Source organism: Streptomyces sp. NPDC023838 (assembly GCF_040639555.1).
GTDB lineage: Bacteria > Actinomycetota > Actinomycetes > Streptomycetales > Streptomycetaceae > Streptomyces.
Map to the genome: position 1 here is coordinate 57,672 of NZ_JBFAAD010000002.1, position 57,527 is coordinate 115,198.

Annotated in this window: 49 protein-coding genes and 1 pseudogene (2 of these 50 cut by a window edge); 21 read left to right on the forward strand and 29 right to left on the reverse strand. The window is 71.6% G+C overall.

Translation table 11 applies throughout. The annotated features are described in order from the left end of the window. A protein-coding gene (locus AB0G17_RS02495; protein WP_361374677.1) for an acyl-CoA desaturase crosses the window boundary here: on the forward strand, positions 1–483 show its end. 597 nt of this gene lie to the left of the window's left edge; 483 of the gene's 1,080 nt are visible here — the last part of the coding sequence; its start codon lies off the left edge, out of view; the stop codon is at positions 481–483. A gap of 175 nt (positions 484–658) precedes the next feature. Continuing rightward, positions 659–838: a hypothetical protein gene (locus AB0G17_RS02500; protein ID WP_190087334.1), complete on the forward strand. Its 180-nt coding sequence runs from the start codon at positions 659–661 to the stop codon at positions 836–838. A gap of 64 nt (positions 839–902) precedes the next feature. Here AB0G17_RS02500 and AB0G17_RS02505 read toward each other — a convergent pair whose 3' ends face one another. Beyond that, positions 903–1,445: an SAM-dependent methyltransferase gene (locus AB0G17_RS02505; RefSeq protein ID WP_361374680.1), complete on the reverse strand. Its 543-nt coding sequence runs from the start codon at positions 1,443–1,445 to the stop codon at positions 903–905. A gap of 245 nt (positions 1,446–1,690) precedes the next feature. Between AB0G17_RS02505 and AB0G17_RS02510 the strand changes: the two genes are divergently transcribed. After that, complete coding sequence (locus AB0G17_RS02510) at positions 1,691–5,338, forward strand: hypothetical protein (protein ID WP_361374682.1); 3,648 nt, start codon at positions 1,691–1,693, stop codon at positions 5,336–5,338. Between the two features lie 92 nt (positions 5,339–5,430). Here the strand turns inward: AB0G17_RS02510 and AB0G17_RS02515 are convergent, their stop codons facing one another. The 3 genes from AB0G17_RS02515 to AB0G17_RS02525 all read right to left on the reverse strand — a co-directional run bounded on the left by AB0G17_RS02515 (position 5,431) and on the right by AB0G17_RS02525 (position 7,791). Next, positions 5,431–6,324, reverse strand: a complete 894-nt coding sequence (locus AB0G17_RS02515; RefSeq protein WP_361375313.1) for a hypothetical protein — start codon at positions 6,322–6,324, stop codon at positions 5,431–5,433. A 313-nt stretch (positions 6,325–6,637) separates the two neighbouring features. Further along, positions 6,638–6,898 carry a hypothetical protein gene (locus tag AB0G17_RS02520; protein WP_361374684.1) on the reverse strand — a complete coding sequence of 87 codons (261 nt, stop codon included), beginning with the start codon at positions 6,896–6,898 and terminating at the stop codon, positions 6,638–6,640. Between the two features lie 230 nt (positions 6,899–7,128). Further along, entirely contained in the window at positions 7,129–7,791 is a 663-nt protein-coding gene (locus tag AB0G17_RS02525) for a PadR family transcriptional regulator (protein ID WP_361374686.1), read from the reverse strand. Between the two features lie 132 nt (positions 7,792–7,923). Between AB0G17_RS02525 and AB0G17_RS02530 the strand changes: the two genes are divergently transcribed. Beyond that, entirely contained in the window at positions 7,924–8,787 is an 864-nt protein-coding gene (locus tag AB0G17_RS02530) for an alpha/beta hydrolase (protein WP_361374688.1), read from the forward strand. Between the two features lie 284 nt (positions 8,788–9,071). On the opposite strand, the gene AB0G17_RS02535 is transcribed toward AB0G17_RS02530, so the two are convergent. Then, on the reverse strand, positions 9,072–9,671 hold the full coding sequence (locus tag AB0G17_RS02535) for a class I SAM-dependent methyltransferase (protein WP_361374690.1): 600 nt from the start codon (positions 9,669–9,671) through the stop codon (positions 9,072–9,074). Positions 9,672–9,851: 180 nt separating this feature from the next. On the opposite strand from AB0G17_RS02535, the gene AB0G17_RS02540 reads away from it, so the two are divergent. The 7 genes and pseudogenes from AB0G17_RS02540 (at position 9,852) to AB0G17_RS02570 (ending at position 16,850) form a co-directional block, all read left to right on the forward strand. Then, entirely contained in the window at positions 9,852–10,658 is an 807-nt protein-coding gene (locus AB0G17_RS02540) for an MHYT domain-containing protein (protein WP_361374692.1), read from the forward strand. A gap of 472 nt (positions 10,659–11,130) precedes the next feature. Beyond that, positions 11,131–13,687: pseudogene (locus AB0G17_RS02545) on the forward strand (nitrate- and nitrite sensing domain-containing protein). Beyond that, a complete protein-coding gene (locus tag AB0G17_RS02550; RefSeq protein WP_361374694.1) occupies positions 13,684–14,121 on the forward strand; it encodes a roadblock/LC7 domain-containing protein in 438 nt (145 codons plus the stop codon). Before AB0G17_RS02545 ends, AB0G17_RS02550 begins: the two are co-directional and overlap by 4 nt. A 26-nt stretch (positions 14,122–14,147) precedes the next feature. After that, positions 14,148–14,561 (forward strand): DUF742 domain-containing protein, encoded by a 414-nt coding sequence (locus tag AB0G17_RS02555; protein WP_361374696.1) that lies wholly within the window; start codon positions 14,148–14,150, stop codon positions 14,559–14,561. Next, positions 14,542–15,135: an ATP/GTP-binding protein gene (locus AB0G17_RS02560; RefSeq protein ID WP_361374698.1), complete on the forward strand. Its 594-nt coding sequence runs from the start codon at positions 14,542–14,544 to the stop codon at positions 15,133–15,135. Before AB0G17_RS02555 ends, AB0G17_RS02560 begins: the two co-directional genes overlap by 20 nt. 109 nt (positions 15,136–15,244) lie before the next feature. After that, the gene (locus tag AB0G17_RS02565) at positions 15,245–15,655 is read left to right on the forward strand and encodes a roadblock/LC7 domain-containing protein (protein ID WP_361374700.1); all 411 of its coding nucleotides are present in this window, start codon (positions 15,245–15,247) and stop codon (positions 15,653–15,655) included. 121 nt (positions 15,656–15,776) lie between these two features. Then, on the forward strand, positions 15,777–16,850 hold the full coding sequence (locus AB0G17_RS02570) for a DUF6397 family protein (RefSeq protein WP_361374702.1): 1,074 nt from the start codon (positions 15,777–15,779) through the stop codon (positions 16,848–16,850). A 59-nt stretch (positions 16,851–16,909) separates the two neighbouring features. Here the strand turns inward: AB0G17_RS02570 and AB0G17_RS02575 are convergent, their stop codons facing one another. The 7 genes from AB0G17_RS02575 to AB0G17_RS02605 form a co-directional block, all read right to left on the reverse strand. Beyond that, positions 16,910–18,055, reverse strand: a complete 1,146-nt coding sequence (locus AB0G17_RS02575) for a hypothetical protein (RefSeq protein ID WP_361375315.1) — start codon at positions 18,053–18,055, stop codon at positions 16,910–16,912. A 168-nt stretch (positions 18,056–18,223) separates the two neighbouring features. Beyond that, positions 18,224–20,539 carry a discoidin domain-containing protein gene (locus AB0G17_RS02580; RefSeq protein WP_361374704.1) on the reverse strand — a complete coding sequence of 772 codons (2,316 nt, stop codon included), beginning with the start codon at positions 20,537–20,539 and terminating at the stop codon, positions 18,224–18,226. Between the two features lie 334 nt (positions 20,540–20,873). Further along, entirely contained in the window at positions 20,874–21,362 is a 489-nt protein-coding gene (locus tag AB0G17_RS02585) for a hypothetical protein (RefSeq protein ID WP_361374706.1), read from the reverse strand. Between the two features lie 168 nt (positions 21,363–21,530). Continuing rightward, complete coding sequence (gene sigJ, locus AB0G17_RS02590; protein WP_361375317.1) at positions 21,531–22,343, reverse strand: RNA polymerase sigma factor SigJ; 813 nt, start codon at positions 22,341–22,343, stop codon at positions 21,531–21,533. A 94-nt stretch (positions 22,344–22,437) separates the two neighbouring features. Then, a complete protein-coding gene (locus AB0G17_RS02595; protein ID WP_361374708.1) occupies positions 22,438–23,352 on the reverse strand; it encodes an NAD(P)-dependent oxidoreductase in 915 nt (304 codons plus the stop codon). A 107-nt stretch (positions 23,353–23,459) separates the two neighbouring features. Continuing rightward, positions 23,460–24,278: a serine hydrolase domain-containing protein gene (locus AB0G17_RS02600; RefSeq protein WP_361374710.1), complete on the reverse strand. Its 819-nt coding sequence runs from the start codon at positions 24,276–24,278 to the stop codon at positions 23,460–23,462. Positions 24,279–24,430: 152 nt separating this feature from the next. Further along, positions 24,431–25,534 carry a phosphatidylinositol-specific phospholipase C domain-containing protein gene (locus tag AB0G17_RS02605; RefSeq protein ID WP_361374712.1) on the reverse strand — a complete coding sequence of 368 codons (1,104 nt, stop codon included), beginning with the start codon at positions 25,532–25,534 and terminating at the stop codon, positions 24,431–24,433. Between the two features lie 260 nt (positions 25,535–25,794). On the opposite strand from AB0G17_RS02605, the gene AB0G17_RS02610 reads away from it, so the two are divergent. Beyond that, positions 25,795–26,052, forward strand: a complete 258-nt coding sequence (locus tag AB0G17_RS02610) for a hypothetical protein (RefSeq protein ID WP_361374714.1) — start codon at positions 25,795–25,797, stop codon at positions 26,050–26,052. Here AB0G17_RS02610 and AB0G17_RS02615 read toward each other — a convergent pair. The 3 genes from AB0G17_RS02615 to AB0G17_RS02625 form a co-directional block, all read right to left on the reverse strand. Then, positions 26,042–27,370, reverse strand: a complete 1,329-nt coding sequence (locus AB0G17_RS02615) for a hypothetical protein (protein WP_361374716.1) — start codon at positions 27,368–27,370, stop codon at positions 26,042–26,044. The two genes, AB0G17_RS02610 and AB0G17_RS02615, sit on opposite strands and share 11 nt — an antisense overlap. 18 nt (positions 27,371–27,388) lie before the next feature. Then, positions 27,389–28,171, reverse strand: coding sequence for a GntR family transcriptional regulator (locus tag AB0G17_RS02620; protein ID WP_361374718.1), 783 nt, complete (start codon positions 28,169–28,171; stop codon positions 27,389–27,391). Positions 28,172–28,590: 419 nt separating this feature from the next. Next, positions 28,591–28,818, reverse strand: coding sequence for a hypothetical protein (locus tag AB0G17_RS02625; protein WP_361374720.1), 228 nt, complete (start codon positions 28,816–28,818; stop codon positions 28,591–28,593). 367 nt (positions 28,819–29,185) lie between these two features. Between AB0G17_RS02625 and AB0G17_RS02630 the strand changes: the two genes are divergently transcribed. Beyond that, complete coding sequence (locus AB0G17_RS02630) at positions 29,186–29,662, forward strand: SsgA family sporulation/cell division regulator (RefSeq protein ID WP_361374722.1); 477 nt, start codon at positions 29,186–29,188, stop codon at positions 29,660–29,662. Positions 29,663–29,957: 295 nt separating this feature from the next. Then, the gene (locus tag AB0G17_RS02635; RefSeq protein WP_361374724.1) at positions 29,958–30,899 is read left to right on the forward strand and encodes a carbohydrate-binding protein; all 942 of its coding nucleotides are present in this window, start codon (positions 29,958–29,960) and stop codon (positions 30,897–30,899) included. A gap of 76 nt (positions 30,900–30,975) precedes the next feature. On the opposite strand, the gene AB0G17_RS02640 is transcribed toward AB0G17_RS02635, so the two are convergent. After that, entirely contained in the window at positions 30,976–32,121 is a 1,146-nt protein-coding gene (locus AB0G17_RS02640) for a DUF6528 family protein (protein WP_361374726.1), read from the reverse strand. Positions 32,122–32,327: 206 nt separating this feature from the next. Between AB0G17_RS02640 and AB0G17_RS02645 the strand changes: the two genes are divergently transcribed. Both AB0G17_RS02645 and AB0G17_RS02650 read left to right on the forward strand, forming a co-directional pair. Then, on the forward strand, positions 32,328–33,323 hold the full coding sequence (locus tag AB0G17_RS02645; RefSeq protein WP_361374728.1) for a GNAT family N-acetyltransferase: 996 nt from the start codon (positions 32,328–32,330) through the stop codon (positions 33,321–33,323). A 143-nt stretch (positions 33,324–33,466) separates the two neighbouring features. Continuing rightward, on the forward strand, positions 33,467–34,945 hold the full coding sequence (locus tag AB0G17_RS02650) for an MFS transporter (RefSeq protein WP_361374730.1): 1,479 nt from the start codon (positions 33,467–33,469) through the stop codon (positions 34,943–34,945). 83 nt (positions 34,946–35,028) lie between these two features. On the opposite strand, the gene AB0G17_RS02655 is transcribed toward AB0G17_RS02650, so the two are convergent. The 4 genes from AB0G17_RS02655 to AB0G17_RS02670 all read right to left on the reverse strand — a co-directional run bounded on the left by AB0G17_RS02655 (position 35,029) and on the right by AB0G17_RS02670 (position 42,664). Beyond that, positions 35,029–36,837, reverse strand: a complete 1,809-nt coding sequence (locus AB0G17_RS02655) for a M4 family metallopeptidase (protein ID WP_361374732.1) — start codon at positions 36,835–36,837, stop codon at positions 35,029–35,031. Positions 36,838–37,224: 387 nt separating this feature from the next. Then, complete coding sequence (locus AB0G17_RS02660; protein ID WP_361374734.1) at positions 37,225–38,523, reverse strand: YncE family protein; 1,299 nt, start codon at positions 38,521–38,523, stop codon at positions 37,225–37,227. A 214-nt stretch (positions 38,524–38,737) separates the two neighbouring features. Next, on the reverse strand, positions 38,738–40,204 hold the full coding sequence (locus AB0G17_RS02665; RefSeq protein WP_361374736.1) for a hydrolase: 1,467 nt from the start codon (positions 40,202–40,204) through the stop codon (positions 38,738–38,740). Between the two features lie 234 nt (positions 40,205–40,438). After that, positions 40,439–42,664, reverse strand: coding sequence for a glycosyl hydrolase (locus tag AB0G17_RS02670; RefSeq protein WP_361374738.1), 2,226 nt, complete (start codon positions 42,662–42,664; stop codon positions 40,439–40,441). A gap of 357 nt (positions 42,665–43,021) precedes the next feature. Between AB0G17_RS02670 and AB0G17_RS02675 the strand changes: the two genes are divergently transcribed. Genes AB0G17_RS02675 through rbsD form a run of 5 tightly spaced genes read left to right on the forward strand, consistent with a single transcriptional unit; the run spans position 43,022 to position 48,877 of the window. Beyond that, complete coding sequence (locus AB0G17_RS02675) at positions 43,022–44,038, forward strand: LacI family DNA-binding transcriptional regulator (RefSeq protein WP_361374740.1); 1,017 nt, start codon at positions 43,022–43,024, stop codon at positions 44,036–44,038. Then, positions 44,035–45,588 (forward strand): sugar ABC transporter ATP-binding protein, encoded by a 1,554-nt coding sequence (locus AB0G17_RS02680; RefSeq protein WP_361374742.1) that lies wholly within the window; start codon positions 44,035–44,037, stop codon positions 45,586–45,588. The genes AB0G17_RS02675 and AB0G17_RS02680 overlap by 4 nt, the downstream gene beginning before the upstream one ends. Further along, positions 45,578–47,530 (forward strand): substrate-binding domain-containing protein, encoded by a 1,953-nt coding sequence (locus AB0G17_RS02685; protein ID WP_361374744.1) that lies wholly within the window; start codon positions 45,578–45,580, stop codon positions 47,528–47,530. Before AB0G17_RS02680 ends, AB0G17_RS02685 begins: the two co-directional genes overlap by 11 nt. Positions 47,531–47,585: 55 nt before the next feature. Continuing rightward, positions 47,586–48,491 (forward strand): ribokinase, encoded by a 906-nt coding sequence (locus AB0G17_RS02690; protein WP_361374746.1) that lies wholly within the window; start codon positions 47,586–47,588, stop codon positions 48,489–48,491. Beyond that, positions 48,488–48,877, forward strand: a complete 390-nt coding sequence (gene rbsD, locus AB0G17_RS02695; protein ID WP_361374748.1) for a D-ribose pyranase — start codon at positions 48,488–48,490, stop codon at positions 48,875–48,877. The genes AB0G17_RS02690 and rbsD overlap by 4 nt, the downstream gene beginning before the upstream one ends. Positions 48,878–49,068: 191 nt before the next feature. Here the strand turns inward: rbsD and AB0G17_RS02700 are convergent, their stop codons facing one another. The 9 genes from AB0G17_RS02700 to alaS form a co-directional block, all read right to left on the reverse strand. Next, on the reverse strand, positions 49,069–49,830 hold the full coding sequence (locus AB0G17_RS02700) for an AAA family ATPase (protein WP_361375319.1): 762 nt from the start codon (positions 49,828–49,830) through the stop codon (positions 49,069–49,071). A 461-nt stretch (positions 49,831–50,291) separates the two neighbouring features. Beyond that, positions 50,292–50,732: a type II 3-dehydroquinate dehydratase gene (gene aroQ, locus AB0G17_RS02705; RefSeq protein WP_361374750.1), complete on the reverse strand. Its 441-nt coding sequence runs from the start codon at positions 50,730–50,732 to the stop codon at positions 50,292–50,294. Beyond that, positions 50,729–51,823, reverse strand: coding sequence for a 3-dehydroquinate synthase (gene aroB, locus AB0G17_RS02710; protein ID WP_361374752.1), 1,095 nt, complete (start codon positions 51,821–51,823; stop codon positions 50,729–50,731). The genes aroQ and aroB overlap by 4 nt, the downstream gene beginning before the upstream one ends. Next, entirely contained in the window at positions 51,820–52,338 is a 519-nt protein-coding gene (locus tag AB0G17_RS02715) for a shikimate kinase (protein ID WP_361374754.1), read from the reverse strand. The genes aroB and AB0G17_RS02715 overlap by 4 nt, the downstream gene beginning before the upstream one ends. Further along, entirely contained in the window at positions 52,335–53,519 is a 1,185-nt protein-coding gene (gene aroC / locus AB0G17_RS02720) for a chorismate synthase (protein WP_361374756.1), read from the reverse strand. The genes AB0G17_RS02715 and aroC overlap by 4 nt, the downstream gene beginning before the upstream one ends. Positions 53,520–53,741: 222 nt before the next feature. Further along, the gene (locus AB0G17_RS02725; protein WP_361375321.1) at positions 53,742–54,578 is read right to left on the reverse strand and encodes a shikimate dehydrogenase; all 837 of its coding nucleotides are present in this window, start codon (positions 54,576–54,578) and stop codon (positions 53,742–53,744) included. Positions 54,579–54,583: 5 nt separating this feature from the next. Then, positions 54,584–56,350 carry an endolytic transglycosylase MltG gene (mltG, locus tag AB0G17_RS02730; RefSeq protein WP_361374758.1) on the reverse strand — a complete coding sequence of 589 codons (1,767 nt, stop codon included), beginning with the start codon at positions 56,348–56,350 and terminating at the stop codon, positions 54,584–54,586. Between the two features lie 101 nt (positions 56,351–56,451). Then, positions 56,452–56,916, reverse strand: a complete 465-nt coding sequence (gene ruvX / locus AB0G17_RS02735; RefSeq protein ID WP_361374760.1) for a Holliday junction resolvase RuvX — start codon at positions 56,914–56,916, stop codon at positions 56,452–56,454. Continuing rightward, a protein-coding gene (alaS, locus tag AB0G17_RS02740) for an alanine--tRNA ligase (protein ID WP_361374762.1) crosses the window boundary here: on the reverse strand, positions 56,916–57,527 show its final stretch. Its footprint extends 2,058 nt past the window's final position; only the last 612 of its 2,670 coding nucleotides appear in the window; its start codon lies beyond the right edge, outside the window; its stop codon occupies positions 56,916–56,918. The genes ruvX and alaS overlap by 1 nt, the downstream gene beginning before the upstream one ends.

The following is a 57,527-nucleotide window of genomic DNA, read 5'->3' on the forward strand; positions in this document are numbered from 1 at the left end:
CGCGAACGCCTCGTCGAGGGCACGCTCCTCCTGGTGCACCTCGCCACCTACGCGGGTCTCCTGCTGACCGTGCTCTCGCCCGGCAAGGCGCTGGTCTTCGCGCTGCTGCACCACGCCCTCTTCGGGCTCCACCTGGGCATGACCTTCGCACCCAACCACAAGGGCATGGAGATGCCCGACGCGGAAGACGACGGCTGGGGCCATCTGCGCCGCCAGGTCCTCACCTCGCGCAACGTACGCGGCGGACCGCTCACCGACTGGTTCCTCGGCGGGCTGAACTACCAGATCGAGCACCACCTCTTCCCGAACCTGCCCCGCCCGCACCTGCGCCTCGTCCAGCCGCTGGTCCGCGCCCACTGTCGCGCCGTCGGCATCCCGTACGCCGAGACCTCACTGATCGACTCCTACCGGCAGGCCCTGCGGCACATGCACGCCGTCGGAGCGCCGCTGAGGCGGCCGCTGAGGCGGGGCGCGGGCGGATAGCTGCCGCGTTGGATCCGGGCGGCTGCCGCATAGTGGAATCTGACGCGAAGCTGACGGAAGCTGATGGCAGACGTGCCGCGCGGAAACGGACGCCGGGCCGGGAACCAGAGGGCGCGGCCAGGCGTTCCCTGGACAGAGAGCGGCGGCAGCAGCGGCCGCGAAGGAGGCGACGGACATGTCGAAGCGCGCGATGATCGCTGCCGGTGGAGTGGTGGTGGGGCTCATCCTGATCCCGCTGATCGGATTCCTGCCGGCGCTGCTGGTGCTCATAGGGGTGCCCGTCGTGGCCTACCTGATGCTGGACCCGAGCCAGCGCCGCAGGCTGCGGCACATCAGCCGCAAGGAACTGCGCTGACCGTCGGGCTGGGGCTGGGGCTGGGGTCGGGGCTGGGTGTGGACCTCTGGAACCGGTGAGTTCCTTATCCCTCGACGCCGCTCCCGGACTCCGGCTCGCCCGCGTAGTAGTCCCGCATCAGCTCCGTGGACCACTCCGGCTGGACCGTCTCGCCGCGTGGACCGAACTCCGCCATGTACGGCTTGATGTCCAGCACCGGAGTGCCGTCCACCGCGTCCAGGCCCATGACGTGAATGTCCAGCCCGTCCACCTTCAGCACACGGCAGCGCGAGACGCCGAGCCGGTTCGGGCGGTTCTTGCCGCGCTGGGCGAAGATCCCGACCAGCGGCCAGTCGGGGTTGCCGCGCGGACGGCGCGCGCCGGACTCGATCTTCTCGGGCTTCACCCGGTCGAAGTGGTACACGACCTCCAGATGGGAGAAGTCCGTCAGGCCGAACAGCGCCTCGGGGCCGAACTGTTCGGCATCGAGCCGGATCACCGCCGACTCACCACCCCAGTGGTCGTCGGCCACCTCGGCCCGCCCGCCGACCACACGCCCCACCGCCCGGCACACCACCTCCGCGGCTCCGTCGTCCGTGCCGCGCTCGTTGACCCCAGCGTCCGCCATGTGCGTTCCTCCCGTACCCGATCCCTGCCTGATCCGTACCTGATCCGTACCTGATCGGTGTTCTGATCCTTGTCTGATCCGTGTTTGATCCGTCCTCGACCCCCGGTTCCCGATTCGGCGCCGCACCTGGAACAGCCGGGGCTTCCGGGCGGCTCAAAAATCGCATTGCCCGTTGATCGAAAGGCTGTCAGGATCGTACGCATGATGACTCGAAAGGAGGCCTCACGATCCTACGGTGATCGCTGATGGCCCATTCCGTTCCACCTCAGCCGCTGACCCCCGAGTGGATCAGCACCCACTTCGACTCCCTGCCGTTCTCGGCCCGAATGCCCGCCCTCGCGCGTTACGCGCGAACACTGGCCCCGGACGCGTACGCCACCCTGCACCGCGCGCTCGACGCCGGTGACCAGGACGAACGGCACACCGGACTCTTCCTCGCCGTCGCGCGCCGCGACCTCGACACCGTGGCCGCCGCCCTTGGCGACCCCGTGCTGCGCCGCCGGGCGCTCGCCGCGGCCATCCGGCTGCCGGTGCCGGAAGAGCCGCTCGCCGCCCTCGCGCTGTGCGAAATCCGCGCGGTGCGCCACTCCGTGTACCGCGTACTGCGGCTCAGCCGCCGCCACGCCCTCGCCGACCGGCTCCTCCCCGAGGTGGACGAACGCCACGGCGCCCAGGAGGTGGCCGAGCTGCTCGTCGCCTGCTCGCCCGGGACGGTCGGCCGCTGGCTGCCTCGCACTGACGTCCCGCCGGGGGTGCTGGCCACCCTCGCCCGTACCGCGCCTGCCGCCGTCGCCGCCTTGCTGATCAAGGAATACGGCGAACGGGCCGAAGGGCCGTACGCCTACCGCTATGCGCAGGGCAGGACGTTCGTCGCCACCGTCGTCGCCGAACGCGACCCGGAGGCAGGTCTGTCGTTGCTGCGCGAGGCGCCCCGGCTCATCGGGGAACGCGCGGCCGTCGCTCTCCTGCGACGCCCCGCCGAACTCCTCGACGTCCTACGGGGCCTCCGCGTCCCACTCCGGCCTGTCCCGCTGGGCGGGGAGGCGGAGCCCTTCGAACTGGCCATACCACCAGGCCCCTTGGGCCGGTCGACCGTCGCAGCGCTCCGCGCCCTCCCCGAGCCCGACCTCACCGAACTGGCCACCCGCTGCCGTGCCACGGGCGGCCACCTGCGGGCACCGGGACGACAGGAGGTGGCCGCCGACCCCCTGCTCGCACTGCTGCCCCCGGCCGTACGGCGGCGGCTCGTCGCCGAACGGGCAGGCGGCGACAGCGGACACCGGGTCCCACTCACCGCCCTCGCCGCCCTGGAACCGGCCGACCGCGCCGAGTTCAGTGACGCACGCCTGGAGCGCTGGAAGCGACGCCCGGTCCATCTCCTCGCGGTGGCCGTCGGCCTGCCTCTCGCGGACGCCGAACCGATCCTGCGCGAACAGGCCTCCCACCACCGGATACACCAGCGCGTGTTCGCCTGGCCCGCGCTGCTGGCCTGCGCCGAACTCAAGGGCGACCCGGACGAGTTCGCCCGTATCGCCCTCAGCTGCGAACGGGCCTGGCACGACCAGGAAGAGGTACGGCGCTACACGCTGCAACAACTCGCGGGCACTGCACCGCGGCTGCTCGCCGCTGTGCCCGAAGAGGTCCTCCGGGACGCCACGCTGACCGCCGTCCAGTCCCGCGACTCCAAGGCGGAGACGCTCGCCGCCGCCGCGTCGCTGCTGCGTCGCGCGGCGGAGAGCGCCGCCGCACGCGGCGACGGGAGGCGCGCGGCGACCGCGGCCCAGCTTCTCTGCCAGGTCGTCACCGATCCGCGTCACCGTGGCTCGGGCTCGGGCTCGGGCTCGGGCTCGGGCTCGGGCTCGGTCCCGGTCTCGGGCTCGTACCGTCCGCTGCGGGTTGATCTGCCGATGGCACGGCATATCTGGGCGACGGCGTCGCCGTTTGGCCTGGCTGGTACCTCCGGTACCTCTGGCCGGTCTGGTATGTCTGACCCGTCTGGACCGGCCGTCGCCGAAGACCCCGCTCTGCGGATCGCCCTGGCCGAGCTGCTCGCGTCGCACCTCACCGAACTGCCGGACGCCGACGCCCTGATGCGCCGTACCGCGCTCACGGACGACGACCCCCGGACCGCCGCCCGCGCGGCCGCCGTGTGGGTGACCCCGGCCGGTGTCCGGGAAGACCGCTGTGCCCAACTGATCGCGGCAGATCCGTCATTCGTCGCCGTACCCGAAGTGCTGACGACGATCACCGAGCGGCGCACTGATCTGCTCCGCCCGGTCCTCGCAGCCGCGGGGGCGGCCGATGGGCGGGGGCTGCGGGGGAGGGTCCGGCCGCGAGGCGGCGCATGGGCGCCCCGGCCGAGAGCCGGAGTAACCGGTCGCTGGCGGCCGACGGAACGCCAAGCCTGGTACGAAGTACTGGCGACGGCCGCCACCGACGAGCGCGCGCCCATGCGGGTACGCGCCGACGCGGCGACTCACCTCCGCTCACCGGCCCACCTCCACCTCCTCGCCGAGCGCGCGCCCCAGCCGGTCGCGGCCGCCGCGCTCGCCGCGCTCGGTGAGACCGGCCCGGTCACGCCGGAGCTCCTGACCACGCTGCTGCGGCACGCCGGAACAGGCGGCGTGCGCGGCCGCGCGGCAGTCGCCTCCCTGCGGCGCCTCCTGGCCGAGACACCCGACGGTGAAGCGGTCGCTCTGCTCACTCCCCTTCTCAACTCCCCGTCGTCCCCGGTTGGTTCCCGTAAGGAGGCGGCCCGTACGCTCGGGGTTCTGGGTGGGGAGGGCGCAGGCGCGGCGCTGCTCGCGGCGTGGGACCAACCACACCAGCACCGGGACGTACGGGCCGCGATCGCCCCCTTCCTGCTGCGACTCGCGGACCGGGACGACATCGCCCGCCGGCTGCTGGAGGGCGCGCGCGAACCGGCCATCCGGGACGCGGTCATCACGCGGTCCGTGACGTCCGCCCTGTACATCGCGTTCCTCGCGCGCGTGGTCCGCGAAGGCGACGACGACAGCGCCGCCGCGGCCTGCGTCACTCTGGCCGGGCGGATCGTGGGCGGGAGCCCCGCCATGCGGGACGCGGCCCGCGCCCTGGGCGAGGCGGCAGTGGCGGCGGGACGGCCGTGGGAGGTCTGGCATGCGGCGATTTCGGCAGTTGCGGGAATGACCTCAACGGTGGGAATGACCTCAACAATCGAGGGTGTCACGGTCGCTGGGGAGCCGGAGGATTCCGCCGTCGCTGAGGTGGCTGAGGTGGCTGAGGTGGCTGAGGCCGCTGAGGCCGCTGAGGTGGCTGCCGTCTCTGAGGTCGCGATGGCGCGCCCGTCGAGTGATGTTCTGGGGGACGTGCTCAGCATCCTCGTAGACAGGGCGACGGCGAGCTCAAGCGCAGTGCACGTGAGGCGAGACGCCCTGCGACGGCTCGAAGGATGCGCGAACGCGGTCAGTTCGCGTTACGGCTCGTACGTGGAAGTGGGCCGCGCCGACGCCATGGCGACGGCCCTGGAGGCCGCCGGGCTCCTACGTCAAGCCGCGCGCCTCGCGCTCGACGCGGCCTGGGCCGCGCTCCGACGTGACGACCCCGCGCCGGACAGGTGGGCGAAGGCGCTCCGGCTGATCGAAGAGAACCCCGCCCGGCTGCCCGACCTGAGCGGGTTCAGCCTCGGAGCCGCACCCGTACGCCATGCCGAGACCACGCTCCGTACTGCCCGTACGCTGCGCGAACGCGGCACGCCGCCGGCCGGACTCCTGGCGGTGGCCCTCGTACAGGCGTCAGGAGGGCGTACGGGTTGGGACGCGGCATGGCGTACCGAATTGTCCGCACTCCGCCACCATGCCGACCCGGATACGGCGATGGCGGCGCTGTTGACCGAGCCTGTCGGGGGCGTGTGAGGGCAGCGGGGTCGGGCTGAACCGGGGCATCAGGGTGCGCGCCGGGCGCGGGCGGCGCCGCGAGCGCGGCTCAGGGCGGCGCTCAGGCCGGCTCAGGACGGTCGTACGGCCATCGCGTCCAAGGCCTCCAGGAGCCCCGGCAACTTGAGCCCGCGCCCCACCGGCACCACCTCGCCCGGCTCGTCGTCCAGCAGTACGAACGCGATGTCGTCGGTCCTGGCGACGATCGACCACCCAGGACCGTCGGCCCGCAACATACGCGCCCCGCCCGGCGCGAAACTCGACCGCACACGCCCGAGCGGGGGAGGGGAGTCGAGGTACTGCCGTACCTCGTCGAGAACTCGCTCCACGCGCGCGTCGAGAGTCGTGGGGGCGGGGGCGGGGGCGGGGGCGGGGGCCGGGGCCGGGCCAGGGTCGGCGTCGGCGGAGGAGTCAGCCACGGCTGCCTCCTCCGGGGTCTCCACAGCCCCCGGCCCGGCAGTGCCCTGCGGCCCGCCGTCCTCGGTCTCGGTCTCGTCCTCGTCGTCGGCTATCTGTCCGCGCCACGCCGCCCACTGCAGAGCGACTTCATCGGCGCCGAGGCGTCGTTGCGGGGAGCCCCACACGCTCGTGTCGGGCGGCGAGAGCGGCGGCCGCATCGTGCCGTCTTCGTCCGGCTCCGACTCGGGGTCGTGCGGCGGGGCCACTCCTGGCGCGGCGACGGCGAGTTCCAGCGGCCAGCCGGGCAGCGCGGCCACCACCGTACGCTCGTCCGGCGACAAGTCGTACTCCATCCCGCAGTCCCACGACGCGATCGCCACCGCGACCAGCGAGACGTCGTCGACGATCACGGTCCATCGGGCGCCGTTCCCGTCCTGGCCGAGGACCAGGCCGTAGCCACCCGGGTACGGTTCGAGGCCGAGGGCCGCGCACGCCTCCGGGAAGTCGTCACCGAGCACGCTGGGGAACTGCGCGGGCGTGAGCAACACCGCCGTGAGCACATACAGCGCGTCGTCGTCGACCGCGTGGTCATCGACCGCGTCGGCCGCGGCTGTGGCGGTCGCTGCCTCGTCCGTCCCGGTCACGGAACCCTCCCCTTCGGATCGCTCGTCGGCGCACCATAACCACTGGGTAACCCGATCGTCGAGGGTTTGCGGCGGCGGAGGGCCGGCTTGGCAGCGACGGGACCGGCAAGTCGAGAGCCCGGGCTCGCGGGCGAACGGCAAGATCAGGCGAGATAGGAGGGGATGGGACGAGATCACGTGGAATCAGCCCAGATCGCGCGTCCTGCCCTTCCCCCCCCGGCCGGTCCGTACGCGGTCAGGCGACCGGCAGCCCCATCAGCGAACGCGCGACCGCCTGCGGCGACTCGTCGCGCTCCCGCGCCAGCGCGATGAGCGCCCGACACGCCAGCTCCCGTACCCCGAAGGACATCGCCTCCGGCGACACCCATCCGACCGCCTCGTCGAGTGCCTCCTGGTCGTCCTCCGCGCAGGCCGCGACATAGGTGGCGGCGGACTCGAAGATGTTGTGCTGCCGCGCGGGTTCACGCCGTTCCGGCTTCCGGAATCTGCCGAACATGCGAAACATTCGGACCGCCTTCCCTGCGGGTGCGTTCACCAGGTGCGAATCAAAATGCCTTTCTCAAGCTAGAGTTGACAACCTGGTGACAGATAGGGGTCGGAACGGGCCGATTGACGTGAACCGCCGATCTGACCGCCCGAGGCGAACCGCCGGTGAGTGCCGTGAACGGCTCACGAACGAGCCGAACCGTGCGACCCCCTCGCGCCGGTCACACGGGGTTTGACTCGCTAGACCTTGCGGCGCTGGTTGGCCGTGCCGGGCATGTCAGATGTGCCGGGCGTGTCAGGTGTGCCGGCCGTGTCAGGTGTGCCGGCCGTTCGAGATGTGCCAGACGTGTCAGGTGTGTCGGTGGCCTCGCCCGGCGCGGGTGAACCAAGCGACCGGAGCGTGGCACGCAGCCACTTCAACTCCGCCGCACTGGTGGCCCGGGCCACGGTGAGAATCCCCTGGCGGAACGGGTCATCCAACTCCTCTGCGCTGAGCGGCCGTTCGCCTTCGTAGAAGAAGCTCGCGGGTTCCTCCAGGAAGCGCAGCCGTCGCCGCAGCACCTCCGCCTGTCGGGCGGGCTCGGGCAGATGCCGCAGAAACGCGAGCAGCGTGAACCAACGGTTCTCGTCCGTGATCTCGACCTGCTCGGGTTCGGCGAGCCGCCGCACCAGCTCCGCCCTGCCCTCGGTGGTGAGTGTGAGCATGTGGCGAGGCGCCGCCACCGCTCCGGGCTGCGTCTCCCGAGCCAGCAGCCCCGCCTTCTCCAGCCGCTTGATCGCCGGGTAGAGCGTGCTCTCGGCAACAGGACGTACGTGTCCGGTCAGCGCGGTGATCCGTTTGCGCAGCTCATAGCCGTGCAGCGGCGCTTCGTACAGGAATCCCAGGATGGCGAGCTCAAGCATGCTCGCATTCTGCCTCATGACCGCAGTACATCGGTGTCGTAGTACCTCGACAACGATGTATAGTCGCCACACCGAAGTAGGTGCATGGCAGCGCCAAGCGCCTGGCAGGCACAAGCGGAACGGGGACGGAACGTGCGACACACGGCATTCGACAAGCAGGGCAGCCAGATCCGCTGGACCGAGTCGGAGGGCCTGCCCGAGGCATCCCGATTGAACGCCGACCGACTGGAGGCGGGGCTGGGGCGCGACGAACGCGTCGGGGAAGCGGACCTGCCGCCACTCGTGTACGTCCACGGGCTCGGCTCGGCATCAACCGTCTACCACGCCCACGTCGCCGCCCACCCCCGCCTCGCCGTGCGCAGGCAACTGTTCGTAGACCTGCCCGGCCACGGCATCAGCGACCGCCCGGCCGACTTCGGCTACAGCCTTGAAGAGCACGCGGACGCCCTCGCCGCCGCCCTCGACGCGGCGGGCGCCACCGGCGCCGACATAGCCGGGCACAGCATGGGCGGCGCCGTCGCCATCGTGCTCGCCGCCCGTCGTCCCGACCTCGTGTCGCGACTCGTCCTCACCGAGGCCAACCTCGACCCCCACCCCACCCCGGCGGCCGGGAGCAGCGGCATCGCCACCTACACCGAGGACGACTTCGTCCACGGTGGCGGCTTCGCGGCCGTCCTCGACCGCATCGGCCCGGTGTGGGCGGCGACGATGAGGCTCGCCGACCCACTCGCACTGCACCGCACCGCCCTCGGCCTGGTACGCGGCACCCAGCCCACCATGCGCCACCTCCTCATGGGCTTGCCGATCGACCGCACCTACCTGGTAGGCGACGTCGACAACGACCTCTCCGGCCGCGAGGAACTGACCGCCTCGGGCGTCCACATCGAGGTCGTCCCGAACGCCGGCCACAACATCATGTTCGACAACCCCCAGGCCTTCATCAACGCGGTTGCAGGCAACAGCAGTAGCTCTACAACGAGCCACCGTCAGCCCTGACCATCGTCGCTCTGACCACCGTCAGCCCGGGCCACCGCCAGCGCTGGCCACCGCCAGTCCTTGGCCAACGTCAGCCCTGGCCAACGTCAGCCCTGACCGGAGGTGCCGGGGCGGAGACGCTAGCGGGGGCGGGTGGGCCGGGACCGGCTGGTGGACGGCCTGGAGCCAAGTAGGGAGGTGAAGGGGGTAGGGCTAGAGCCGGCGGGGCTGGGCGAGACGCGGCGACGAGGCGATCGAACCGCAGACGCACACCTGGGGCTTGGGGCCCCGCCCCCCTCCCCCCATCACCCCTCCCGCACCGCAACCGCAAGAAAGCGCGCATCCTCGTCCGCGTACGACACCATCCGCCAGCCCGCCCCCGCGAGCAGTGGTCGCAGCTGCGGTTCCGCTCGGAGGTCGTCCGGTGTGATCTGCCGCCCCTGCCGCGCGGCGAGGGCCGCGCGTCCGATGGGGTGGAAGAGCGCCAGCTTCCCTCCCGGTCGCACCACCCGCGCCAACTCCCGCAGATTCACCTTCGGTTCCGGCAGGTGTGAGATCAGGCCCGCCCCGAACACCGCGTCGAACGCGCCAGTCCTCAGCGGCAGCCTGGCAACGTCACCCAGTGCCAGCCAACCGACCCGGTCCCGCCCGGCCCGTACCGCTGCTTCCAGCATCTCCGGCGTCAGATCGACGCCGAGCACCGCGCCACCGGGCCCCACGGCCTCTCGGAGTAGCGGGAGCGCGCGGCCCGTGCCGCACCCGGCGTCGAGTACGGCCGCTCCCGGTTGCAGCCCCAGCTCGGCGACCGCCGCCGCGTACGCCGGCCCGTCGTCCGGAAAGCGGCTCTCCCAATCCGCTGCCCGAGCGCCGAAGAATTCCTGAACGTGCATGTGATCATCGGCCATCTGACCATGATCCCTCACAGGCTCGAACAGTCCGCCTCTGACTCGTCTGGCTGAAACAAGTCGTCGGTGCGCACGTTCGAACGCGGCACGATCGTTCAGGGGTCTAGTTGTGTCAATTTTCAACAGCTTTCGGACTGCGCCCCTGGCCTGCGCCCCCGCCCGGACTACCGTCCCGGGGCCATGGGACACCTGGACCACGCCGCCTTCGGCTGGCTGACACCCGTGCTGTCGTACGCGATGGCCTGCATCGGCGCCGCCCTCGGCTTGTGCTGCACCGTGAGGGCGCTCTCGGCGAGCGGCCGCTCCCGCCGCAACTGGCTTGTCACGGCAGCGTCCGCGATCGGCACGGGCATCTGGACGATGCACTTCGTAGCCATGCTCGGCTTCGCCGTCACCGGCACGGACATTCACTACAACGTGCCACTCACCCTCCTCAGTCTGCTCGTCGCGATGCTCGTCGTGGGTGCAGGAGTCTTCGCTGTCGGCTACGGCAAGGATCGCCCCCGGGCCCTACTGCTGGGCGGCCTCACCACCGGCCTTGGCGTCGCCAGCATGCACTTCCTCGGCATGGCGGCCCTGCGACTGCACGGCCAGATCCACTACGACCCCGCGCTCGTAGGTCTCTCGGTGCTGATCGCGGTCGTCGCGGCCACCGCTGCCCTCTGGGCCGGGCTCAACATCAAGTCGCCCGCCGCTGTCGCCGTCGCAGCCCTGGTCATGGGTGCGGCCGTGAGCAGCATGCACTACACGGGCATGATCGCCGTGAGTGTGCACGTCACCCCGTCCGGCGCGGATCTGCCCGGAGCGACGGCCATGCAGTTCATCTTCCCCCTCGCTGTCGGTCTCGGCTCCTACCTCTTCATCACCTCCGCCTTCGTCGCCCTCTCACCCACCGCCGGCGAGCGCAGCGCCTACCGCTCCGCAGAACTCACCAACGTCGACGCGCCCGCGTCCCTGGATTCCCCGCGTGACGCGATCGCCCCCTGATCGCGTTCGCGCCTCTGGCCCCGTCCAGCCCTCGCCCATCCACTTTCCACAACGACCGCCCATGGTCCGAAGTTCCGGTCGCAGAACAGCCGTTCCCGGATTTTTTGCAGAACCGTTCCCGTAAGCGAGGCGATCCGTGCGCACACCCAGCAAGGCCCCGGGCGCCGACCCCCGGCCGCTTCCTCCGTCCTCCACACCCGCCCGCGGCCGACGCGCGCACGCCGGCCCGCCCGCTGCCGAGGATCACTCCGCGGGGGAAGCCCGGAGCGATGGGGCGGAGGCGTATGAGCGAGCGGTCCGTGCTCGCATGCAATCAAGGGAGTCAAGGGAGTCAAGGGAGTCAAGGGAGGCAGGGGAGCCAAGGGAGGCGAGAGAGGCAAGGAAGGCAGGAGAGTCAGGGGAGCGTGGCGGGTCAGGGACGCGCGGGTGGTTTCGCCCGACGACCGTTCGAGCCAAGATCGTGTCCCTGCTGATGGTTCCGGTCGTCTCGCTGATCGCCCTCTGGGGATTCGCCACCGTCACGACCGCGCAGGACGTCTCGGAACTGCGCCAGCTGCGCCGTGTCGACGAGCAGGTGCGTACGCCGCTGGCCGCAGCGATTACCGAGCTCCAGGTCGAACGACGCTTCGCAGTAAGGTATTTGGCCAGCCCGGCTGACGACCGGGCCGCCGCCTTCACACAGCAGGCCAAGCGCACCGAGGGCGCGATCGCTCAGCTCCGCCTCGGGGACAAGAACACAGTCGCCGACGACGGCGACCTCCCGGGCGGCACGGCCGACCGGCTGCGGCAGTTCGTGTCCCGCGCACAACAGCTGCCTGCGCTGCGGGCGGATGTCCTCGGTCGCAAGTCGGGCTGGGACGGCGCCTACCGGCAGTACACCGACACCATCGCTCTCGCCTTCGACGCGACCGGCGCGCTCACCGCTATCAAAGACGGCGCCCTCGGCTCCGACGTGCGTGTGATCCACGAGTTCAGCCGGGCGGCGGAGATGCTCGCACGTGAGGATGCCCTGCTCAGCTCGGCCCAGCTCGCGCGCACGTTCACCTTTGCCCATCACACCGCGTTCGCCGGTGCTGTCGACTCGCGCCGTACCCTCACCGACGCCGCCACGGCTGACTTGAGCAGTGCGGAACGCGCCGCCTGGCGCACTCTGAGCGAAGAGCCCGCGTACACCGCCCTGCGTGCCGCCGAGGACAAGGTGCTGATCGCGACGCCCGGACGCGATGCGGCCCAGACCGTACCGGAGACCTCGTGGGACGACGCGCTCGCCACCGTTCAGAAGGGCATGCGTGACATCGAGTCCGGCGCCACGCGTGACCTCGTCGGCCGCGCCGATCCGTTTGCCCGCGGCCTGCTCACCCCAGCCGGGGCGGCCGTCCTGCTCGGGCTGGTGGCTGTGGCTGCCTCCCTGGTCATCTCCGTCCGGATCGGCCGCGGTCTCGTCGTCGAGCTGGTCAGCCTCCGCAACACGGCCCTGGAGATAGCCCGGCGCAAACTCCCTGCCGCCATGGGGCGATTGAGGGCGGGCGAGGGCCTCGACGTCGAGGCCGAAGCGCCCCGGGGTCCGGCCTCCGAGGACGAGATCGGGCAGGTCGGGGAGGCCCTCGGTACCGTCCACCGGGCCGCTATGGCGGCCGCCGTGGAACGCGCCGAACTCGCCAGCGGCATCTCGGGGGTCTTCGTCAACCTCGCCCGTCGCAGCCAAGTCCTCGTGCACCGGCAGCTCAACCTGCTCGACAGCATGGAGCGCCGTGCCGAAGACCCGGGGGAGCTGGGCGACCTGTTCCGCCTCGATCACCTCACCACCCGGATGCGCCGCCACGCGGAGAGCCTGATCATCCTTTCCGGAGCCGCCCCCGGGCGCGCCTGGAGCGTGCCCGTTCCGCTCACCAGCGTCGTACGGGCGGCGGTGGCCGAAGTCGAGGACTACGCGCGCGTAGAGGTGCGCCACCTGGATGAGGCGGCGGTCACTGGAGGCGCCGTCGCCGACCTCACCCATCTACTGGCCGAACTCGTCGAGAACGCAGCCCAGTTCTCGCCGCCCCACACCAAGGTGCACGTCAGCGGTGAGCCGGTCGGCAACGGCTACGCCCTGGAGATCGAGGACCGGGGCCTGGGCATGGGTAAAGAGAGCCTCGAAGAGGCAAACCACCGGATCGAGCACTCCGAAGCCGTCCACCTCTTCGACACCGACCGCCTCGGCCTCTTCGTGGTCAGCCGGCTCGCCGCGCGGCACGGCGTCAAGGTCCAGCTGCGCACCTCGCCGTACGGCGGCACCACTGCCGTCGTCCTTCTGCCCACGGCGCTGCTGGACAGCGCGACCACCGCCGTGGCGCGACAGGCAACGCGGCCGGGGGCAGACACCGGGCGGATACCGCTTGCCAGGTCCGGCGCCGAGCACGACGACCGAGTGCCCACCGCCGCGCAGAGGGAACGAGGCAGACCACTCGCCCCGGCGCCGGGCCCGCGGCCCGACCGGGCAGACGCCGCTCGACCCGAGTACCCCAGGACGACCCCCTCCACCGCGCCGACCGCGGTACGCCCCGCCCTCGTCACCCAGCCCGGCACTCCATCCACGCGCGCGATGACCGCGCCCGCGTCGGTGCCCACGACACCGCCCGATGTCCCCGCGCCACCGCCCAGCATCGCCACGCTGCGTCAGCGGGCGCGGACTGTTGCTCCCGGCAGTGCCCACGGCGACGGACTCCCGCGCCGCGTACGGCAGGCGAGCCTCGCCCCCCAACTGCGCGAAGCTCCCTCCGAGGAACCTCCGGCAGGACGAAGCCGCGGACACGCGGACCCCGGAGCTGGTCCGTGACCGCATGACCGCGTACATGGGCGGCTGGGCTCGCGGCGACGCCTCCCGTCGCGACGCTTCCCACGGGGCTGTCTCCCGTGCCGAGAGGGCCGCTGGTGCCACCTCTCGCCCCCCTGTGGCCGGTGCTGACAGCGATCGCACCGCCACCGGAACCTCCGCCGCCGAAGAAGCCTTCGGCGACGACCACACGAGCGAAGGAGATCACGCATGATCGACCACCAGAGGCTCGACTCCCCGCTCCGAGCCGGGGAAGTCGACTGGCTGCTCGACGACCTGGTCCTGCGGGTCGGAGAGGTGCGGCACGCGGTCGTCCTGTCCAACGACGGGCTGGCCGTCGGCGCGTCCAACGGCCTCAGCCGCGAGGACGCCGAGCATCTCGCGGCCGTCGCCTCGGGGTTCCACAGTCTCGCCAAAGGAGCGGGCCGCCACTTCCACACCGGAGGTGTGCGACAGACGATGGTCGAGATGGACGACGGTTTCCTCTTCGTCGCCGCGGCGGGCGACGGCTCCTGCCTCGCCGTGCTGAGCGCCCTCACCTCGGACATCGGGCTCATCGCCTACGAGATGGCCCGCCTCGTCAGGCGCGTGGGCGAGCATCTGCACACCCCGCCCCGGCACACCATGCGGCCCACGGCCGCCGGTTGACCGGACGACGAGGGACGTCACACCCCATGACCGAGCACGAGGAGGCCGCTCCGGGCCCGGCGGGAAGCCGCTGGTACGACGCCGACGCGGGCCCGCTCGTCCGCCCCTACGCCATGACGGGCGGCCGCACCGAGCCGGCCGCCGGTGGTATCCGGCTCGACTTCATCGCCCTGGTCTCGATGGCCGCCGACGCGCCGGACCCGGCCGAGGAGTCGCTGCTGGGTCCCGAACACCGGTCGCTGCTGGCCTTGTGCCGAACGGAGACACAGTCGGTCGCCGAGTTGGCCGCCGACGCCGATCTGCCCGTCGGGGTCGTCCGCGTCCTCATTGGGGACCTCCTCGAAGCCGGCCGCATCAGCGTGCACCGGCCCGTACCGCCCGCGCAGTTGCCCGACGAGAAGATCCTGAGAGAAGTGATCGATGGCCTCCGAGCACTCTGACCCCACGTCCGCCCTCGCGCTGAAAATACTGGTCGCGGGCGGATTCGGCGTCGGCAAGACCACCCTGGTCGGCGCCGTGAGCGAGATCCGGCCCCTGCGCACCGAAGAAATACTGAGCGAGGCGGGCGAGTGCGTCGACGACACCGATGGCGTCGACCACAAGACGACCACCACGGTGGCCATGGACTTCGGCCGCATCACCATCCGGTCAGGTCTGTCGCTCTATCTGTTCGGCACCCCCGGGCAGGACCGCTTCTGGTTCCTGTGGGACGAGCTGTCGCAGGGCGCGCTTGGCGCGCTCGTCCTGGCCGACACCCGGCGTCTGGAGGACTGCTTCCCCGCCGTCGACTACTTCGAGCACCGCCGCATTCCGTTCGTCGTCGCCGTCAACTGCTTCGCGGGCTCGCGCGCCTACGGCGCCCACGAGGTCTCCCAGGCCCTCGACCTCGACCAGGGCACCCCCGTCGTGCTGTGCGACGCCCGCGACCGCGACTCCGGAAAGGAGGTCCTGATCCGCCTCGTCGAGTACGCCGGGCGCGTGCACACCGCCCGGCTGCTCGACTCGGTCGGGTGAGCGATGCCGTTACCGCCGGGAACCCCTGCTTGCCCCCACGCGAACCATGGGTAAGGCTTGCCGCAGACCTGGGGGAAAACGGGGAACACATGAGCGGGGTGAGGCTGTAATGGCACTGAACAAGGAACTCGACTGGCTGCTCGACGACCTGACCAAGCGGGTCGAACACGTGCGGCACGCCATCGTCCTGTCCAACGACGGTCTGGTCACTGGCGCCAGCGCTGATCTGCCCCGCGAGGACGCCGAACACCTCGCCGCGGTGTCCTCGGGGCTGCACAGCCTGGCCAAGGGCTCCGGCCGCCACTTCCGGGCCGGCCGGGTGCGGCAGACGATGGTCGAGTTCGACGAAGCAGTTCTCTTCGTCACGGCGGCGGGCGACGGGAGTTGCCTGTGCGTGCTGGGCACGGCCGACGCCGACATCGGCCAGATCGCGTACGAGATGACGCTGCTGGTCAATCGTGTCGGTGAGCACCTCGGCGTCGCGGCCCGTCGCCCCGGGCCCCCGGTTCCGGGCCTCTGAGCAGCGGTTCTTCGGCAAGGGCGGCCCGGCTCACGAAAGTTATCCACAGGTCCAGCGGGATGTCCGCACGGAGGGTTACGGTCGTCACCGAGAGTATTCGCAACTCACGGGGGAGGACCTCATGACCACCACGACCACGGCCGAAGTGGGCGGAAAGACAGTCGCCTTGGGCCGGGCTGCCCAACAACTGGAGCTGAAGCGCGGTGAATTCGATCTGGCTGTGCAGCTCGGCCTTGTCCGCACCGTGCGGGAAGACCTGAACGCGCGCCCACGGGTGGCACAGGAAGAGATCGAGCGCATCCGCTCGGCCGAGGGCTTCCCGGAAGTCCTGCGCGAACGAGTCCGTGTGGTGGGCACGGCGGAGGCATCGCAGCTGCTCGCCGTTCCCGCCCACCGATTCACGCGGCTCGCCCGCGGCGGCCACTTCACGCCGGTCAAGTGCTACCTCAACCGCTACAGGGCCGTTGTCTGGCTCTACCTCGCCGAGGAGCTGACCGATCTGGCTCTCCGGCATCCGCAGCTGCTCAACGACCGGCAGCTGCCGAAGGAGACGCTGGCCCGGCTGGGCGCGGGCGAGGACCGGCGCCCGCGCAACTGGCGCGGCCGCCGCGCAGCCATGCTGCTGCAGCAGACCGAGGATCCGTGGGAGCGAGCCGCAGGCATCGCCTCCGCACTCGACGCCGCACATCTGGCAGAGGTGGTGACGGACCCGTACGAGCGGGCGTATCTGACCCGGCTCCGACCCGAAACCGTCCGGGTCGGCCCGGATTCGCCCGCCGCCCGGGAGATCATCGAGCGGCTGCAACTGGCCCAGGACCCGGACGAGGTCCTGTGGTACCGCATGGATCTCGCACAGCACCTGAGCCTCGCCCGCTCGACCCGCCCGGCGCCACGGCCGATGTGGGAGCGACCCGTGATCGATGCGGCCGCCACCACGCGCCCGGCCCATGTGCCTGCGCCGGCCGCTTCTTCCGGGACGCTGGAACTCAAGCGGAGCGAACTCCTGCAGAGGGAACCCAAGGAGAGTGGACGTGAGCCGGCCGGGGTTGGGTCGGTCGGAGCTCGGTCGGCCTGGGGCGAGCCAGCCGGGGGCCGGCCGGTGGAGGCGAGGGCCGGTCACGGAAGGCTGAGGCGAGGCCTGGCACGCCTTCGGCGACCCCGGACGGCCGCCCGCTCGACGACCACCGCGCCCTGAACTCGGCGGCAGCGATGACAGAGACAGGACTCCTCAGCAGGATCAGGGCCGCGGTCGGATCAGCCCTGCACCGACTGCTGCGCGGCGGCCGGAGGCCGAGGCCGCCCTCGCCGCCCGCGTCCGCGCCTGCGTGTGCGGTCCCGCTGCGGCCACACCAGTACGTACGTCGTGGAGATCACCACGAACGCGAGACGTATCAAGCCCCGTGCCGAATCGTCCGGGACGACGAAGACGCTGCCGTACAGGGCGATCAGCGCGAGCCAGCTCCACCACGGCACCAGCCGGCGCTGACCGATCACGTCCCAAAGGAGTGTGCCCAACAGGACGGACGCCGTGTAGTACGTGTAGACGCTCGGGTCGAGGACGATGCGGGCGTTGGCGCCGAGCAGCACCACGGCGGTCCAGCGTTTGCGCCAGACCGCGATGCCGCCGAGCGCCAGGCTCAGCGCGGCCTGGGCGGGCCGGTCCCAGCCGGGGGTCTCGGCATCGCCGACGCCCAGCCAGCGCAGTGCGGAGGCGGGCTGGTTGGGTATCGCGAACCCGGTGGCGGCGAAGCTGTCCGCGTTGCCGATGAAGAACGGCAACCAGGCCAGGGCGACGAGTCCCGTGCACCACAGCCCTGCCCGCAGCCAGGACTGTCTGGGCAGCGCGAAGAGCAGCATGGCGAAGCCCAGCGCGGTCGGCTTGGAGTCGATGGCCAGGGCGAGCCAGATGCCCGTTCCCGCCGCGTTGCCGCGGGTGACCGCCCGTACGGCGAGGGTCGTGAAGAACAGCGCGAGCACATCGTCGAGGTGGCCGAAACGGACCGAGACCTCGATCCACATCGGGATGAAGGCCAGTCCCGCGATGAGGACGCGCTGGCGCAGCCGCTGGTGGTTGGTGCCCGTGCCCAGGAAGTGCCAGGCGGCGCTGCGGCCGACCAGCACCACGATCACCAGGCCGAGCACCGACATCAGCGCCGCAGCGAGGAACTGCCCGGTCGAGTCGGGGAACGGGTTGAACAGCCCGGCGGTCAGAAAGCTGACCGGCCCCATCTGCAGCTCGGGATGGTGGGCGTACAAGTTGAGACCGCCGGTGCCGTCGCCGGACGGCCCCTGGTAGATCAGTTCCCCGCCGGTGCGCAGGTAGTGCCAGGAGAAACCGCCGTTCGGCTCCACCACGGCGAACCACAGAGCGGTCCAGGCGGTGAGCAGGACGAGGTGCATCCGCTGACTGATGGCCGGCACGTGTGTTCAACTCCTGTTTCCCCGCCGGGTACGTCGACAGCTCGCAGGGGCCTGCGGAGCCCGGCAGGGAAGACGGTAGTCCGGTGCGACTCGTTCATCGGGGCACGCCGGTGTGCTTCCCCCCACACCCGAAGGGTGACGAATGGGTCAGCCCACACTGATCACCTTGGCGACACTCGGTACACCGTCCGCATTCAGGGCGAACAGCAGGTACGTACCCGGGAGTGCGACTCCGGGATCGTTCGGGATGGAGATCTCGTAGGAGCCTTCGCCGGCCTGTCGGAATGTCAGCGGTACTCGACGCTGGTCGTTGTCGGTGGAGTGGGTGACGGCCCCGGAGCGGACCAGGGCGAACGCGCTGACGGGCGACCCGGTGGAGACCGCCAGCGTCGAGCCCAGCGCCACATGGCTCGGTGGGGTGCTGGTGATGACAGGGCGGGTCCGCTCGCTGCCGTCCGGATTCAGAAGGTAGGGAGGAGTGAAGATCGCCCCGTCCAGGTGGTTGGTCGCGCAGTCCCCGCAGAGCCCGCCGCCACCCGAGAAGATCCGTCCGTCGGGCAGCAGGTTGGCGGTGCTGTGGTAGTTGCGGGGCACCGCCATGGTGGCGAGTGGCGTGAAGCGGCCGGTGGCCGGGTCCCAGATCTCCGGAGTCATCACCGACTTGGCGTCGCTGAAGGGAACCGGGGTCTCCTGGCCTCCGAAGACCACGACCTTTCCGTCAGGCAGCACAATGCTGTTGCTGAACGCGCGGGCGGCGGCCATGTCGCCGGTGCGGGTGGCCGTGGGCCGGCTGCCGTCGTTGAGGTCGACCGTGTAGGCGCGGCGGGTGGCAGGGGCGTTCTCGTAGGCGGGCGCGCCGCCGAGGGTGAGCAGCTTGCCGATGTCGTACGAGACGGCGTTGCCGTTCATGGCGCCCTGGCTGTCGGCCCGCGTGCCGGCCGGGGTGATGCTGCCGTCGCCGTCGGTGGTGATCCAGTTCATCTGCTTGCTGGGGCCGAGTTGGAGGACACGTCCCTCGGAGGTGGCGTGCAGCCACATGTGGTTGTCGGCCCGGTAGGCGCCGCGGGGATCCGCGGTCATGGCGCTCGCGACGGGCACGCCCGGAAGCCTGCGCCAGGTGTGGGTCGTGGCCGACCACACTTCACCGTCCCGGGCGCTGTCCCCGCTGCTCCAGGACCCGCCGAGGACGAACGCGTCACCGCTGGAGAGCAGCGTCATCGCCTGGTAGCCGCGGGCGATGTTCATGTCCGTCGTCGAGGACCAGGTGTCGGTGCGGGGGTCATAGATGCTGGCGCGGGACGCGTTGCTGCCGCCGGTCACCAGCACCCGTCCGTCGGCGAGCCTGGCGATGCCGGGGCAGAACATGTCGTGGCCGGTGTTGTCGACGCGGCGCTGGGTCACCCGGCCGGTGGTGAGGTCCATGATGGCGGTCTGGGTGTAGCCGTTGCTGCCGCCGTACCGGTCGACGGCGTACGCCGACCACGCCAGCAGCTTGTTGCCGGGCAGGACGGCCGTGGCGACCGGTACCAGGGGGAATCCGGTGACCGGACCCCAGGAGCCGAACCGGGAGGGGTCGCTCGGTCCACTGAGCCGGATCTCGGCGGCGGAGCTCCAGAGTCCACGCTGGCCTGCCTCGCTGAGGGCGACGAGTCGTACGTACCGGGCGGAGACGGCGCGGGTGAAGGTGGCGGTCTTCACGGTCGCGTCGTCCTTCCAGTGGCCGCTCGCCACGGGCGCGCCGAACGAGACGCCGTCGAGACTGGTGGAGATGGCATACGTGCCGATGCGGCCGTTCACACCGGTCTGGCGCGGCTGATAGGTGAGCGCCGAGACAGCGGTCGTTTGGTGCATGTCGATGACGAGGGCGTGCGGGAGGCGCACGGTCTTCGGTGACCATCTGCTGTGCCAGAGGGTGGCGGGATCACCGTCCAGGACGTTGGCGGCGCGGCCGTTCGTCTGGGCCGTCTCCTCATCGGTCGCGGAGACCGTCCAACCGTCGACCGGAAGGAAGGCGGTGGACGGGGCCGGTAGGGCGGGGTCACCCAGGAGGTGGACGGCAGCTCGGGAGGCGAGGGCCGTGGGCGAGGAGCTGGAGGATATTCGCTCTGTTCCGGCGGCCCAGCCGTTGCGGCCACCGGCCGCTGCCGTTGCCGAGAGACGTATGTAACGGGCCCCCTGGGCGGCGAAGTTGAGGGTCTTGGCGGTGGAGTCGTCGGCCAGGGTTCCGGTGGCGACGGGTTTGGGCCAGTGCCGCCCGTCCGTACTGAGACGGATGGCGTACTCGGTGAGGCGGCTGCCGCCGGTCCTGCGCGGTTGGTAGACGAGCGCCGAGACGATGTCGGTCCGGTGCATGTCGATGGTGAGGGAAGTGCCGCTGGCCGCGACACTCCAGCCGGACTCGGTCAGGAGGGGTGCGGTGGGGCGCATGGCGTCGGCGGGTGCCACTCCGTGGTGGGGAGACATCGGAGACGCGTTGGGGTCGACCACGGGGGGAGTGGGGGGTCGGCCGGCGACCGCGTCGCTGGGGGTGACCAGTGGCAGGAGCGCGGCGGTCGTCGTCGCTGTCGCGAGGAGGACGAGAGCACGTGGTCGGAGGCGGGTGAGACGGAACGACGTACGCGAGAACCTGAATGTCACGCGGGCCCCTGGCTGAGTAGTGGTGGTGGCAATGTTCCGGCTGAAACTAGGTCATGTGGATGTCATGTCAAGGCGAGCGGCTGAAATTGGCCCGGACTCGGACAAGTCCCCGCGCAGGAGCGGCGGGCCCCCGCGACGTGGGGGTGCGCGTTGGCGGGGGTCAGATCGCCGCCTCGACCTCCAGATAGCGGTGGCGGCGCGCGCCCCGGTATTCCAGCGCCTCCCAGCCCCAGGGCCGCAGCGCGTCCGCGCACCGGCGCAGCGCCTCGGGTTCCTCCTGGGCGGCGCCGCTCCCGGCCGGGCCCAGCCACTCCACGCGGACGACGCCGGGCTGGTCGGCCGGGCCAACGCGGTAGCCCGTCGTGGTCCGCTGTCCGGCGGCGTCCACGGCCGACGGCGTGATGCCCGCGGCCTCCAGCGTCAGGGCGACCGCGCGCACCATCTGGTTCCGCTCCCAGGTGGCGGGCGCGGAGAGCGGGTCGGGGTGCCCGGCGTTCATCAGGCGCCGGATCTGCCGCAGCCCCTCGAAGGCGACCCGGACCGCGGCCGCGCGTTGGGCGGGCGGTTCGGTCGATGCCGGCCCGTCGCCCGTCGCCGCCTCGAAAGCCGCTGCCGCGGGCCGCTCGTCGCGCTGGTGGGGAGGCGTCACAGTGATCCCTTCTCCGGGTGCCGGAGGGTAAGTGTCGCCGACCTGGCGGGGTGCGTGATGCGACGCGCACTTAGGCGTACGGGGCCCGCGCGGGTGTGCTGGCGTGGGAGTGCTCGCCGCGCTCGCGGTGGGTGCCGGGGCGGTCGCTGCCTCGCGGCTCCGGTCCGGTCAGTCGACGTGGCCCGGGCGCAGGCCGTTCAGTTTGTCGGGGTTGACCTGGAGGTGTAGCCGGTGGATGCGGCCGTCCAGCAGGTCGAAGCTGAGCGTGCCGAGCGGGTGGCCGCCCACGCTGAAGAGCACGCCCTCTTCGCCGTTGAGGGACGCGGGCCGGGCCTCCAGGGCTTCGAGGCCGGGCTTGGCGAGGACGCCGAGCATCCACCGCGCCACATGGTCGGACGTGTGCACCGGCCGGCGGGCGGCGGTGACCTTGCCGCCGCCGTCCGACCAGGCGGTCACGTCGGGGGCGAGCAGCTCCATCACGGCGTTGAGGTCGCCGCCCTGGCAGGCGGCGATGAAACGGCGGGTCACCAAGGAGCGCTGCTCGGCGTCGGTGTCGTAGCGGGGGCGACGCGCCTGGACGTGTTCCCGTGCCCGGTGAGCGATCTGACGGATCGTCGGCTCGGACCGTTCGAGGACCTCGGCGATCTCCGCGTGGCTATAGCCGAAGACCTCGCGAAGCAGGAACACGGCCCGCTCGACGGGGCTGAGGGTTTCCAGGACGACCAGCATCGCCATGGAGACGGTGTCGGCCAACTCCGCCTCCTCGGCGATGTCCGGGGTGGTGAGCCAGGGCTCGGGCAGCCAGGGGCCGACGTACGCCTCGCGGGTGACGGCGGCCGAAGTGAGCCGGTTCAGGGCGAGGTTGGTGACGGTGCGTACGAGATACGCCTTGGCGTGCCGGACCCCGCCGCGGTCGATCTGGGACCACTTGAGCCACGCGTCCTGGAGGATGTCCTCGGCGTCGCTGACGCTGCCGAGCATGCGATAGGCGGTGGCGAACAGCAGCCGCCGGTGCTCGGTGAACGGGTCGGGGGCGGCGTCTTCGGCGGTCGTACGGATCACGGCGGTCAGGTTGTCAGACGCCGAGGGTGCGGGCAAGCGAGCGCACGCCTTCGACGCTGTCGGCGTGACTGGGCTTCCAGCCCAGCTCCTCCCTGGCCTTGCCGCTGTCCAGGCGCAGATTGGTCGCCATGATGGTGTGCGCGAGCGGGGCGGGCCTGAGCAGCCACAGCGGCACGCGCAGCGGAGCCGGAGCGCCGAATGCCTCGGCCACGGCGCGGACGTGGGTGCCGAAGCCGGTCGGCAGGTCGTCCGCGATGTTGTACGCCTGCGAGGGGCGGCCGTGCTCGACGGCAGCGGCCATGGCGCGGGCGGCGTCGTCCACGTTCACCCAGGCCAGCTTCCGGCCGTGGTCGGCGATGACCGGCAGCCTGCGCTTGCGCAGCAGGGTGAGGACCGTGGTGTCGGTGACGTCCTTGCCGTAGAAGAGGCCGAAGCGCAGGCTGACCGCGTCGATCCCGTCGGCGGTGAACGCCAGCTCCTCCTTGGCCCGCATCGCGCCGACGTGCTGCTCCAGCCAGGGGTTGGTCCCCGCCGGGCCGAACGGTGTGCCGGCCTCGGTGAGGGGCCGGTCGCCGTGGTCGCCGTAGCCGTAGCCGAACATCATGTTCTCCAGGACGATCCGGCGGGCGCCGGTGGCTCGGGCGGCGGCCAGCAGGTTGGCCGTGCCCCGGACGCGCAGGGCGTTGGTGCCCGCCATCTCCTGGTGGCGGATCAGGGAGGTGCCCTGAAGCGCGGTGGCCGCGTGGATGACGACGTCGAACGCCATCCCGTCGACCGCCCGCAGCACCGCGTCCCCGTCGAGCAGGTCCGCCCGTACGGTGTTGGTCGCGCCGCGTCCGAGTCCGGCCACCTCGTGGCCCGCGGCGGTCAGTTCCCGCACGGTCCGCTGCCCCAGCACGCCACTCGCCCCTGCCAGCAGAATCCTCATCGCCCTTGCCTCCGTCTCGCGTGTGTCCGTCGTGGTGACGCTCATGAGACCAGCGGGGGAGCGGGGACGTGACAGTCAGCAGCGTGACCCGCGCCACTTCCTGGGAATCACCTCTTCAGGTGGTCGATTCCCAGCTTGTCGGTGGTGTCGGCATCGCCGCCGAGCCGATGGACCAGGACCCAGGCGCCGTCCGGCAGGGCGCCCGCGAAGACGGAGGCTTCCTTGGTCGCCCCGTTGTGCCAGAGCAGGCGTCCGGCCCGCTGCCAGGACGGGGCGGGTTCGCCCAGCCGGCGTTCGACGAGCAGCGAGGTGACCAGCCGGGAGGCCGCGACCGGGGTGGCCCACAGGCCCCCGGCCGGGAGGATCGCGCCGGTCATCGTCCACGGTCTGACGGGTCGGCCGAAGAGACCGCGCGCGACCAGGCGCCGCTCCCGCGCCGGAGTGGAGGTGACGTCGGCGATCTCGAGCGGGCCCAGGACGTACTCGTTGAGGAGTTGTTCGTACGGGGCGCCGCCCGCGGCGGCGAGCGCCGAACCCAGCACCGCGTAGCCGAAGTTGGAGTACTCCTCGTGCTCGCCGGGCGGTCCGGTGACCAGGGTGTCCAATCGTCGGACGAGGGCGTCGAGCGCCTCGGCGTCGAACGGTGCATACGGGTCACGGACGTTGAGGCCCGGAGGCAGCCGGGGTAGGCCGGAGGTGTGGACGGCCAGGTGCCGCAGGGTGATGCCAGTGCCCGCCGGTACGGGCAGGAAGCGTTCGAGGGGATCGTCGAGCCCGAGCGCGCCGGCGGTGGCGAGGCGGACGAGCAGGGTGCCGGTGAGGGGCTTGGTCAACGACCCTATCTGGACGAACAGTTCGGGGTCATGGCCGTGCTCCACCCGTGGCGGGGCGGAGCTGCTGAGGATGCAGAGGGGTACGGGACGCACCCATTCATGATCACCCAGGGGGGTGAGCGGGCGTGCGGCGGCCCCCGCCCCAACGGCCTTGGAGCGGCCGCCTCAACGGGGGGGGAGCTCCATGGGGTTGCGGCGGGCCCGCCCAGCCGGCAACGAGCGGGCCCGGGCGGCGCTGTCCGGCGTCAGCCGCGGGGCAGCGTCAGGCCCTGGACCTGGGGAAGTGCGGTCCAGTCGTTGGACGCGATGGTCGCGTGGGACTTGGCGAGCAGCGCGATGCGGGCCTGGGCGTCGGCCGGGGGCGGGTTCTTGCCGTCCAGAGCCGGTGCGACGTTGTGCGCGTCGGTCATGACCAGCAGATAGTGGTGGGTGTCGTACCAGGCCGTGTCGATGGTGCCGTTGAGATACGTGGCGGCGTCACCGTCGAACAGGACGAACCACGGGCGCAGTGAGGCGTCCGGGTAGCGGGTGCGCGGATCGCCGGACTGGGCGCCGTGGACCGTGGGGAAGATCTGGGCCTGGGCGGTGCGGCCGGCCGTGTGCAGATCGCGGAGGTACGTCGCGTACTCCTTGTCCGTCCACAGCGAGTCGGTCGGATTGCCCTCCTCGACCGTGCCCGGGATGATTTCCAGGATCACCTTTCCGGCGAGCTGGGCGCGGGTGGGCCAGTTCCCGGCCTTGGCCGCCTCGTCGAGCGTGGCGTACTGGCCGCCGCCCGGCTTGGCCAGCAGGTCGGCAGGGCGGAAGACGGCCGAGCCGAGGTGGGCGCTGATCGCCTGGTCCAACTGGGCCGGGCCCAGGCCGAAGCGGGACTGGAACCCCGCCTTCATCTCCAGTTTGATCATGAGCGGCGCGTGCCCGGGGTGGGCGGCGAGCCAGACCCGTACGTCGTCCAGGCAGCTCTCCAGGTTCTTGTTGGCGGCGCCGGAGTAGAGCTGTGCGGTCGTGCTCGCGTTGACGCAGTTGTTGCTGTTGCCCAGGGGGTTGGAGTGGCTGACCTTCCACTCCTTGGTGATGAAGTCGTCCCACACATCGAGCTCGATCATGGAGGTGCCGGTGTCGAGGGCCTGCGCCAGATACGGGAAGGCCGCCGGGTCATACGTGTTGTGCAGGCCCGACGAGGTGGCGCCGGACAGCGGCAGGCTGTCGGTTCCGGTTACGGCTGCGGAGGCGTTGGTGCCGGCACCCGCGCCGACCAGCGCGAGCCCGAGGCCGAGTCCTACGGCGACGGTGCCGGCGAGCGCGGTGCGCAGGCGGGGAACTCGGCGTCTGGGCAACGGTTGTGACACGGGGACCTCCTGTGGGGGGACGACTCTTCGTCGGACGGTGACAGCAGAGTGTGAATCGACGAAGTCATGACAAGCAACACAAGCTGCATTCCGGCTGTCACTGCCGGAACGAGCGCCTGGTGGGAGGTGGTTGGGAGGTTGCCCTGGTTCCCTGCTCCCGGCCGTTCCGGCCACGGCCGTCCGCGCTGACCGAAAGGACGCCTGGCCCCCCGCGGTCCGCCTAGCAGGATGCTGTCCGCGTTCGTCCGGTGCGTCCGCGCATGCACCCGTATTCGCGCCAGCACCCGCACCCGCGCCAGCACCCGCACCCGCACCCGCTCCCGCACCACCACCACCGCCGCCCCGGCGGCGTCCGCGTCCGCGTCGCACTGACGCCCCACCGGAACGCGCTGCGGCTCAAGGCCAGGCTGCTGTTCACGCCGGGCGTCGTGGTCATCGACGCGCCCCATCTGCCCCAGTCGCGCGCCCGGAGAGCCGTGCGGTGCTCCCCGGGCCGGGCGGCGGTGTTCAGCCTGTGATCGAGAAGACGACCCGTATGCCGGTGGTGGAGTTGATGCGCTCGTTGATGCCCCAGATCCGTCCCGTGTCCGGCGAGTAGCCGAGGTTCTGGGTGAGGACCGGGGAGGTGGTGTACACGTGCGAGGCGTCGTTGGGCAGCGCCCGGTGGATGCACGAGTAGTCGATGGCGTCACCGGAGCCGCCCCCGACTCCGGCGGGGCAGGTGCCGCTCATGTACCAGTACGTGCCGTTCGTCGCGGCACCCTGCATCGCCCAGACCGGGGACGAGTAGCCGAGGGTGGCATGGCTGACGCCGTGGCCGGACGGGTCGGTGGTGGTGGGGAGCGCGGTGAGGTAGTTGAGCGGCCAGCGGATGACCCGGCCGCCCGCCCCGCCGGACTTGTACTCCGCGGAGACCAGGCCGTCCTGGCCGGTGCGGTCCAGGCTCAGCGAGTTCAGGCAGGGGCTGGTGCCGGTGACCACCGAGCAGGCGGTGTTGTCGTCGGCGGTGGTGCGGTAGCGGCCGACCATCGGCAGCGCGTAGTTGCTCCAGCGCGCCGAGGACGTCGTGCCGTCGATGCCGACCGACTCCTGGCTGGAGTTGACCTTCCAGATGTGCTGGAGGTCGTACACCTGCAGCCAGCGGCCGTTGGCGACAAAGACCTTGTTGCCGTACCAGACCACTCCGTCGGCGTGGGTGCCCTGGACGGCCCGGAAGTTGCCGTCGCCGCCCGCCCGGGTGCCAGTCGGCTCGACGAGCAGCAGATGGTTGTACGTGATCTTGCCGTTGTCGGCGTTGACCAGGCTGACCCGGGCGAACTCGTTCGCCACCGGGTTCGCCCCGCCCATGCCCCGGCTGAAGTGCCAGGAGGCCAGGAACGCCTTGTGGCCGTCCCACAGGCCGCCCGGCTGGGCGTCGTAGGAGCCGGTCAGGCCCTGCGGCGTCCAGCCGCCCGCGTCGGTGTACGAGTTGGACGTGTCGTCCGCCTTGTCCCAGCAGAAGCCCGTGGGGCTGAGGCTGGAGGCCAGACCCGTGGTGTGGCACAGGCCGTTGGTGCCGGTGCGGCCGCCCGAGGTGAGCACGCTCGTGGCGCTCGTCTGGGCGACCGCACCCTTGGCCTCCACCGCCTTGATCGCCTCGTCGTAGACGTCGAAGGTGTTCTGGCGCTGCCCGCCGAAGTCCGCGACCGGGTCGAGGGCGAACTGGCTGACGACGGCGCTGTCGATCGAGCCGAACGGTGTGGCTGCCTGGGCGGGGCCGGCCGTCGCCAACGAGCCGGCGACGGCGGCGAACCCGGCGGCCAGGGCGGTGAGCCCTGTCTTCCATGATCTGGTCATGGGCAGGAAGGGTATGCGTCAGAGTGGCGGGCGCACACTCCGGGCCGGGGACGTGAAGTGATATATGGGGCCTTGTTCGGCATGGGGGAAGGTCAGCAGGGTGATCTCCACGGTGCGGTGGTGCTGGTCGCGGACCTCGCGGTGGATCTCCAGCTGGGGCACGCCGTCGGAGCTGGCGTCGCCGGGCGCCATGGTGAGCTGTTCGTTGTGCTCCAGACTCAGCCCCGCGTCCGCCGCCCAGGCGTAGAGGCGGCGCAGATCGCTGTGCGTGTGGTGGGACAGCGTCCGCTCGTAGCGGGCGAGGAGCGGGATCTGGGCGATGAGGCTGGGGGAGAGGTAGCTGACCGCGTGCTGGATCACCCTGTCGCCGGTCGAGGCCGTGTAGTAGTGGACGAGGGTGCGGGCGTCGGGCCGCAGGCCCAGCTGCGTCGCGTACGTCGCCGGAGCCGCCTCCCAGACGAGCCGGGTGGCGGCGGCGAAGCCCGCCCGGGGGCTGAGCGCGCCCAGCGGGAACTGCGCCTCCGGAGGCGCCTGGAGCAGCCGTGCGTGCGCCTCGCCGGGGCGGTCGCCCCGGACGAAGGAGCCGCGCTTCTCAGTGCTGATGAGCCCCTCCTGCCGCAGTACGTCCAGGGCCTGACGGATCGTCTGGCGGTTGCTGCGGTAGTGCTCGGCGAGGATCCGCTCGGCGGGCAGCCGGTGTCCGGGGGCCGAAGTGCCGGACTCGATCGTGGACTTGAGGTCGTGGGCGATCTCCAGGTACCGGGGGACGGGGGGCAGGGAATGACCATGTGTGCCGGGCATGTGTCTCCCTAGAGTGATCACTGCGGGTGTCTGAACGGTTCTGTGGAGCGACTGCCTTTGTATCATTGGTCTAGACCGGCAAGGCGATCCGGGCCGTTTGATTGGCGAGATTGCAACACGTCCGACAGGCGGCGCGGGGGTCAGGCGGGCAGGAATGGCCGGAGCGCGTCGTTTGCGTCCGGAAATCTCCTCAGGTCGGCCCCTGTCGCGAACTCGTGGTCCGCGTAGGCGAAATGGACGTGGCGGCCGGGCGGGGCCCCGGGGGCAGCGACAGTCTGTGCTTGCTGGTGCAGAGCCGCCGGAAGTACCCGCCCTCCGTGTGGGGTTCGAGTCCGAACTCAACCCAGTCCCGCATGGCGTGCGCCCTTCCGATCGCCTTCGCTGCCTCGGAGCCCCATAGTGGCAGGCCCGGCCGGCCGTCATGGCCCCGAGGCACACGTATCGGTCTGCAAGTCCTCCACCAATGCGAACAGTCGGGCCTCGTTGCCCGCCAGGCCCGCCGCCCGCAGGGACTCCTCCGCCTCGGCCATCGGTCCGGCGAGCAGTGCCACGGCGCGCGGGGCCGTCGCCGGGTCGGCGAGTACGGCCTGCGCGGTCTGCAGCAGCCGGACGTACGCCTTGGCGGCCGTGCGCTCCGGTTCGGTCATCTCGGCTTCTCCCTCGTGTCCTTCGGGTCCTTCGGGCCCTGCGAAAGGTGTTGGACCCTCCAGCATCTCTCGCGGCACTGACAACGGCACTGACGGCGAGGTCGCGCGGCGCGCGGGCGGGTCGCGGTGACACGACCCGTACGCCCCTGCCGGGGGGCGTGCTGAATCGCCCCGACGCGTTCGTGTGTCCCGCGCGCCCCCTTGACCGGGGGTGCGCTTGCCCGTTTTCGGGGGCCGATAGGGGCAGTTGAGTCGGTTCGGGCGCGCGGTGCGTATGTGAGGTGGTGGAATCCGTCACTAACACCACGGTCCATTTCGTCATAGAGGACAGAGAGACGACGCTGGTGCCCGTCCCGAGGGGGGAGACATGGAAGAGATCTGCGTACCGCTGTATGTGGAGCTGTTGCACGAGGGGGGTGACGCCATGACACCGGTGGAAGCCGTGATGACCTACGACTCGGACGACCCGCTCGCGGTGTCCGTGGACTTCGTGTGCGGCAACGGCATCCACACCACCTGGACGATGGGCCGGGACCTGGTGGCCGAGGGACTGACGTCCCGCCGCCCGGTCGGCCTGGGGGACGTGCGGGTCTGGTACTGCGGCGACGGGGGGTTACGGATCAGGCTGGATTCGGACGAAGGCAGCGCGGACCTGCTCGCCGGTCTGGAGGACGTCGCGGAGTTCCTTTCCCGTACGTACCAACTCGTTCCGGAAGGGAGCGAGCTGGACGGCTACGACGTGGACGCGGTCCTGGACCTGCTCTTCGCGCCGACCCCGTCACCGGCCCCGGCCTGCCGCTGGTGCGGCCGCGAGTGTCCGTGTCTGGACCACGGCGCCCAGTAGACCCGGCGGGGGAAACGGATTCCTGAGCGCGCCGCCCGCCCCGGGGCTCCGGAGCGGGCGCGGCTCGAAAGCGTCCCGCGTGAACGTGTGTGGCTCCTGCGGCTATTGACAGCTCTGTCAATGACATGGACATTACAGTCGCTCATCCGGTTCCGCCGCGGCGCGCCACCCCGCGCCGCCGCCGGACCGTGCTCCCACCCCCACCGTCGTACCCCATGACGTCCGGACCCCGGGTCCGGTCTGGAGGAGCCACGTGAACAGAGACACGCACACCCGGGCGAGGTCTGCGAGATCCGTGAGAACCGCCCTCGCGGCCGCCCTCCTCGTCGCCGCCGCGGCCCTGGGCACCGTGCAGAGCGCCGGGACCGCCCACGCCCGGCCGGCCGGACACCCCGGCGCCGCGCCCTCGCCCGACGCCCCGCACCACGGCGCCGCGCCCTCGCCCGACGCCCCGCACCACGGCACCGTCGCCGGAGCCCGCACCCCCGGCCACGACGCCGGCCGTGACCGCGCCGTCGAGGCGCTCAAGGACGGCCGCGCCGCCCACCGCCACGCCCGCGCCGCGGCCCTCACCCACAACTGGTGGGGGATCTTCCCGCAGCCCGGCACCCACGACGGCATCACCGCCACCCACAGCGTCGACCCCGCCTACCACGTCAGCGACCCCGACAACTTCACCTACGCACCCACCACCAAGGCGCAGAACGCCTGCATCGAAGTGGTCACCGCGTACTGGAACAGCGGCAACGAGCTGTGGGCGTGGGACTGGTGCTCGCAGAACGGCGGACCCGCCAAGATCCTGCCCCTCGACGCCGACTTCCGCGCGAAGTACACCACCGCCGTCGACGGCCGCCCCGCCTTCAGCATCCAGCTCGTCAAGGACGCCGGGACCGGCAACTGCTGGTCCTCGTACCTGTACGACTACCGCACCGCGCAGTGGGAGCTGCTCTACCGCCAGTCCGGCACCGACCAGAGCGACCTGGACTACGGCTGGGACATCTTCGAGATATACGCGAGCGTCAACCCGGCCACCCACGTGGGCTACTACTGCACCGAGGCCAGGAACACCGTCTTCGACAGCAGCGCGATCCAGCTGCGCAAGAACGGTGCCTGGAAGCCCGCGCGCCCGGCGGACTCCCCGTGGACCGAGGACAAACCGTCCGGGCGGGACTTCCTGTGCCCGCCCCTGAAGTTCCTCCAGGTGGGCGCCAGCGACCACTGGACCGTACGGCAGTGACCGCGCCCTGACCGCCCCGGCAGGAGTCCGGCCGCCTTGCGACGGCGGCCGGCGCGTCGGCCGTCCACCACCGGGCCTAGGGCCTGTCGTCAAATTCCCGTCTGTCCTGCGACGCCTGGCACGCACTCTCGCCGCACCGGGTGAAAGCCCACGTACGTCCAGTACGAGGGCTCTCGCCCGGCGCGCCGAGAGCACGCACCAGACGCCGCCGGACCGCCCTTCGGGCGACGACGGGAATTTGACGACAGGCCCTAGTACAGGCTCGACCCCTTGAGCTCCTCCTCGCCGCCCGGGCGCGGAAGCGGATGCGCGAGGTGCACCAGGGGCACGGGGTGCCGGGCTCCGGGCTGACGGTCAGGACCCGCCCAGTGACCGGGTTCTGGCTGACCCTCTTGACCGAGGGCCGGTCGAGGGCGCTCTGGTCCGGGTACGCGACGAACGCACCGGTGCGGACGGCGAACTGGCGCACATGGCCGCTCGTCGACAGCCACATCGGGGCGTCCGCGCCGAGCGCCCGCGCCAGGTCGTGGCCGCCGGGCTCGGGCAGCGCGACGGTGCGCGCCGCCGTCAGCCGGGGGCTCGCGGCGCCGCCCTCCACGGCGAGACCCACGAGCAGCGCGTCGCCGAGCGCCCACAGCAGCCCGCTGCCCGCGTCCCACAGCAGCCCGTGCGCGCCGGGCAACGCGAACGAGACGTACACCCCGGAGCGCGCGCCCTGCGAGGCGGTGTAGACGCGGACGAAGCCGCCGGTGCTCGCCGCCACCGCGATGTTGCCGTCCGGCAGCAGCTCGACGGTGTGCGGGTTGGCCCGCGCGGGCAGCGAGGTGGCCCAGTACACCGATCCGGTCCCGGGGAGGACCGCCGCCACGAGACCGCCGGAGGCACAGGTCAGCAGGAGCGGGCCGGAGGTGGTGGAGCGGGCCTTGGCCTCGCTGACGTTCTGCCACCCGCTGCCCGGGTCGAGGTCCGCGAGCCCCGGGTCGTGCACGGGCGTCCAGGACCACAGCGGCAGCAGATCGGCGGCCCGCGCCGTCCGGTCGGGGCTCCCGGAGCGCCAGTAGGCGCTGGTCGCGTCGAGCAGGAGCACCGACCGGGACGCCTGGTCGCAGGCGAGGATCAGGGTTGCCGGCGTCCGGGAGGGCGGGGGCGCGGAAGCGGTGGAGGAGACGGGCGCAGCCGCGTGGGCCGTCGGCGCCGCCATCGCGGCGAGCCCGCCCGCCACGGCGGCGCGCAGTAGAGCCCTGCGGGGAGGGCGCGAAGAGGATGCGGAAGGCGTCGAGGACACGGGGCTCTACGTTGACGGGCGCTGTCATTTCCTACGCGGCGGGGCGCCGAGTCCCCGCGCACTCCACCCGGACGGGCCAGCGCGCCCGCCGGGCGCACCGGGCTCGGCGGGCGGGGCCCTCGCGCGCGGCCGACTATGGAACGGTGAACACCACGTCGCACATCGCCCCCGGCGGCTTTCTGACACGGCCGATGGACAAGGCCGACGTGCCCGCCTGGCTGAACCTGCGCGTCGACGCGGAGCGGGTCGACCGGACCGGCCACCACATCGACGCGGACGACCTCGCCGAAGAGCTGGAGAACCCCAAGCTGGACCTGGAGCGGGACACCCTGACGCTGTGGGACGGCGCGCGGATGGTCGCGTACGCCCTGGTGCGCGCCCCGGACGGCGCAGTGGACGCGGCCCGCTTCCGCGGCGACGCGGCGGTCCGGCCCGAGTGGCGGCGCCAGGGGCTCGGCCGCCACCTGGTCGCCTGGATGGACTCCCGGGCCCGCGCGCTGTACGCCGAGGGCTTCACGCACCTGCCCGGCGAGCTGCTGATCAGCGGGAAGTCCGGCGACGCGAATCTGCTGGCGCTGTCCTCCAGCGCCGGGTTCACGGCCTGCCGCTGGTGGTTCGAGATGACCCATCCGCTCAACACGGGCCGCCCGATGACCGGCGGTGTCCCCGAGGGACTGCGGCTGGTGGCCTTCGAGCCCGGCTACGACGAGGCCACCCGGCTGGCCCACAACGACGCCTTCCGGGACCACTGGGACTTCACCGAGATGGACGGCACCGACTGGCGGACCTGGGTGGTGGGCGCCCGCTCGTTCCGCCCGGCCCTGTCGCGGTTGCTCCTCGACGGCGACGAGGTGGTGGCGTATCTGATCGCCGAGGAGTACGAAGCCGACACCGCCGCCGACGGCACCCGCGACTGCCACATCGGCTATCTCGCCACCCGCCCCTCGCACCGGGGCCGCGGCGCCGCCCCCGCCCTGATGGCCGCCACGCTCGACGCGGCCCTCACCCACGGCTACGACAGCGCCTCACTCACCGTCGACACCGCCAACCCCTCCGGCGCCCTCGGGCTCTACGAACGGCTGGGCTTCACCACCCACCGCGAGTACGTCACCTACGCCCGCCCGCTGGCCCGGCCCTGAGCCCACCGCGCTGACGCCGGGCCGCACACGAACAGGTACGCGCGGCGGTTGGGCGGGTTAGTCGCGATGATCTTCGGGTACCCGTGGCGGACATGTCCGGTTTCCCGGGCGCTCACGGGCCCGCGGCAGTCAGGGAGGCACGCATGGACGGTGCGACGGTGGGCAGCAAGGCACAAGGCCGGACCATCACCACCGAAGTCCCCGCGCGGCTCGACCGGCTGCCCTGGTCGCGCTGGCACTGGATGATCGTCATCGGGCTCGGCACCGTCTGGATCCTCGACGGCCTCGAAGTCACCGTCGTCGGCAACATCGCCAGCCGCCTCTCCGAGGACGGCAGCGGGCTGGCCATCACCGACGCGCAGGTCACGGGTCTCGGCGCGGCACTGTATGTGAGCGGGGCCTGTTCCGGGGCGCTGTTCTTCGGCTGGCTCACCGACCGGTACGGCCGCAAGAAACTCTTCCTGATCACCCTCGCCGTCTATCTGATGGCCACCGCCATGACCGCGCTGTCCTTCTCGGCCTGGTGGTTCTTCCTCTTCCGCTTCCTCACGGGATTCGGCATCGGCGGTGAGTACGCGGCCATCAACTCCGCGATCGACGAGCTCATCCCCAGCAAGTACCGCGGCCGCGTCGACCTGATCATCAACGGCAGCTACTGGCTCGGCGCGATGGGCGGCGCGCTGCTCTCCGTACTCGCCCTCGACACGGGCATCTTCCCCAAGGACCTGGGCTGGCGGCTCACCTTCGCCCTCGGCGTGGTGCTCGGCCTGGTCATCATGCTGGTGCGGCGCCATGTGCCGGAGAGCCCGCGCTGGATGTTCATCCACGGCCACGAGGAAGGCGCGGAAGGGCTCGTCGACGGCGTGGAACGGCAGGTCGAGCAGGAGACGGGCGAGCCGCTGCCCCTGCCGGGGCGGCCCATCACCATCGAACAGCGCGAGAGCGTGGGGTTCCTTGAGATCGCCAGGACCCTCTTCCGCTCCTATCCCAAGCGCGCGGTGCTCGGCTTCGCCCTCTTCATCGGGCAGGCCTTCCTCTACAACGCCATCACGTTCGGCTTCAGTTCCATCCTGGTGAAGTTCTTCGACGTCTCCAGCGGTACGACGGGCTACTTCTTCGCCGTCATCGCCTTCGGCAACTTCCTCGGGCCGCTGCTGCTCGGCCGGTTCTTCGACACCGTCGGACGCAAGGTGATGATCGCCGGGACGTATCTGCTCTCCGGCGCCCTGCTCTTCGTCACGGCCTGGTTCTTCAGCCAGGGGTGGCTGAACGCGACCACGATGACGGCCTGCTGGTGCGCGGTCCTCTTCTTCGCGTCGGCCGGGGCCAGTTCGGCGTATCTGACGGTGAGTGAGATCTTCCCGATGGAGACGCGGGCGATGGCGATCGCCTTCTTCTACGCGATCGGCACGGCGGCCGGCGGCATCTCGGGGCCGCTGGTCTTCTCGGACCTGACGTCGAGCGGGGTCGTCGACGACGCGGTCCTGGCGTTCTGCATCGGCGCCGCCCTGATGACGGCGGCGGGTCTGGTGGCGGCGTTCTTCGCGGTCGACGCCGAGGGCAAGGCACTGGAGGACATCGCCACGCCGCTGTCGGTGCGGGCGGCGACCGCGGGAGGGTGAACGTACGGCCCCGGGGCGCCCGGTGAACGCGAAGGCGCCCCCGCGAGTCCCGCGGGGGCGCCTGCTGGGAACGGCGTCGCGCGTCAGCGCTTCGGCGTGTTCGCCACGGTGACGTTGACCGCGGCCCAGGCCCGGTCCACCGTCTTGTACTCGACGCTGGTCGCGCCGTACAGGTCGGCCGCCGCCTTCAGCGTCGCCGTGCGGGCGTCGTGGAAGTCGGTCGTGGAGACCATGTAGCGGGTCAGGGCGCGGTAGAAGATCTGCGTCGCCTTGTCCCGCCCGATGCCGGTCACGGACGAGCCGTCGTAGGTCGGCGAGTCGTAGGTGACGTTGCCGATCGTCTTCTTGCCGCTGCCCTCGGCGAGCAGGTAGTACGCGTGCGAGGAGACGCCGGAACCGGCGTGCACCTCGGTGTCGTACGACGCGGGCGACCAGTAGTCGACCGTCTGCTCGAGCTGGTCGAGGGAGGGCTTGTCCAGGCGGCGCAGGAAGGTCTGGGCCAGGCCCAGCTTCTCGCCCACCAGGTAGTTCGGCGGGTTGTTCGGGTTGTTGGCCGCGAACTCGACGTTGCTGCCGAAGATGTCCGCCAGCGACTCGTTGAGCGAGCCCGCCTCACCGAACTGGTTGTCGTTCGCGTCCACCCGGGTCGGCTGCAGGTTGGCCGTGGCGTCGACGACGCCGTGGGTGAGCTCGTGGCCCGTGACGTCGAGCACGACCAGCGGGTTCTTGAAGTCCTGGCCGTCACCGTCGCCGTAGAGCATGCAGCCGCAGTCCGAGTACCAGAAGGCGTTGCCGACGTTGGAGCCGAAGTGCACCAGCGCGTGCGCGCCGGCGCCGTCGTTCTTGATGCCGTTGCGGCCCAGGACCTTCTTGTAGAAGTCGAGGGTGCTGGCGATGCCGAACTGGGCGTCCACGGCCGCCGTCTGGCGGTTGCTCGCGGCGCCGTTGCCCCAGCTGTTGCTGCTGCTGGTGAAGGGCTTGCCCAGGTTGAACTGCACCAGCTCACGGCCGCCCGCGTCGCGCGTCTCGGTGTTGCCGCGCGTGGCGTCCTTGAGCAGGTAGGAGGAGCCGCCGGTCTTCAGCGTGTTCAGCGGGACCTTGCCGACGAACAGCGAGGCGCCGGAGCCGAGCGAGGGGATGCCGGCGCTCTTCGGTGGGTTGAACGGCCGGGCCGGGGACGCCGTGGCGGCCGCGCCGGAGGAGGCGGTCGCACCGGTCTTCGGCGCGATCGTCTGGCCGCGCTGACGCAGCGTCTCCTTGAGCCGCGGCGAGACGAACGAGTCGTTGACCGGGGTGTTGCTGAGCACGGTACCGGTGGCGGCGTCGACGACGACCGTGCGGGCGCCGCCAGCCTCCGTCGTCCTGCTGCCGGTGACCTTGATCTGGTACGCGAGCGTCGTGCGGCCGGCGCGCGCGTCGACGACCAGCTCGGGCGTCCCGGCGTCGCCCTTCGCCGCCGAGGCCGCCTTGGCCTTGGCCTGCGCGGCCGTCAGCTTCGGGGTCTTGGCGGCGACGTCGACCTGGTGGCGGGTGGCCCGGGTCACGTCCAGGTACGCGGATTTGGCGTCGAGGTGGACGACCAGGTCGCCGCCGAGGACCGGCAGGCCCTTGTGGGCGCGGACGAACCGGACGTGCTGCTTGCCGTCCGGGTCGATCAGGGTGTCGGTGGCCGTCAGGGTGTCGTCCTTGGAGACACCCGTGGCGGCGGCGTGTGCGAACGCGGCGGCGCGCGCCGCGTCCACGGCCGACTTCGCGGACTTGACGGCGGCGACGGGAGAAGTCGCCGTGGCGGCGGAGGTCGCGAAGGCGGTGCCGACGCCCCCCGCCGTGATGGTCGCGGCCGTGGTGACGGCCAGAGCGATCGCCAGTCTGCGTATGTGGGGTGTACGCACTATGGAGGGTCCTTATGTGCTGCGGGGGCGGCCGGCTACAACCGCCCGTACGCACGGTGCCCTGGAGCACCGCGGGGACTGTATGGCCCCGAGCGAACCCTGCTACGTATGACATGCGCATGTAAAGGCGTTTGTCCCGTACATGTTCCTTTGGAACTCAGATTTAACAATCGCCCCGGTATTCGCTCCCGCCGCAGGTGAACGGAGGGTGACCGGCCGTTGTGTTCTCCGCGTTCCATACGGTCGTACCACCGGTTCAGATGCGTGCGGGACCAGGTTGGTTGCTCCGTCCTCACACTGTGCTGGTGATCACAGCGCGAGGACGGAGCTTTGTCCGTGTACGGGGAGAAATGCGAGCCGACGGGGCGGCTTCGGCCGTGCGGACGATCAGCGTGCCGCAGGGTGAGCCGACGGACCGGTCCAGTCGGCGGCGACATGACCGATCCGCACCCGCTGCGGATGGTCGCCGACCGCGACGGAGACCGTCTTCTGCCCGGTGGCGAAGTCGATGGCGGTGATCCGGTCCGCCCCGCTCTCCGAGATGACGCAGGACTTGCCGTCCCCGCTCACGGTCGCCCAGTAAGGCTTGGACGCGGGAACCAGCGGGCCTTCCCGCAACGTTGTACGGTCGACGACCGTCGCGTAGTCGTCCATCGTCCCGGCGACGCAGAGCTTGGCCCCGTCGGGGCTGATCGAGAGCCCGTGGTGGCGCGAGTCGTTGACCCAGGTGGTGCGGTCCTTGCTGGTCGCGGGGTTCTCGGGGAGCGTCTTGGACCGGGTGATCCGGTCGGCGGCGATGTCGTACTCGAGGAAGCCGTTGAAGAACGACACCTGGAAGTAGAGCTTCGACTCGTCGGGGGTGAAGACCACGGGTCGGACGGCGTCGGAGAGGTCCTTGCGGCCGAACGCGTCGAGTCGGTCGCGCATGTCGATGGTCTTGACGGGCTTGAAGGTGTGCGCGTCCACCACCGTGATGTGCCGGTCGCCCTTCGTCCAGTCCCACGCCGGGTCGTCGAGGGCGGTGTTGACCTCGCCGATCGCCATGTTCCAGAGATACCTGCCGCCGTCGGTGAAGACGTTCTCATGGGGTTTGTCGCCGGTCGCGAACGAGCCGAGCTGGTGGCCGGTCGCGATGTCGAGCACGTGCACGGTGTTCGAGGTGGAGGCGGAGACGGCGACCCGGGTCCCGTCCGGGGAGACGGCCATGTGGTCCGAGCGGTAACCCGACACGGGGAAGCGCCAGTTGATGCGTCCGGTCGCCAGGTCGATCGACACCACGTCGGCGAAGCTGGGCCGGGAGACCACGACGGCCGAGCCATCGGGCGTGGAGTACATGTCGTCGACGAACTGGTCGTGCCCCTCGCCCGGCCCCTGTCGGATGCCTAGGAAATAGGCCAGTTTGATGGGGTTGAGGTAGATCTCGGTGAGGCGCTGGTCCTTGTCCGGGATGACGTCGACCCGCCCGATCCGGGCCAGATCGCCGCTGGATCTGAGGACGTCGGCGGTGCCGTCCCAGTTGTTGCCCACGAACATCACCTCCCGCAGAGCCGCGGCGCCGGAGGGCTTCGCCGCGGCCGCGGAATCGGAGGCCGCGGGGGGCGCGGACGCGGTGGCGGTCGCGGAGGTCCCGGCCACGGCCAGGGTCACCACGGCCGCCAGGGAGCCGAGCGTTCGGTACACGGGCATCGTCACTCCGGATGATCTTGTGGGGGCATGACAATCACGGTGCGATGGGGCTGCGGGGAAGGTGATGTGGCTACGGGACGGTAATGAGCGGTGCCTGACAAGACAAGAGCTTTGACGGCGGCGGCCGCCGTCTCGCCACGGACAGCGGTCGGACACACGAACCGCCGCCCACCCGCGAGGGGTGGACGGCGGTCCGTGTGGTGCGAGCCGGGCCTCAGCTCACGTCGAGCGCCGTGTCGTCGATGACGAACGACGTCTGGACCTGGGAGCCCTCGGTGCCGGTGAACTTCACGGTCACCGTCCGTCCGGCGTACGCGCCGAGGTCGAAGGTCCGCAGGGTGTAACCGTCCGCGGCGTTGAGGTTGGAGTAGGTGGCGAGGGTGGACAGCACCGTTCCGTTGGCGTCGACCACCTGAGCCTTCAGTGTGTCGTAGGCCGTCGTCGTGGTCGTCTCGGCCGTGTCGACGTGCAGATAGAAGCTGAGCTTCGCGCTGGTGCAGCCCGCCGGGATCGTCACCGACTGGGAGAGCGTGTCGGTGTGGGCGGATCCGTAGCCGTTCAGCCATGCCTTGTACGTGCCCGTGCGCGCGGCCTCACCGGAGTCGGTCGTGATGACACCGCTGCTGCCCGCCCACGCCGAAGCGCCGGACTCGAAGCCGGGGTTGGCGAGCAGCTGCGCGGCGGTGCAGGTGCCGCCGCCGGTTCCGCCGGTGCCGCCGCTCGACCCCGCCGCGCCCGCGAGCCACTCCGTACCGTTGAGCGCGAGGGCCGCGTCCGTGCCGGCCGGGTCGTCCCAGCCGTCGAAGAGGGTGTTGCCCGACTGGCCGGTGCCGTCGTCGATGGGCGAGCTGTCGCCCCAGAACGCCACCCGGCCGCTGCCGAACGTGCTGGTCGCGAAGAAGGCGCCGGTGTTCCCGGAGGAGCCCGTGCGGTACACCAGACCCTTGACGGCCGGATTGTCCGCGGGCTTCAGCGTCGCGGTCGTCCCGTTGCGGATGATGCTGCCGGTGACCTTGCCGAAGGAGCCGTTGAGCACCGGATCCGTGGTGCCGGTGACGGCTCTCGGGTTGTCGCTGGCGATGTTGAGCGAGTCGATGGAGAACCCGAACGGGTCGGTGCTGTCCACGCTGTTGTTGGTCATGAGGTCGTTGAGGACCTTGACCGCGTCGGCGCCGTCGTTGTTGCGGTCCGAGCCGGTGTGGTCGGAGATCATGAAGAGACCGCCGCCGTTCTGCACGAACTTCATCACGGCCGTCTTCTCGGCCGCCGACAGCAGCACGTTCGGCTCGGGCAGCACGAAGGTGTCGAAGTTCTGGAGGTCCAGCGCCGACGACGTGCCGTACGTGATGGTGTTGCCCGAAGGCAGCGTCTTGAGCGAGTACGCGCCTGTCTTCTGGAGCGCGACGCCCCAGGAGGAGAGCGCACCGGTCCAGTCCTTCTCCACCGAAGGGTCGGCCTTCTGGCCCAGCGGGTCCGGCTGGCTGGTCCCGATGATCCAGTCGGCGTTGCCGGCGGTCTCGACCTTCGAGTTGTCGAAGAGCACGCGGTGCGGGGTGGTGACCGCGGCGGCCGGGGGAGCGGTGACGGCCAGCGCGGCGGTGCCGGCGCCGAGCATGCCGAACACGGCGAGTGCGGTCGCGAGTCTCTGGCGTGACCTGGGGGAACTCCGGGGTCGGAGCATCCTGCTACCTCCGTGAGGGGTGGGGGAGAGGCGGTGCGGGCGCCCAGTCTGCGCGCGTAGAACGGCAGTTGGGAGGCCGCCGGTCGACGCGTATTTGAACCGTACATGGCGAGATCGCGTCGGTGCAGTGTCCGGACGGCACCGATGTGAACCGGCCACGGCCGACCGTGCCGCGCGCGGGCGCGCGAAGGCCCCCGCCGACCGTGCCGGCGGGGGCCTGATGAGCCGTCAAATCTACTGGCTGGTACGGAGACTGTAGAAGCCGCGTCCGAAGGTGGCCGCCACCAGGCGGTGGTGGGCCGGGTCGTATGTGATGTCCGACACCGGCACCAGCGGAAGCCCGCCGCCGAGCCGCCGCCAGCCGCCCCGGCCGCTGATGAACACGCCCTGGTCGGTGGCCGCGTAGAGCGTGTTCCGGCCGCCGAGCACCACGTCGTTCACCGGTGCCTGCGGAAGGTTTCCGGACAGATCGCTCCAGCTCGCGCCCGCGTCCCGGGTCCGCAGCAGATGCGGCAGCGGCGAACCCGACCGGTACCCGGAGAGCGAGACGTACGCGGTCGCCGGGTCGTCCGGGTCCACCGCGATCCGGGTCACCCACGGCCGGCCGGTGAGGACCCGGGTCCAGTGGGCGCCGAGGTCGCGGGTCACCCACACCCGGCCGTCGTCCGTGCCCGCCCAGACGGTGTGCCCGTCCCGCGCGGCCGCGACCGTGGTGATCGTGCCGTAGGGGTAGGAGTCGTGGCCCGGGCCGCCCGTCAGGTCGGGGCTGATGGGCTGCCAGGTCGCGCCGCCGTCGGCGGACCGGTTGAGGCGGTCACCGCCGTAGTAGAGGACGCTCGGGTTCACCGGGTCGAACTGGACGGGGGTGAGCCAGTTGCGCCGCTCCGCGGTGGTCGAGTCGGTGTACTCGGTGAGCGTGGCGCCGCCGTCCGTGGAGCGGAAGCAGTTGCCGTACTGGTAGCAGGCGTACACCCGGTTGGCGTCGGTGGGGTCGATGAGGTTCTGCAGCCCGTCGCCGCCGAGGTATTCGTTGAACCGGTCGCCGCCCCAGGACCGGATGGAGCCGTTGTCCTGGGCTCCGCCGGAGATCCGGCCGGTGTCCTGCGGGGTGGCCGCCACGGTGTAGAGCTGGGTCCACGGCTCGTACGTCGCCTTGGTCCAGCCGCCGTCGCCGCGCGCCTCGGAGCGGTAGACGCCGCCGTCGTTGCCGAGGTAGACGCGGCCGGGCGTGCGCGGGTCCCAGAGCATGGCGTGCTGGTCGGCGTGGACGGCGTCCTCCTCCGTCCAGGTGGTCCCGCCGTCCTTGGTGGTGAGCAGGTCCACCCCGGCCACATGGAGGTGCCGGGCGTCGGCCGGATCGACCCACACCTTGCCGAACCACCAGGAGTAGCTGGACTGGGACTCGGTCAGCGTCGCGTTGTCCGGCACCTTCGTCCAGCTGTCGCCGCCGTCGGTCGAGGTGAGGAAGGACCCGAAGGTGCCGTCCGTGGCGCCGACCATCGCGTAGAGGCGGCCGGGCTCGGAGGTGGCGATGCCGAGGCCGATGCGCCCCGAGTCGGCCGTGGGCAGCCCGCCGCCGAGGCGCCGCCAGTGGGCGCCGCCGTCGTCCGACCGGTAGACGCCGGAGCCCGTACCGCCGTAGGTGCGTTTGTCCGGCTCCCGCCGGTGGTCCCAGAGCACGGCGTACACGCGGTCGGGGTTCACCGGGTCGCGCTGGACGTCGACGGCGCCGGTGAACGCGTTGGGCACGTCGAGCACCCGCCGCCAGGAGCCGCCCGCGTTCTCGGAGAGGTACACACCCCGGTCGCCGCCCGGGTTGTAGAGCGAGCCGGTGGCCGCGGCCAGTACCCGGCGCGGGCTGCGCGGATCCACCGCGAACGCGCCGACCGCCCCCGAGTCCCGCAGCCCGACCGCGCGCCAGCTGCGGCCCTGGTCGGTGGAGCGGTAGACGCCGGTCCCCTCGTACGTGACGCTGCCGCCGCCCGGGTTGGGCTCGCCCGTTCCGGCGTAGAGCGTGCCGTCGGGGGCGGCGGCGAGCGCGCCCATGGCCTGGGTGCCGCGCTCGGGCCACGCGGGGGTGAACGTCCTGCCCGCGTCGGCCGAGCGCCACACCCCGCCGCTGGCGGCGGCCGCGTACAGGGTGTCGGGGTGGTGCGGGTCGAGGGCGAGCGAGACGACCCGGCCGCCGATGTTGGTGGGCCCGATGGGCTGCCAGGTGCCGCCGGTGGCGGGCAGAGCGGCCGCCTGCGCCGCCGCGGTGTCGTAGGCGTGCCGGGGCAGCGGCTGCCCGGGCACCGCCTTCTGCAGATAGCTGTATTCGGCGGGGGCGGCCGGGCCGCCCTCGTCGTCCTCCTCCTGGATGCCGGCACCGGCGGCGAGGCCGCCCGGAGCCAGCAGTGCCGCGACCGCCAGAACGACGACCGCGGCCGTACGCATCCCTCTGGATCTGCCTGTACGCATGGACGGCTCCTTCCGCGGCCGGTGCGCCCGGCGCGCGACGAGTGGAAGAGCGTTCCTCGGCACGTAACAGAGGGAGAGTGTTCATCAACTGCCGCAGCAGCACCAGTGGTTGAGGCGTCGCGGCGGTGTGAATCCGCCGCCCCGCCGTCGAAGCGGAGGCCGCCCGCGGAGCCGTGCGGCGGCCCTTCGCCAGCCCAGCCGCTGTTGTGCTCATATGAGCGCGCGTTCATCACGATCGGATCTCGGAGCGGCGGAAGGGGCTTGTCCAGACACCTGTAATCGATTCCAATCCTCCGTGTAATCGATTCCACGGACTCCCAGCGAGTCCCACGGGCTCACAAGGAGGTGATCCGGCGCATGGCGAGCATCAAGGACGTGGCGGCCCGCGCGGGCGTGTCCGTCGCCACGGTCTCCCGTGTCCTCAACAGCCACCCGTCCGTCAGCCCCGAGGCACGCGCCCGCGTCCTCGCCGCCGTCGACGCGCTCGGCTACCGGCCCAACGCCGTGGCCAGGTCGCTGCGCACCGACCAGACCCGCACCCTGGGCCTGGTCATCAGCGACGTGCTCAACCCGTACTTCACCGAACTGGCCCGCTCCGTCGAGGAGGAGGCCCGCGCGCTCGGCTACAGCGTCATCATTGGCAACGCCGACGAGCGGCCCGAACTCCAGGACCACCACGTCCGCACGCTCCTCGACCGCAGGATCGACGGCCTGCTCGTCTCGCCCACCGACGGCGGCTCCCCGCTGATGCTGGACGCGGTCCGCGCGGGCACCCCCATGGTCTTCGTCGACCGCTGGATCCCCGGCGTGGACGTCCCCGTCGTACGGGCCGACGGCCGCGCCGCCATCCGCGACCTGGTCGCCCACCTGCACGGCCTCGGCCATCGCAGGCTCGCCATCATCGCGGGCCCGGCCACCACCACCACCGGCAGCGAGCGCGTCGAGGCCTTCCGGGAAGCCCTGCGCGAGCACAGCCTGACGCTGCCCGAGGCCTACATCGGCCACGGAGACTTCCAGGCCGGCAGCGGCCGCCGCAGCACCGAGCGCTTCCTGGCCCTCCCCGAGCCGCCCGAAGTCGTCTTCGCCGCCGACAACCTGATGGCGCTCGGCGCGCTCGACGCGATCCGGGCCCACGGCCTGCGCGTGCCGCACGACATCGGGCTCGCCGCCTTCGACGACATCCCGTGGTTCGTCCACACGGATCCGCCGATCACCGCGATCGCGCAGCCCACCGGCGAGCTGGGCCGGGCCGCCGTCCGCGCCCTCGTCGACCGCATCGAGGGACGGCCGCCGCAGTCCGTCACCCTGCCCGCGCGCCTGGTCGTCCGCAGCTCCTGCGGCGAGGACGCCCCGACCCACAGGAGCAACCCGTGAGCGGTTCCGACGACTTGCTGCGCGTAGAAGGCATACGCAAGTCCTTTCCCGGCGTGGTCGCGCTCGACGGCGTCGACTTCGATCTGCGCCGGGGCGAGGTGCACGTCCTGCTCGGCGAGAACGGCGCGGGCAAGAGCACCCTCATCAAGATGCTCTCCGGCGCCCACCGCCCCGACAGCGGCCGGATCCTCGTCGACGGGCGCGAGGTGCGCGTCCACAGCGCGCAGGACGCCGAACGGCTCGGCATCGCCACCATCTACCAGGAGTTCAACCTGGTGCCCGACCTCACGGTCGCGGAGAACATCTTCCTGGGCCGCCAGCCGCGCCGCCTGGGGATGATCGACCGCAGGCGGATGGAGGCGGACGCCGCGGTGCTCCTGGAGCGGGTAGGCGTTGACGTCGCTCCCCAGGCGCGCGTACGTGAACTGGGCATCGCCCGGCTCCAGATGGTCGAGATCGCCAAGGCGCTCAGCCTCGACGCGCGCGTCCTCGTCATGGACGAGCCGACCGCCGTCCTCACCTCCGAGGAGGTCGACAAGCTCTTCACGATCGTGCGCTCACTGCGAGCGGACGGCGTGGGCGTCGTCTTCATCACCCACCACCTCGAAGAGATCGCCGCCCTCGGCGACCGCGTCACCGTGCTGCGCGACGGCCGCAGCGTCGGCCAGGTGCCCGCCTCCACCCCCGAGGACGAACTCGTCCGCCTGATGGTGGGGCGCGGCATCGACCAGCAGTATCCGCGCCAACGCCCGGACGCCGGAGCCCCGTTGCTCTCGGTGCGCGGCCTCACCCGCGACGGCGTCTTCCACGACGTCGGCTTCGAGGTGCGCGCCGGTGAGGTCGTCGGCCTCGCGGGGCTGGTCGGCGCGGGCCGCACCGAGGTCGCCCGCGCCGTCTTCGGCGCCGACCGCTACGACAGCGGCACCGTCGAGGTCTCCGGCACCCGCCTGCCCCGGCACGACGTGAACGCCGCCATGGGCGCCGGGATCGGCCTCGTCCCCGAGGACCGCAAGGGCCAGGGGCTCCTGCTGGACGCCTCCGTACAGGAGAACCTGGGCCTGGTCACGCTGCGCTCGGCCACCCGCGCCGGGCTCGTGGACCGCAAGGGACAGCGCACGGCCGCCGCACGGATCGCCGAGCAGCTCGGCGTACGGATGGCCGGGCTCGGCCAGCAGGTGCGCACCCTGTCCGGCGGCAACCAGCAGAAGGTCGTCATCGGCAAGTGGCTCCTCGCCGAGACGAGAGTGCTCATCCTCGACGAGCCGACCCGTGGCATCGACGTCGGCGCCAAGGTCGAGATCTACCAGCTCATCAACGAACTGACCGCCTCCGGGCACGCCGTCCTGATGATCTCCAGCGATCTTCCCGAGGTGCTCGGCATGAGCGACCGGGTGCTGGTCATGGCCCAGGGGCGGATCGCCGGCGAACTCCCGGCACACCGGGCGACCCAGGAAGCCGTCATGGAACTCGCCGTCGGCGCGGCCCCCGCGGCCGCCCCGGCACCGCACGAACTTGTATCGCACGAAGAGGAGGGCTCCCGTGGCCACTGACACGCTCCGCAGCACCACGGGCGCGAGCGGCGCCCAGACCGTCCGCCGCCTGCTGCTCGACAACGGCGCCCTCAGCGCCCTGGTGGTCCTGGCGGTGGCGATGTCGCTGCTCTCCGGCGACTTCCTGACCACACAGAACCTGCTCAACGTCGGCGTCCAGGCCGCCGTCACCGCGATCCTCGCCTTCGGCGTCACCTTCGTCATCGTCTCGGCCGGCATCGACCTCTCCGTCGGCTCGGTGGCCGCGCTGAGCGCGACCGTGCTCGCCTGGACGGCGACGAAGCAGGGCCTGCCGGTCTGGTTCGCGGTCCTCCTCGCCATCGGTACGGGCCTGGCCTGCGGCGTCGTCAACGGCGCCCTCGTCTCGTACGGCAAACTCCCGCCGTTCATCGCCACCCTGGCCATGCTCTCGGTCGGCCGCGGCCTCTCCCTGGTCATCTCGCAGGGCAGCCCGATCGCCTTCCCCGAGTCCGTCTCCCGGGTGGGCGACACGCTCGGCGGGCACCTGCCGGTCCCGGTGATCGTGATGGTCGTGATGGGCCTGCTCACTGCCCTGATCCTGTCCCGTACGTACATCGGGCGCTCCATGTACGCGATCGGCGGCAACGAGGAGGCGGCCCGGCTGTCGGGGCTGCGGGTCAAGCGGCAGAAGATCGCGATCTACGCTCTCTCCGGCCTCTTCGCCGCCGTCGCGGGCATCGTGCTCGCCTCCCGGCTGGTCTCCGCGCAGCCGCAGGCCGCCCAGGGGTACGAGCTCGACGCGATCGCGGCCGTCGTCATCGGCGGCGCCAGCCTCTCCGGCGGCGTCGGCAAGGCGTCCGGAACCCTCATCGGCGCGCTGATCCTCGCCGTGCTGCGCAACGGCCTCAACCTGCTGTCGGTGTCGGCGTTCTGGCAGCAGGTCGTCATCGGTGTCGTCATCGCGCTCGCCGTGCTGCTCGACACGGCGCGCCGCCGCGCCGGGGCCGCACCGGGGGCGACCGCGACGGGAGCGGGAGGCGGCTTCGGCGGCAAGCGGGGCGCGGCCAAGCTCGCGGTCGCGGCCGTCGCCCTGGCGGCTGTCCTGGGCGCCCTGTCGTTCGTGAACACCGGCTCGTCCGGCTCGTCCACCAAGATGGGCATGTCGCTCTCCACCCTCAACAACCCCTTCTTCGTCCAGATGGAAGCCGGGGCCAAGGCGGAGGCGAAGGCGGCCGGAGTCGACCTCACCGTCACCGACGCCCAGAACGACGCCTCCCAACAGGCCAACCAGATACAGAACTTCACCGGCGCGGGAGTGAAGTCGATCATCGTCAACCCGGTCGACTCGGACGCCGTCGGGCCGTCCGTGCGCGGCGCCAACAAGGCGGACATCCCGGTGGTCGCCGCCGACCGGGGCGTCAACAAGGCCGAGACCGCCACCCTGGTCGCCTCCGACAACATCGCGGGCGGCAGGCTCGCCGCCAGGACCCTCGCCGACAAGCTCGGCGGCAAGGGCAGGATCGTCGTCCTGCAGGGCACCGCGGGCACCTCCGCCAGCCGCGAGCGCGGCCAGGGCTTCGCCGAGGGCATCAAGGCGTACCCCGGCATCACGGTCGTCGCCCGCCAGCCCGCCGACTTCGACCGCACCAAGGGCCTCGACGTCATGACCAACCTGCTGCAGTCCCACGCCGATGTCAGCGGAGTCTTCGCCGAGAACGACGAGATGGCCCTCGGCGCGGTCAAGGCCCTGGGCGCCAAGGCGGGCACGTCCGTCGCGGTGGTCGGTTTCGACGGCACCCCCGATGGCCTGAAGGCGGTCGCGGCGGGCACGCTGTACGCGTCGGTCGCTCAGCAGCCCGCCGAGCTCGGCCGCATCGCCGTCCGCAACGCGGTGCGGGCGGCGAAGGGCGACGCGGTCGAGAGCACGGTGAAGGTCCCGGTCAAGGTCGTCACCCGGCGCAACGTCGCCGACTTCTCCTGACGGGCGTCCACCCGCACACCCGCCACACCCGCCACTCAGCGAAAGCAGGACAGGGATGTACGACTACGACCTCCTGGTCGTCGGGTCCGCCAACGCCGACCTCGTCATCGGGGTGGAGCGGCGCCCCGGGCCCGGCGAGACGGTGCTCGGCTCGGACCTGGTGGTCCACCCCGGCGGCAAGGGCGCCAACCAGGCCGTGGCCGCCGCCCGGCTCGGGGCGCGCGTCGCGCTGCTCGCCCGCGTCGGCGACGACGGACACGGGCGGCTGTTGCTGGACTCCCAGCGGGCGGCCGGCGTCGACACCGTCGGCATGCTGGTTGGCGGGGCGCCCACCGGGGTGGCGCTGATCACGGTGGACCCGTCGGGAGACAACAGCATCGTGGTCTCGCCCGGCGCCAACGCCCGCCTCACGCCTCAGGACGTACGCGCCGCCGCCAGCGTCTTCCAGGCCTCGCGGGTGGTGTCGGCGCAGCTGGAGATCCCGCTGGAGACCGTGGTGGAGACCGTCCGCAGCCTCGCCTTCGACAGCCGGTTCGTCCTCAACCCCTCGCCGCCCGGTCCGCTGCCCGCCGAGGTCCTCGCGGCCTGCGACCCGCTGATCGTCAACGAGCACGAGGCCCGTTTCCTGCTGGGCGACTCGGCGGGCCCCGCGCCCGAGGACTGGGCGCGGGCGCTGCTGCTGCGCGGCCCGCGCTCGGTGGTGATCACCCTGGGCGCGGCGGGCGCCCTGGTCGCGGCCGGCAGTACGAACTCGTTCGTACGGGTGGCGAGTCCCCGGGTAGACGCGGTGGACACGACCGGGGCGGGTGACGCCTTCACGGCCGCGCTCGCCTGGCGGCTGAGCCGGGGCGAGAGCCTGGCGGACGCCGCCGCGTTCGCCGCGCGGGTCGGCGCGGCCGCCGTCACGCGCCAGGGGGCGCAGGAGTCGTTCCCGACCGCCGAGGAGGTCTTCGCCCGGTGAAGCGGTCCGGCATCCTCAACCGTCATCTGTCGGGCGCGCTGGCCGAGTTGGGCCATGGGGACGGGGTGCTCGTCTGCGACGCGGGCATGCCCATCCCGTCCGGCCCGCGCGTGGTCGACCTGGCCTTCCGGGCCGGGGTGCCGTCGTTCGCGGAGGTGCTCGACGGGCTCCTCGCCGAGCTGGTGGTGGAGGGCGCGACCGCCGCGCGGGAGGTGCGCGAGGCGAACCCGCCGGCCGCGCGTCTGCTGGCCGGGCACTTCCCCCGGCTCGAACTGGTCGCGCACGACGAGCTGAAGGCGCTGTCGGCGGGGGCTCGCCTCGTCGTACGGACGGGGGAGGCGCGGCCGTACGCGAACGTGCTGCTGAGGTGCGGGGTGTTCTTCTAGGGCCTGTGGTCAAATTCCCGTCGTCGCCCGAAGGGCGGTCCGGCGGCGTCTGGTGCGTGCTCTCGGCGCGCCGGGCGAGAGCCCTCGTACTGGACGTACGTGGGCTTTCGCCCGGTGCGGCGAGAGTGCGTGCCAGGCGTCGCAGGACAGACGGGAATTTGACGACAGGCCCTAGACCGGCCCCTCGGGCCTCACCAGCTCGGCGGGCTCGCGATCGCCCTCGCCAGGACGTCGTCCAGGAGGCGGGCCGTGGTGGGGACGTCGTACTGCGAGTTGTCGATGATGGGGAGGCCCGAGCCGTACCAGCCCGCCATGCGGCCGTGGATGCCGGCGACCTCCTCGTCCGAGAGGCGGCGGTTGCCGGAGCGCTCGGCGTTGCGCTCCAGGACGATGTCCAGGCCGGGCAGGAGGACGACCGGAAGCAGGCCCGGGCCGACGTGGCGCTTCCAGCCGCCGAGGCCCACGACCGGGCGGTCCGGGAAGACCGCGTCGTCGAGGATGCAGGAGATGCCGTTGGCCAGGAAGTTGCGCGCGGCGAAGCCGCAGGTGCGGCGGGCCAGGCGGTACTGCGCCTCGGAGTGGTCGTTCCAGCCCGACTGCGGGTCGGCGAAGCCCGCGCAGACCCATTCGCGCACGTCGTCGAGGCTGATGTGGGCGGTGGGGACGCGGCGGTGCTGGGCCCAGTAGCGGGCGACCGTGGTCTTGCCCGCGCCCGCCGGGCCTATGAGCAGCACCGCGAGCGTGGTGACCCCGGTGCCCTCCGGGGCCTGCGGCAGCGGGACGGGGCCGCCCGGGGGCAGCGGGACGTGCCCGGTGGTGTCCCGGGACGGTGGCGCGGGCGCGTGCTGCGGGGCCGGGGCGTGCCAACCCGGGGCGGGCGGTGGAGGCGGGGGGCCCGGGACGGAGGGCGGCTGGGCGCCGTGGGTGAGGGGCTGGTGGGCACCGGCGGGCAGGGGGCCGGTGTGCGCCACGGGCTGAGGGGCACCGGAGGGGCCCGGGCCGACGTGCGCCACGGGCTGGTGGGTTCCGGAGGACCCTGGGACGACCTGCCCCAAGGGCTGCGTACCGGCGGGCACGGCGCCGCCGTGCGACAGGGGCTGAGGGACACCGGAGGATCCTGGGCCGCCATGCGCCACGGGCTGGTGGGTGCCAGGGGCCGTCGGGGCGCCCGCGCCCTGGTGTGCGGCCCGGGCCACGGGCTGGTGGGCGGCGAAGGTCCAGTCGGGCCCCGCTCCGTGCCCCGGCGCGTGGGGCGGCGGAAGCGGCGCTCCCGCTTCGTGCTGCATCCGGTGCCACTCCGTCTCGTACAAGGCAACTGGCGCTGGTCCGACGCCCGTCGGAGGCGTCCGGTCCAGAACCGTACCTCCCCCGGCCGTCCCAGTGTGAACGGCCGGGGTGCGGCGAAGGTGCCCGGTCAGCCGCCGATTTCGTCGGCGAGCGCGCGCAGCGCCAGGCGGTACGAGCCGATGCCGAAGCCCGCGACGGTGCCGCTGGCCACGGCCGCCACCACGGAGGTGTGGCGGAACTCCTCGCGGGTGTACGGGTTCGAGATGTGCACCTCGATGAGCGGGGCGGTGCGCTGGGCGGCCGCGTCCCGCATTCCGTACGAATAATGGGTGAACGCGCCCGGGTTGAGAACGACCGGAATCTTTCCGTCGGCCGCCTCGTGCAGCCAGCGGATCATGTCGCCCTCGTCGTTGGTCTCGCGGACCTCCACGTCGAAGCCGAGCTCCTTGCCGAGGCTCTGGCAGACCTCCACGAGCCCGGCGTACGTCGTCGCCCCGTAGACGTCCGGCTCGCGCGAGCCCAGGCGACCCAGGTTGGGGCCGTTGAGCACCAGGACGCGACGGCTCACGACGACACCTCGCCGTACGCCGCGAGCAGCACCGCCGGGTCCGGGCCCTCCAGGACCGTCGGCTTGGCGAGGCCGTCCAGGACGATGAAGCGCAGCAGGTTGCCCCGCGACTTCTTGTCCAGCTTCATGTTCTCGACCAGCTTGGGCCACTGGTCGGCGCGGTAGGTGAGCGGCAGGCCCACCGACTCCAGGATGGAGCGGTGCCGGTCGGCCGTGGCGTCGTCGAGCCGCCCGGCGAGACGGCCCAGCTCGGCGGCGAAGACCATGCCGACGGAGACGGCGGCGCCGTGGCGCCACTTGTAGCGCTCGTTCTTCTCGATGGCGTGCGCGAGGGTGTGCCCGTAGTTCAGGATCTCGCGCAGGCCCGACTCCTTGAGGTCGCTGGAGACGACCTCCGCCTTCACCCGGATCGCGCGCTCGACCAGCTCGGCCGTGTGCGGGCCCTCGGGGGTGCGGGCGCCCGCCGGGTCGGCCTCGATCAGGTCGAGGATGACCGGGTCGGAGATGAAGCCGGCCTTGATGACCTCGGCCATGCCGGAGACGAAGTCGTGGACCGGCAGCGAGTCCAGCGCCGCGAGGTCGCACAGGACGCCCACGGGCGGGTGGAACGCGCCTACCAGGTTCTTGCCCTCGGCGGTGTTGATGCCGGTCTTGCCGCCCACGGCCGCGTCGACCATGCCGAGCACGGTGGTCGGGACCGAGATCCAGCGGACCCCGCGCAGCCAGGTCGCCGCGACGAAGCCCGCCAGGTCGGTGGTGGCGCCGCCGCCGACGCCGACCACGGCGTCGGTGCGGGTGAAGCCGGACTGGCCGAGGGCCTTCCAGCAGTACGCGGCGACCTCGTAGGTCTTGGCCTCCTCGGCGTTGGGCACCTGGATGGCGATGGCCTCGTAGCCCTGGGCGGCCAGGTCCTCGCGGATGGCGTCGCCGGTGCCGGCCAGCGCCTCCGGGTGGATGACGGCGACCTTGCGGGCCCGGGTGCCGATCAGTCCGGGCAGTTCGGCGAGGAGGTTGCGGCCGACGAGCACGTCGTACGGGTCCGTCCCGGCGGTGCCGCCGACCTGGATCCGGGTGGGTGCCTGCTCGCTCATGCGGATTTCAGCTCCAGTGCGTCGAGGACCGCCTGGGCGACCTCTTCGGGGGTACGGTCGTCGGTCGCGACGACGACCCGGGCGACTTCGGTGTACAGATGGCGCCGGGCTTCCATCAGTTCGCGCCACTGGCGGCGCGGGTTGACGGCGAGGAGCGGGCGGGCGGTGTTGAGGCCGACCCGCTTCACCGCCTCCTCGACGTCCATGGACAGATAGACGACCGGCAGGCCGGCGAGCAGCGCGCGCGTGGACGCGTCCAGGACGGCTCCGCCGCCGAGGGCGAGCACGCCCGTGTGCTCGGCGACGGCGGCGCGTACCGCCTGCCGCTCCAGCTCACGGAAGTGCGGCTCGCCCTCGTCGACGAAGATGTCGGCGATCTCCCGGCCCTGGGCGGCCACGATGTCGGCGTCGGTGTCCCGGTAGGGCGCGCCGAGCCGCTCGGCGAGCAGCCTGCCCACGGTGGACTTGCCGGAGCCCATCGGGCCGACCAGGACGACCAGCGGACCGGTGCTCACCGGATCTGCAGGTTGTCGAGGTAGGACTGGACGTTGCGGCGGGTCTCGGGGACCGAGTCGCCGCCGAACTTCTCCGCGACCGCGTCCGCGAGGACCAGCGCGACCATGGCCTCGGCCACGATCCCGGCGGCGGGCACGGCACACACGTCCGAGCGCTGGTGGTGGGCCTTGGCCGCCTCGCCGGTGACCACGTCAATGGTCGCGAGGGCACGCGGGACGGTCGCGATCGGCTTCATCGCGGCGCGTACGCGCAGCAGCTCGCCAGTGGTCAGACCGCCCTCGGTACCGCCCGCGCGGCCGGAGGTGCGCTTGACGCCGTCGGCGGTCTTCACGATCTCGTCGTGCGCCTTGGAGCCGGGCACGCGGGCCAGGTCGAAGCCGTCACCGACCTCGACGCCCTTGATCGCCTGGATGCCCATCAGGGCGGCGGCCAGACGGGCGTCCAGGCGCCGGTCCCAGTGGACGTGCGAGCCCAGGCCGACCGGTACGCCGTACGCGAGGATCTCGACCACGCCGCCCAGCGTGTCGCCGTCCTTGTGAGCCTGGTCGATCTCCGCGACCATCGCCTTCGACGCGTCGACGTCCAGGCAGCGCACCGGGTCGGCGTCGAGCTTCTCGACGTCGGCCGGGGTCGGGTACACGCCGTACGGCGCCTTGGCGGAAGCCAGCTCGACCACGTGCGAGACGACCTCGATGCCCGCCGTCTCCTTCAGGTACGAACGGGCCACCGCGCCGAGCGCCACCCGGGCGGCCGTCTCGCGGGCGCTGGCGCGCTCCAGGATCGGCCGGGCCTCGTCGAAGCCGTACTTCTGCATGCCCGCGAGGTCGGCGTGGCCGGGGCGCGGGCGCGTCAGCGGCGCGTTGCGGGCCAGGTCGGCCAGGATCTCGGGGTCCACGGGGTCGGCCGACATGACCTGTTCCCACTTGGGCCACTCGGTGTTGCCGACCATGATCGCGACCGGGGAACCCATGGTGAGGCCGTGCCGGACGCCGCCGAGGAAGGTGACCTCGTCGCGCTCGAACTTCATCCGGGCGCCGCGTCCATAGCCGAGGCGCCGCCGGGCCAGGTGGTCCGCCACCATCTCCGTGGTGATCGGCACACCGGCGGGAAGGCCCTCCAGCGTCGCCACCAGTGCGGGTCCGTGGGACTCCCCCGCGGTCAGCCAGCGCAACCTGCTCAACGGTGCTCCTCGTTGCTCGCGCGTCCTGGTACTTCTACGGCGCGGCCGGGGTGCGCGGCCCTGGCCCGCCACCCTCTGATCCTCCCACGTCCCCGGTCGTACCTGGTCACCGGTCCAGCAGGCGGACGGTGGTTTCGTCAGGTGCGGGTCCCTTGTGGCCGGTCGCGCCCACGCGGCGGAGCCGCAGATGTCACGGCCCCGCGCCCCTGACGGGGCGCTACCTCAGCGGGACGCCAAAGCCTTCTCGCCCGCCTCGCGCATCGCCGCCAAAGGCGCCTTCTCCGTGCCCGTCATCTGTTCCACCTGGAGCACCGCCTGGTGTACGAGGAGGTCCAGGCCGCCCACCACCGCTCCGCCGTTCGCGGACCAGGCCGCCGCCAGCGCGGTCGGCCAGGGGTCGTACAGGACGTCGAAGAGCGTGCCGGGCCGTGCGGGGACGGCCGCCGCCAGCGCGTCGGTGGTGCCCGCCGGGGTGGTGGCGACGACCAGCGGCGCCTCGAAGGCCCCGGCCGCGTCCGCCCAGTCGGCGGTGCGCACGGCGACCCCGAGCCGCTCGCCCCAGCCCCGCATCTCCGCGGCCCGGTCGGCGCTGCGCACGTACGCGGTGACCTCTCCCGTACAGATGCGGGCGAGGGCGGCCAGCGCGGAGGACGCGGTGGCGCCCGCGCCGAGCACGGCGGCCGAGGGGACCCGCTCGACACCGCGCTCGCGCAGCGCGGCGAGCATGCCGGGGATGTCGGTGTTGTCGCCGTAACGGCGCCCGTCGGCGGTGAGGACGACCGTGTTGACCGCCTCCACGGAGGCGGCGGTGTCGCTGATGCCGTCGAGCAGCGGAATGATCGCGCGCTTCAGCGGCATCGTGAGCGAGAGCCCCGCCCACGACCGGTCGAGCCCGTCGATGAAACCGGGGAGCTGGGCTTCGTCCACGTCGAAGCGGTCGTACGACCAGTGGGTGAGGCCCAGTTCCCGGTAGGCGGCGCGGTGCAGCACCGGGGAGAGCGAGTGGGCGATGGGCGATCCCAGTACGGCCGCCCGTCGCACACCGCTCTCCTGGCTCACGGAGCTCACTGGCCGGACTTCTCCTTCTCGTACCTCTTGCGGTTCTGCTCGTGCTCTTCGTTGGTGACCGCGAACAGGGTCTCGTTCTCGGTGACGGAGACGAAGTAGTACCACGGGCCCGGCGTCGGGTTGAGCGCCGAGTGCAGCGCGGACTCACCGGGGTTGCCGATGGGGCCGGGCGGCAGACCGTGGATGTAGTACGTGTTGTACGGGTGCTTGAAGTCGCGCAGGTGCTTGACCGCGCCGATGTCCAGGGTGGACGTGCTCTTGGCGTAGTTGACTGTCGAGTCGAAGTCCAGCAGGCCGTAGGTCTCGGTGTTGTTGGGCTTCAGACGGTTGTAGACGACCCGCGCGACCTTGTCGAAGTCGTGCTTGTACTTGCCCTCCGCCTGGACCAGGCTCGCGACCGTGATGAGCTGGAGCGGCGACTTCAGGCCGAGCTTGGAGGCCATGCCCTTCAGGTCGACCTTGCTGTACTCGGTGTTGGCGCGGGAGACCATCTTGCGCAGCACGTCCTCGGGCTTGGCGCCCTTGGCGACCGGATAGCTGGCCGGGTAGAGGAACCCTTCCAGCGGATCCTGGATCTCCTTGCTGTCGTTCGCCCAGTCGGGCAGACCGAGGTTCTTCGCCTGGGCCTTCGCGACGTCCTTGGTCGTGCCCGGCTTGAGTTCGAGCCGCTTGTCGATCTGCTCGTAGACCCAGGCGTTGCGTTTGCCCTCGGGAATGATGAAGTTGCTGCGGCTGGCCGGGTTGAGCATGGCCGCGACCGCGTTCGCCGCCGACATGCCCTTGTTGAGGGTGTAGACGCCCGCCTGGAGGGTCTTGCCCTTGGGGTTCTCGTTCTGCGCGGAGACGAACGCGCCCTGGCTCTTGACCACTCCGGCCTTGGCCAGGATGCTGCCGATCTCGTAGCCGCCGGCGCCCTGCGGGATCTCCACCTGGACCGGGGTGGAGCCGGTGCCGACGTAGTCGGGGGCCGCGCCGAACTTCTTCTGCCAGAACTGGTAGCCGAAGTAGCCCGCGCCGCCCACGCCGAGCGAGAAGACGACGACGAGCACCAGACAGGCGCGGCCGCTCTTGCCCTTCTTCTTGCCCTTGCCCCGGCGGTCGCGGCCGGAGCCGCCGCGCCGGGAGGCGCGCGGCTCGTCCTCGTCGGAGTCGGGTTCGTCGCCGCCGTCGCCGTCGCTGAAGAAGGGGTGGGTCTCCTTCTCCGGCTCCTGCTCCTGCTCCGCCTCGGGGTTCCACTCCGGCGCCTGCTCGGGCACCGCGCGCCGCTGCCCCGGGGGCTGCGGCGGCGGGTACGCCTCGGGCGTGCCGTAGTAGTCCTGCGTCTCGTTGCCGTACGCCGGGTAGCTCTCGGGCTGCTGGCCCGCGTAGGGCATGGCGGCCTGCTGGCCGGTCTCCCATCCCGCGTGGTACTGGGCCTGCTGCACGTACTGCTGCTGGTGCTGGTGCTCCTGCTGGTGCTCCTGCTGGTGCTCCTGCTGGTGCTGGTGCTCCTGCTGCTGCGGGTAGCCCTGCTGGGGCTGCTCACCGTAGTGCTGCTGGTGGGCGTACGGGTCCTGCGGCTGCTGCGCGTACTGCTGGTGCTGCGGAACCTGCTGGTGTTGCTGCTGCACATTCTGCTGCTGGGCGTACTGCTGGTGCGCCTGCTGCTCGCCGTACGGAGCCTGACCGGGCGCAGCCTGCTGCGCTCCCCACCCCTGGTCCCCGTAGAGAGGGTCCTCGGGATGCCACGGTTCGGAGCCTGCGCCCCGGCCATACTCAGTCATCGGTCCCCTAGAGCCGCGAGGCATCCGGACGGTCCGCCTCTTTTGCTGTGCGGCAGCTGTTCGAATGTCGCCGCATCGCGCGGAACGTTACCGTATCGCGATCAGATAACCACTTCGACGCCCTCGCCGGGCGGGCGTCCTGACACCCGTTCGGCCTCAAGCGCGTTCTGCAGAATAACCACAGCGGCCGCCTGATCGATGACCGATCTGCCCTTCTTCGCCTTCACTCCGGAGGCGCGCAGCCCCTGGGTCGCCGTGACCGTCGTCATCCGCTCGTCGACCAGCCGGACCGGGATCGGGGCGATCCCCTTCGCCAGTTCCCCGGCGAACTTGCGGACCTTGACGGCCGCCGGGCCCTCGCCCCCGCTGAGGGAGCGGGGCAGTCCCACGACGACCTCGATGGGCTCGTACTCCTCGACGAGTCGGCGCAACCGCCGGTGGGCGGCCGGGACGTCACGTCCCGGCACGGTCTCCACCGGCGTGGCGAGGACCCCGTCGGGGTCGCACGAGGCGACCCCGATCCGGGCGTCCCCGACGTCGACCGCGAGGCGTCGTCCGCGTCGCATCAGACGGTCTCGCCGACCTGGCGCTCGACGGCGTCGATGGCGTCGCCGATCGCGTCCGGGTTCTGGCCGCCGCCCTGGGCGACGTCCGGCTTGCCGCCACCGCCGCCACCGAGGGTCTTGGCGGCGGTACGCACCAGCTCACCGGCCTTCAGACCGCGCTCGCGGGCGGCCTCGTTGGTGGCGATGACGGTCACCGGGCGGCCGTTGGCCGTGGTGAAGAGCGCCACCACGACCGGGCGGTCCGAGGAGATACGGCCGCGCACGTCCAGGACGAGCTTGCGCAGGTCGTCGGCGGAGGTGCCGTCCGGCACCTGGCCGGTGACCAGGGCGACGCCGTGGACGTCCTTGGCGCCCTGGGCGAGCCCGGCGGCGGCCTGGAGCACCTTCTCGGCGCGGAACTTCTCGATCTCCTTCTCGGCGTCCTTCAGCTTGCCGAGCATGGTGGAGATCTTCTCCGGAAGCTCCTCGGGACGGCCCTTGACCAGCTCCTGGAGCTGGGCGACGACCGTGTGCTCGCGGGCGAGGAAGTTGTACGCGTCCACGCCGACCAGGGCCTCGATGCGGCGCACGCCGGAGCCGATGGACGACTCGCCGAGCAGCTTCACCAGGCC

Excerpts from the sequence above, each read along its gene's own strand:
- AB0G17_RS02500 (WP_190087334.1), top strand. The coding sequence starts at position 659 with ATGTCGAAGCGCGCGATGATCGCTGCCGGTGGAGTGGTGGTGGGGCTC.
- AB0G17_RS02505 (WP_361374680.1), bottom strand. The coding sequence starts at position 1,445 with ATGGCGGACGCTGGGGTCAACGAGCGCGGCACGGACGACGGAGCCGCG.
- AB0G17_RS02510 (WP_361374682.1), top strand. The coding sequence starts at position 1,691 with ATGGCCCATTCCGTTCCACCTCAGCCGCTGACCCCCGAGTGGATCAGC.
- AB0G17_RS02520 (WP_361374684.1), bottom strand. The coding sequence starts at position 6,898 with ATGTTCGGCAGATTCCGGAAGCCGGAACGGCGTGAACCCGCGCGGCAG.
- AB0G17_RS02525 (WP_361374686.1), bottom strand. The coding sequence starts at position 7,791 with ATGCTTGAGCTCGCCATCCTGGGATTCCTGTACGAAGCGCCGCTGCAC.
- AB0G17_RS02535 (WP_361374690.1), bottom strand. The coding sequence starts at position 9,671 with ATGGCCGATGATCACATGCACGTTCAGGAATTCTTCGGCGCTCGGGCA.
- AB0G17_RS02540 (WP_361374692.1), top strand. The coding sequence starts at position 9,852 with ATGGGACACCTGGACCACGCCGCCTTCGGCTGGCTGACACCCGTGCTG.
- AB0G17_RS02550 (WP_361374694.1), top strand. The coding sequence starts at position 13,684 with ATGATCGACCACCAGAGGCTCGACTCCCCGCTCCGAGCCGGGGAAGTC.
- AB0G17_RS02555 (WP_361374696.1), top strand. The coding sequence starts at position 14,148 with ATGACCGAGCACGAGGAGGCCGCTCCGGGCCCGGCGGGAAGCCGCTGG.
- AB0G17_RS02560 (WP_361374698.1), top strand. The coding sequence starts at position 14,542 with ATGGCCTCCGAGCACTCTGACCCCACGTCCGCCCTCGCGCTGAAAATA.
- AB0G17_RS02565 (WP_361374700.1), top strand. The coding sequence starts at position 15,245 with ATGGCACTGAACAAGGAACTCGACTGGCTGCTCGACGACCTGACCAAG.
- AB0G17_RS02570 (WP_361374702.1), top strand. The coding sequence starts at position 15,777 with ATGACCACCACGACCACGGCCGAAGTGGGCGGAAAGACAGTCGCCTTG.
- AB0G17_RS02575 (WP_361375315.1), bottom strand. The coding sequence starts at position 18,055 with ATGCACCTCGTCCTGCTCACCGCCTGGACCGCTCTGTGGTTCGCCGTG.
- AB0G17_RS02580 (WP_361374704.1), bottom strand. The coding sequence starts at position 20,539 with ATGTCTCCCCACCACGGAGTGGCACCCGCCGACGCCATGCGCCCCACC.
- sigJ (WP_361375317.1), bottom strand. The coding sequence starts at position 22,343 with ATGCTCGGCAGCGTCAGCGACGCCGAGGACATCCTCCAGGACGCGTGG.
- AB0G17_RS02595 (WP_361374708.1), bottom strand. The coding sequence starts at position 23,352 with ATGAGGATTCTGCTGGCAGGGGCGAGTGGCGTGCTGGGGCAGCGGACC.
- AB0G17_RS02610 (WP_361374714.1), top strand. The coding sequence starts at position 25,795 with ATGCACCCGTATTCGCGCCAGCACCCGCACCCGCGCCAGCACCCGCAC.
- AB0G17_RS02615 (WP_361374716.1), bottom strand. The coding sequence starts at position 27,370 with ATGACCAGATCATGGAAGACAGGGCTCACCGCCCTGGCCGCCGGGTTC.
- AB0G17_RS02620 (WP_361374718.1), bottom strand. The coding sequence starts at position 28,171 with ATGCCCGGCACACATGGTCATTCCCTGCCCCCCGTCCCCCGGTACCTG.
- AB0G17_RS02625 (WP_361374720.1), bottom strand. The coding sequence starts at position 28,818 with ATGACCGAACCGGAGCGCACGGCCGCCAAGGCGTACGTCCGGCTGCTG.
- AB0G17_RS02630 (WP_361374722.1), top strand. The coding sequence starts at position 29,186 with ATGGAAGAGATCTGCGTACCGCTGTATGTGGAGCTGTTGCACGAGGGG.
- AB0G17_RS02650 (WP_361374730.1), top strand. The coding sequence starts at position 33,467 with ATGGACGGTGCGACGGTGGGCAGCAAGGCACAAGGCCGGACCATCACC.
- AB0G17_RS02660 (WP_361374734.1), bottom strand. The coding sequence starts at position 38,523 with ATGCCCGTGTACCGAACGCTCGGCTCCCTGGCGGCCGTGGTGACCCTG.
- AB0G17_RS02665 (WP_361374736.1), bottom strand. The coding sequence starts at position 40,204 with ATGCTCCGACCCCGGAGTTCCCCCAGGTCACGCCAGAGACTCGCGACC.
- AB0G17_RS02670 (WP_361374738.1), bottom strand. The coding sequence starts at position 42,664 with ATGCGTACAGGCAGATCCAGAGGGATGCGTACGGCCGCGGTCGTCGTT.
- AB0G17_RS02675 (WP_361374740.1), top strand. The coding sequence starts at position 43,022 with ATGGCGAGCATCAAGGACGTGGCGGCCCGCGCGGGCGTGTCCGTCGCC.
- AB0G17_RS02690 (WP_361374746.1), top strand. The coding sequence starts at position 47,586 with ATGTACGACTACGACCTCCTGGTCGTCGGGTCCGCCAACGCCGACCTC.
- aroB (WP_361374752.1), bottom strand. The coding sequence starts at position 51,823 with ATGAGCGAGCAGGCACCCACCCGGATCCAGGTCGGCGGCACCGCCGGG.
- mltG (WP_361374758.1), bottom strand. The coding sequence starts at position 56,350 with ATGACTGAGTATGGCCGGGGCGCAGGCTCCGAACCGTGGCATCCCGAG.
- ruvX (WP_361374760.1), bottom strand. The coding sequence starts at position 56,916 with ATGCGACGCGGACGACGCCTCGCGGTCGACGTCGGGGACGCCCGGATC.